Here is a 57,671-nt window from a genome sequence, read left to right as displayed (position 1 = left end):
GACGGCGTCGCCGACGACTGGCCGATCGATTACGACGCGCTCACCCCGTTCTTCGAGGAGAACGATCGCATGATGGGCGTCTCGGGCCTGTCGGGCGATCCGCTGTCGCCGCTCAGCCATCCGCCGATGCCGCAGCAGCCGCTCGGGCTGTCAGGCCCGCTGATCGGCAAGGCCATGAACAAGCTCGGCTGGCACTGGTGGCCGTCGGACACGACGGTTGCGACGATGGACTACGAGGGCAGGGCGCGCTGCATCAATCTCGGCCATTGCACGCCGGCCTGCGCCCAGGGCGCCAAGGCCTCGACCGACATCACCTACTGGCCGCACGCAATCCGCGCCGGGGTCGAGCTGAAGACCCATTGCCGGGTGCGCGAGATCCTGACCAACGAGCACGGCATGGCCTCCGGCGTCGTCTATTACGACAAGGATGGCGTCGAGCAATTCCAGCCGGCCGAGGTCGTCATCATCGCCTGCAACGGCGTCGGCACGCCGCGGCTGCTGCTCAACTCGGTGTCGGGAAAATTCCCGAACGGCCTCGCCAACTCGTCGGGCCTGGTCGGCAAGAACCTCATGTTCCACCCCTACGCACAGGTCTACGGCTTCGTGAAGGAGCCGACCGACTCTAACCGCGCGCCGCCGACCTGCCTGTGGAGCAAGGAGTTCTACGACACCGACCTGTCGCGCGGCTTCGTCCGCGGCTACGGCATCCAGTTCGGTCGCGGCGCCGGGCCGGTGTTCGAGGCGGTCGCGAGCGAGCAGAAGGGCATCCTGCCCTGGGGCAAGGACCATCACCGCGTCTTCCGCAAGCTCAACGGTCATCGCCTCGCGGTGTCGGCGATCTGCGAGGATCTGCCGGAGGAGCATAACCGCGTCACGCTCGATCCGGTCCTGAAGGACAGCCACGGCATTCCGGCGCCGAAGATCGACTACACGATCAGCGCGAACAGCCGGAAGATGATGGACCATGGCCTGGCGCGCGGCCGCGAGATTCTCGAGGCCGCCGGCGCCACCGACATCTGCATCAACGATCCGATCCCGTGGGGCGGCTGGCATCTGCTCGGCACCGCGCGGATGGGGACCGATCCCGCGCGCTCCGTGGTCAACGAATGGGGCCGCGCGCACGACGTGAAGAACCTCTTCATCGTCGACGGCAGCATCTTCGTCACCTCGGGTGGCGTGAACCCGACCTCCACCATCCAGGCCCTTGCGCTCTACATCGCCGACCAGATGAAGCAGCGCCTCGCCAATCTGTTCGACTGAGACCGTCAGAGACCGACATGTCCGATAGCAAGCAACTGACCGCAGCCCAGCGCGCCGATCTCCGCACCATCGCTGCGATGATCGTTCCCGAAAGTGCCGAGTACAAGGTGCCGGGGGCCGATGATGCCGTGATCCAGGCCGACATGCTCGCAACGCTCGGCCGCGACACCGCGCCGGTCGCGCAGGCGCTCGATCATCTGGCAAAGCTCGCCGGCAAGCCGCTTGCCGAGCTCGATGATGCCGGGCGCGATGCGGTGGCGCAGGCGTTTCGTGGCCGTGGCGGCGCCGCCGCGGCGACGCTCGTCCGCGTCGTGCTGCAATGCTACTACCGCGACGACCGTGTGCTGCGCTCGCTCGGGCTCGAGCCGCGCGCGCCGTTCCCGAAGGGCCACGTGCTGCCGGACGGCGACTGGTCGCTGCTCGATCCGGTCAAGGCGCGCGGCGGCACGCTGCGGCGGGCGCCCTAGGATCAGGCTGATCTGCACCGACAGCGAAGCTCCACCTCTCCCTTGGGAGAGGTCGGCGCATCGCGCCGGGTGAGGGGCTACGGTCCCTCATTGGTGTCGCGGCCCCTCACCCGATTTGCTTCGCAAATCGACCTCTCCCCGTCGGGGAGAGGTGAAGCAAGTGCGCGGCCGAGCCGTTTCGATCCAAACTCATCTTGCCCTAGCCAACCGGGCAGGTGCGGGACGTAACCACTTGCAGCGGTGGGAGCAGGTCACCATCTGAGGGGACCAAAGGATTCTCGCCATGCTGGATTTTACCTCAGATGCCGCCGGTGACAGGGCGTCACCGCGGGCGGACGATGCTGCCCAAGTTGATGACCGGGCTTTGCTGGACGCCTATTCCAATGCCGTGATCGACGTCACCGATCGTGTCGGTCCCGCCGTGGTCCGGGTCGAAACCGGGCCGAAGGTACGCAACGCGCGTGAGCGCGGCGGGCTCGGCTCGGGCATCGTGATCTCGCCCGACGGGTTCGTGCTGACCAACAGCCATGTGGTCGGATCGTCGAAGGAGATCCGCCTGCGCGACACCGAGGGCTTCGTCACCGACGCCCATGTGCTCGGCGTCGATCCCGACACCGATCTCGCGCTGCTGCGGGCCGACGGCGCGCGCGATCTGCCCTATGCCTCGCTCGGCAACTCCAAGTCCTTGCGGCGCGGCCAGCTCGTGGTCGCGATCGGCAATCCGCTCGGATTCGAATCGACGGTCACCGCCGGCGTGGTGTCGGCGCTCGGCCGCTCGATCCGCTCGGTCAGCGGGCGCACCATCGAGGATGTGATCCAGACCGACGCCGCGCTCAATCCCGGCAATTCCGGCGGGCCGCTGGTGTCGTCGAAGGGCGAGGTGATCGGGATCAACACCGCGATCATCAACGGCGCGCAGGGCATCTGCTTTGCGGTCGCGAGCAACACCGCGCAGTTCGTGCTGTCGGAGATCATCCGTCACGGCTATGTCCGCCGCGCCTATATCGGCGTCTCCGGGCAAACCGCGCCGGTGCCGCGGCGCCACGCGGTGCTCGCCGGTGTCGAGAACAAGATGGGCGCGCTCTTGATGCAGATCGAGCCGGATAGCCCGGCCGCTCGGGCCGGGCTGCTACCGGGCGACGTCGCGATCGGGCTCGACGGCATCGAGATCCACGGCGTCGACGACCTGATCCGCGCGCTCGATCACAGCCGGATCGACCGGACCTTGTCGATGGACGTGCTCCGCCTCGGCCGCCTGCGCGCGATCGAGATCCATCCGATCGAGAGGAAGCCGGCGAAGCAGTGACCACGGTCGATCCACGAACTCGCCTGACCCTTTCCCCCTGTGGGAGAGGGTGGCTTGCCGGCCCCCGCAGGTAGAGGTGTGGCGTGCAACTTCTTTTCGGGGAGCGTTCTGCGTCTGAAAGTGACTACAAACAGCGCCTCCGCCGTCCGACGCGTGCCGCTAGCAGCCGCGTGGAAATTCTTTCCGACCGCCTGCGTGGTCGTGCTCGTAAGCGTTTTTGGCAACGCGATCCGTGTGGACCGACTGGACCAGGGCTTGTACTCACAAACGTGCAAAATGCCGGGTCTTGGCGGCGAAGCGGAAATCTTGTGCTCGTCCTGAGCTTTGCCGGTTGTGACCCGTAGCGGTCCGCTGCCACAACGCGGCATCGCGATGCGCGGTCTTATCCTGACGTTACGCTTCACCGTCCGTCAGGGGACGATCACCACTTCCCCCGGAATGCGATCTGTCTGGCGTGATCGCTGTTCACCACCAATATGGCCACCGCCACCCCTCATAGAGGCGCCACGACGACACCAGGGGCGGGCCGTATGGATCAACCCGGTCGTCTTCAGGGCGATAACGATATCGTGGAACAACATAATAATCCCACGGAGTTGGCCTTATCACGGGCCCCGGGATAACAATCCTCCTTGGTTCATGAACGACTTGTGCCTTCCGCGCCCGGGCTTCAGCACCAGACGTCCCGAGGTTGCACAGCACCAGGGCCGCTCCAAGAGCGCACGCGACGGTGATTATCTTCATGCATCGGCCTCCTTGTCTGAGAGTGCAAAAGGACTCAAAGCAAGGCAAGCGAATTCGCTCTCGACTGGCTTGAATGACCGCTTATGGCCCTCTTGAGGCATGCCGGACGGCCTTGACGATGGCCGCTTCCGAACGAAGACCGGAAGTGCCGACCCGTCGGTGCGAGGTCTCAGTCTGACCCAAAGCTGGCCAATTTGACTATGGTGACGACCGGAGCTCAACTTGTCCGTTCGGGGCCTTAGAGATTTGTCGCACGAGGTCGTTAGTCGCTTCGTTTGTCCAGTCATCACCGTTGATACGAAGATGCGGCCCGTACATCGGCTCTCTCAACATCCCCCGATAAACGACCTGACCGTCAACGAGCAGTTCGATCATTTTACCAACGTTGTCTTGGCTCCATTTATGCAGCGGCTCACGGGAAGCGTTCGGGAAAGCTAAATCCACGACTGGCTTTCCTGTTCGCTTGTCACGAGTTGCTTCGGCGCTGCTGAGCACGAGTGCGAGTTCATCCGCCATGCAGTCTGAAATCCACAGCAGGCTGGCCAGAGCAATCAGAAGAGATCGGCCCTTGAACGACATTTGCTCGGCTCCAAGCTTCACCAAATGAAACTCAGCTTCGTTATAGACGAGAGCGCTGACTTCGCCTATTGGCCCCTTCGGACCTCATCGCGCGGCCCACGGATGACTGCTCACCGGGGACCAGCGGACTTCGGCGGAAGGCCGCGCGACTTCCGAGTTTGACCCATCTCGGAAGTCGGGTGGTCAAGTTTGCTGCGCTGGGAATAACAACTTCCGGTAAGCTGGCCTCACCGGCTCCAAAAGGAGATATGTCCATCATGCTGGACCGCATCCTCGATGCAGCAACCGACAACCTCAGGTTCGCGAAGATTTTGGTCCAAATGGGCCTCGATCCGAACAACGTGACCTGGGACGCCATCTTCAACCGCCTGCTGGAGCTCTTCCTGCACAACATCACGCTTGCCAATATGTTCGCCCTGATCGGCGCGATCTTCTTCGTCGCCACATTGCTGACGCACACGATGGTGCCGCTGCGGGTCGCGAACATGATCGGTTGCGCGTTCTTCGCCATCTTCGGTGCGCTCACCGGAGCCGTCACGACCTTTCTTCTTTATTTCCTGATGATTCCCATCAATGCCTACCGTCTCCGTCAAATGCTCGCTCTCGTGAAGAAGGCGCGCACCGCAACGCAGGGCGACACGTCGATGGAGTGGCTCAAGCCGTTCATGACTGACCGCAAGTATCGCAAGGGCGATATCTTGATGAGGAAAGGTGACGCGGCCAACGAAATGCTGCTGACCGTCACCGGCAAATTCCGGGTCGTCGAAATCAACGTCGAACTTCCGCCGGGGCGTTTGATGGGCGAGCTTGGTTTCCTCACGCCCGACAACCGCCGGACCGCGACGATCGAATGTATCGAGGATGGCCGCGTTCTAACTATCAGCTACGAAAAGCTGCTCGAGATCTACTTCCAAAACCCGCAGTTCGGCTATTACTTCCTTGTCTTGACCAGCCAGCGCCTGCTGGAAAATCTCGCGCGGGCCGAAGCCATCATCGCGCAGAACAAGATCGCGCCGCAGCCGCCTCTCGCCAACTGACAGCGGCCCCGGGCGATTGATCGCGGCCGTCGCCTGCTCGGCCGCCGCCGTCCTAATTCTCACTGGCTTCACGCGCATGGCGCAAAACTTGAATTCGGGGACCTTTCCAAGCGGATCGAGCGCCACATTGGCGAGCAGATCGGCAACAGTCCTCCCGCTCATCCTTCGGGAGGGCTTGAAGTCCGATCATTACACGCTGCCTGCGGCCATCGCCGATAAAGCGAAGCCAAAATCGAGAGCGTCTTGCTGCAGTGCATGAGTCTGTTGTTGGCCCTCTTGAGACATGCCGGACGGCCGTGACGATGTCCGCTTCCGAATGAAGACCGGAAGTGCCGACCCGTCGGTGCGAGGTCTCAGTTTGACCCGGAACGGACATCTATTCAATTCCAAGTCCGGTTCGTTTGTGTGAGAATATCGGCATAATGCCCTGAACGATTATTTGAATGGACACTCCGTGACAAATAATTTGCCACCTACAGTCAACTCCTATTCCGTTCACGAAGACCAATTGAAATGGTTCGACGTTCCTCTCGTTGCGGGAGGGAAAGCAGCGCTGCTGCACGGCGATCCTACCAAGGCCGGAACGGTGGTTTTACGATTTAAGTTTCCACCGAACCGACAGACGCCGCCGCACAGACATCCTTATGCGGAATACACCACGATCCTGAGCGGCAAGGTATACTACGGCGAGGGAGAAAGATTTGACGCCTCCAACCCGGAAATTGGAAAGGTCGGCACATTCGCTATCGTGCCCGCTGGCCAAGCGCATTTCGTATGGACCTTAGACGAAGAAGCCATCGTTCAACTTCAATTTGAGGGTCCTTCGAAGACAATATTCGTCGATCCAGCGGATGAGCCGCAACAGAAGTAGCGCTACCGGCGAATGTCGCTTATTGGCCCATCGCGTCGGTTGGTGCAGTGCAGCGACATGTCCGAAGTTGACGGTAGACCGGAAGTAGCTGGCCGACTTTATTAAACGACGCGATTGGCCGTTCTCGGATTTACGGCAATGTCCGCTTTCGCGATCTTGTCCGGCCATAGCAGACGCCCAGCGCGCGTGAGCCGAGTCGCCTCGATCTATGAATACACGCCCTGGCTCGTGACGGTCGATCGTCTCCGCGTCCTCCGGACCCGCATCGATCCACCGGAACAACGACCCCGCCATTGGTCATTGATACGGATCGAGTGCTTACCCGCCAAGTCGCCCTTGCAATGGCATGGTGGGTAAGAATTTTCGGACCGCAATCGCGACGGACGCGTACGCTGTTGCGGAGACGTCGGGGTGTTTGCATGATTTCGGAATAATAGAAGATATCGCTGATTTGCCCGACGTGTCAAGTTGCTTGTCCGAGCGTCGGCGGTCGCCTCGTTACTTTGCATGGGGTTGTTTTCAATATTTTGGGGACTGACCCTCGAAGGAGGTTCTCCAACGTCGCCAGTGGTCGCGGCAAAGGGCACTTCGAGTGCGAAAGCATCGGAGCGGCTGAGGGGGCTGTAACGCAGACGCAGTCGTCTCATCCGGCGTGGACCGCGCATAGCCGATGCGGAGCATCGGCGTCCTTCAACAACGGCGGCCCCATGGGCCGCCTCTGGCGACCATCTCCCACATCCGCCTTGGCCAAGGCTACGGCGGACATGAGGGGAGAAGGGAAGGGCTCGCTACTGCAGCGCAGCCAGCAACTCGTCGGGCTGCTCGACCATCATCATATGGCCGGCGCCTGGCAGCACCACGGTGCGGGCATTCGGCGTCGCGGCGGCGAGCGCCTTGCCGGCCTTGGCGGGCGTCATCATGTCGCGCTCGCCGAGGATGAAGGTCGCGGGCACCTTGACCGCGGCCGCAGCCGTCAGCGCGTTCTGGTAGGCGTTGCAGGCGTTGAGGTCGTTGTACAGCACGCCCGGCTTCGCCTCCTGCAGCACCCGCTGCGCGCCCTGGTGCATCCACAGGCCGGGCGCGAGGCTGCCGCCGAGCTCGGCCTTGAAGCCGAGGCCCCAGATCGAGACCATGTCGATCGCAGCCGCATCATTCGCTTCGGCGGCTTTCAGGAGATCAGGGCCGACAGTCATGGTCGCGGCGGTGCCGATCAGCGCGAGGCCGGAGACCTTGTCGGGATGCCGTGCCGAGGTCTCGATCGCGATCAGCGAGCCCATCGAATGGCCGATCAGCCGGGCCTTCGCCGCGCCGGCCGCGGTGATCAGCGCGGCGATCCAGTCGGCCATCTCGGCGATGGTCGGCAGCGGCTTGCCGGCGGAGCGGCCATGGCCGGGCAGATCCGGCGCCAGCACGGAACAGCCGTGATGGGCGAACCAGCGGCTGTGCAGCGCCCAGGTCGAGGAATCGAAGCCGGCGCCGTGGATCATCACCACGGCCGGCAGCGATGCATCGAACGGCCTGCCGCCGGTCGCGATGAAGGTATCTGACCCGTTGACGGAAAGCTGCATGGCCTCAAGTCCTTTGCGGGGCGCGCAGCGCCTGGCCGAGATCGTCGATGATATCCTGCGCGGTCTCGATGCCGACCGAGAGCCGCACCAGCTCCTCGCCGATGCCGGCAGCCTTGAGCTGCTCGGCGTCCATCTGCTGGTGTGTGGTGCTGGCGGGGTGGATCACCAGCGTCTTGGCGTCGCCGACATTGGCGAGATGGCTGATCAGCTTCAGCTGCTCGATGAACTTCTTGCCGGCGGCGCGGCCGCCCTTGATGCCGAAGCTTATGATCGAGCCGGCGCCGCGCGGCAACAGCTTCTTCGCCAGCGCGTAGTCTGGATGGCTCTCCAGCGACGGATGCAGCACCCAGTCGACCGCCTTGTTCGCGGCGAGGGCGTCCAGCACGGCGTGGGTGTTGCTGACGTGACGATCCATGCGGACGCCGAGCGTCTCGATGCCCTGCAGCAGCTGGAACGCGTTGGTCGGTGACAGGCAGGCGCCGAAATCGCGCAGGCCCTCGGTGCGGGCGCGCATGATGAAGGCGGCCTTGCCGAACTGCTCGTCGAAGACGATGCCGTGATAGCCGGCGTAGGGCTCGGTGAGCTGCGGGAATTTGCCGGAGGCGCGCCAGTCGAACCGGCCGCCGTCGACGATGACGCCGCCGATCGCGATGCCGTGGCCGCCCATCCACTTGGTCGCCGAGTTCATCGTGATGTCGGCGCCGAGCTCGATCGGCTGGCTGAGGTAGGGCGTCGCGAAAGTGTTGTCGATCAGCAGCGGGATCTTCGCGTCATGCGCGATCTGCGCCACCGCCGGGATATCGAGCACTTCGAGGCCGGGATTGCCGATGGTCTCGCCGATCACGAGCCGCGTGTTCGGCTTGATCGCGGCGCGGAACTCGTCGAGCCCGCGCGGCTTCACGAAGGTCGTGGTGATGCCGAAGCGCGGTAGCGTGTGCGCCAGGAGGTTGATGGTGCCGCCATAGAGCGAGGCGGAGGCGACGATGTGGTCGCCGGCATTGAGCAGCGTCGCGATCGCCAGATGCATCGCCGCCATGCCGCTGGCCGTGCAGATCGCGCCGACGCCGCATTCGAGCGCGGCGATGCGCTCTTCCAGCACTGATGTGGTCGGATTGGAGATGCGGGTGTAGATGTGGCCGGCGCGTTCGAGGTTGAACAGCGCCGCGGCGTGATCGGCGTCCTGGAACACGTAGGACGTGGTCTGATAGATCGGAACCGCGCGCGCGCCGGTCGCGGGATCGGGGCGCTGGCCGGCGTGCAGGCTCAGGGTTTCGAAGGCAGGCGGCTTGGGTGCGGGCATGCGAAGCTCGTCAGGTCAGTCGATGAAGGTGATTACCGCGTCAGGTTAGACGTGAACAGCGGTGCGAACGCGGCCGACATTGCCGAACACGCGCAAATAGCGTTCGACTTCGGACGGAATGCCGGTGGCCTTCTCCGGATTGTCGGAGAGTTTGACGGCCGGGCGTCCGTCGACCGACGTCACCTTGCACACGATCGAGATCGGATCGAGCTCGGCGGTTCCGTCCGGCGCGCAGCCGACGAAATCGTTGGTGAGGTTGGTGCCCCAGCCGAAGCTGACGCGCACACGCCCCTTGAAGTGATGGAACGTCTCCTCGATCGAGCCGACATCCATCGCGTCGGAGAACACCAGCAGCTTCTCCTTGGGGTCGCGGCCCTTCTGCTTCCACCACTTGATGATCTCTTCGCCGGCGGTGATCGGCGGCGCGCTGTCGGGACGAAAACCGGTCCAGTCGGCGACCCATTCCGGCGCGTCGCGCAGGAACGGCTTGGTGCCGAAGGCATCGGGCAGTGCGATCAGGAGGTTGCCGCCATAGGCGTGGCGCCATTGATCGAGGATGCGATAAGGCGCCCAGCGCAGCTCCTGGTCGTCGTTGGCGAGCGCCGCGGCCACCATCGGCAACTCGTGCGCGTTGGTGCCGATCGCCTCGAGGTCGTTGTCCATCGCGAGCAGCACGTTCGACGTTCCGGTGAAGGACGGGCCGAGGCCTTCCTTCACCGCCTCGACGCACCAGCGCTGCCAGAGGAAGCCGTGGCGGCGGCGCGTGCCGAAATCGGACAGCCGCAATCCGTCCAGCTTGCGCAGCCGCTCGACCTTGGCCCACAGCTTGGCCTTGGCTCGGGCGTAGAGCACGTCGAGCGCGAAGCGGCCGTAGGTCTTGGTCGCCGCGCGCGAGCGCAGCTCGTTGAGGATCGCGAGCGCCGGGATCTCCCACATCGTGGTGTGGGTCCACGGCCCGTGGAAATGCAGCTCATACTGGCCGTCGACCTTGTTCAGCTCGTATTCGGGCAGGCGGAAGGTCGAGAGCCAGTTGATGAAATCGGGCGAGAACATCTGGGTCTTGCCGTAGAACGTGTTGCCGGCGAGCCAGATCAGTTCCTTCTTGGTGAAGCGGATGGTGCGGGCGTGGTCGAGCTGGGCGCGCAGCTCGCCCTCGTCGATGACCTCGGCAAGCCGGATATGGATCGAGCGGTTGATGACTGAAAAGGTCGTGCGTGTGTCCGGATAGCTTTCCCGGATCATCTGCTGCATCAACAGCTTGTAGAAATCGGTGTCGAGCAGGCTGCGCACGATCGGGTCGAGCCGCCAGCCGTGGTTGTAGGTCCGGGTCGCGATGTCTGTCACGGTCATGCGGGAACCTTAGCCTGCCGGGCGCCGCCCGCCCAGTGGGTATCGGGCGGAACATGGCAGGTCAGCGGGCTATATCCCGCCGGATACGGCCGACGGCCGTGGCAACATCGCTCCAGGCCGGCTTGCCCGGGGCAAATTGCCGCCGCAGGAAGGAGGCGAGCTCGGCGACCTGGCCGTCGGTCATGCTGTCCTTGAAGGCCGGCATGTAGCCGAGATCGGTCACGGCCGGCTTGGCGATGCCGTGCAGGATCACCTGGATCAGATTGTCGGGGGCGTCGCTGTGCAAATTGCTGTTCAGCGCCAGCGATGGGCGGCTGCCGAACAGCGGTGGGCCGCCGACCTCATGGCAGACCGCGCAGGCGCCCTGATAGATCCGCGCGCCCGCCGAGGCGGCGGTGGTGACGGCGGTGGCCGCTTCGAGCTTGGCGGCCAGGGCATCGTGCGCGGGCCGATCGGCGGGCTCGTTGAACGAGGCGAGGTAGACCGCCATCGCGCGGATGTCCCGGTCGGGCAGCGCGGCGAGCTCACGCACGACGGGCGCCATTGGCCCGGCGGCGACGCCGTGCAGGCGGGACTCGCCGGTGCGCAAATAGGCGTAGAGCTCGTCCTCGCTCCAGGGGACCGGCGCCTTCGACAGCGACGTCAGCGCCGGTGCCTCCCAGCCCTCGGCGAAGCCGCCGGCGAGATAGGCGCGCTGCCGCTCCGCGCCGAGCGCATCGCGTGGCGAGTGGCAGGCGCTGCAATGGCCGAGCCCCTCGATCAGATAGGCGCCGCGATTCCAGATCTCCGATCTCGATGGATCGGGCTGGAACGCGCGCGGCTGGTGGAACAGCGCATTCCATCCGGCGAGCAGCGGCCGCAGGTTGAACGGAAAGGCCAGCGCGTTTTTCGGCGTTTCGGCGCGCACCGGTGCCTGCGCCATCAGATAGGCGTAGAGCGCCTGCAGGTCGGCATCGGTGGTCATGGCAAAGTGCGTGTACGGAAACGCCGGATAGAGATGGCGGCCGTCACGATGAATGCCCTCGCGCATCGCGCGCTCGAAGGCGGGATAGGACCAGGCGCCGATGCCGGTGTCGACGTCGGGCGTGATGTTGGTCGTGTAGATCGTGCCGAACGGCGTCTCGAGCGGCCGGCCGCCGGCGTTCGCGATACCGTGCTCCGACGTATGGCAGACCGCGCAGGCGCCGAGCGCCGCGAGTTCCTTGCCACGCGCGATTGTCGCTGCGGCATAGACCGAGGCATCGGGCCGGGCGATCGGTGCGATCGCGCGCCAAGGCAGCACCGCCACGCCGATGCCGATCGCCGCAGTGCAGAGCGCCGCAATGCCGGCGAGCACCCCGCCGCGCTTTACAAACGGATTTTGCCATCTGCTGAGGTCAGCCGTCTGCGGGGGTGGAGCAAGCGGCACGGGCGCTGTGGCCTGCTCGCCGCGCAGTCCCTTCAAGATGCGCTCCGGCGTGAACGGCGGCTCGCGAAAGCGCACGCCGGTCGCATCATAGATCGCATTGGCGATCGCGGCGGCACTCGGCACCGAGGCGGACTCGCCGACGCCGAGCGGCGGCTGGTCCTGCCGCGGCAGCATCAACACGTCGATTTTTGGCAGATCGGGGAATTTGATGATGGGGTAGGCGCCCCATTCCCGCGCCGTCACCGCGCCGCGCTCGAAGGAGACTTCTTCCATCAGGGCGCGGCTGGTCGACTGGATGACGTTGCCTTCGATCTGGTGCCGCACGCCCTCCGGATTGATCATCAATCCGGAATCCTGGCCAGCGACGACGCGGGTCACGCTGACGTCGCCGGTCGCCTTGTTGACCGCGACGTCGGCGATCCAGGCCGACCACGCCGCGCCGTAGCCGGGAAACTTGCTATGCACGTAGAGCGCATAGGCAAAGCCGCGGCCGCGGACGATGTCGCCGTCCGCCTCGGGTTCTTGTCGCACCGGGCGCGGCGTCCAGCCGGCACGCTCGGCGACCGCGTTGACGAGGTCGATCGCGCGCTTGTCTTTCAGGTAGCGCACCCGGTATTCGATCGGATCGACCTCGGCCTCGGCGGCAAGCTCGTCGATGTAGGATTCATGCGCGAACGTATTGGGCAGCGCCGAGACGCCGCGAAGCCAGGAGGCGCGCACGATCGGCGGCATGTCGTTGGCGACCACGCGCATGTTCTCGTAGTCGTAGGGCGGGATCGCGGTGCGGTCGCCCATCTCGAACACGGCCGCTTCAGGTGCGATCCGCCCAGTGAGCAGCAGCGCCAAGGTCGGTGCGCCGTTCGAGGGATAGTGCGTAACGAAGTCGTAGCCGGCGACGCTGCCATCGGCGTTGAGGCCGCCGTTGACGTCCATCAGCTGCGCAGTGCCCTTCGGCTCCCACGCGTGTTCCTGCTCGCGGGTGAGCTGGACGCGCACCGGGCGGCCGACCGCGCGCGACAGCAGCAGCGCATCGGCGGAGACATCGTCGGCGCAGTTGCGGCCGTAGCAGCCGGCGGCTTCCATCCTGATCACATCGATCTCGGATTCCGGCCGCTGGATCAAGAGCGCCAGATCGCCGCGCAGGATGTGCGGGTTCTGCGTGCCGGACCAGACGCGGATCTCTCCGTCTCCGTAATCGGCGACCGCGCAGGACGGGCCGATCGAGCCGTGCATCTGGTAGGGCCAGAGATAGGTCCGCTGCATCGGCTTGGCCGCCGCCTTGATCGCGGCATCGACGTCGCCTCTGTCGATCAGCTGCCGCGGAGTCGAGGGATTGGCGCGCAGCGCCTTCTCGATGTCGGCGAGATCGGTCAGCGCCGGTCCGGGCTTCCAGCTCACCTTGAGCTGCGCGGCGGCCTTGATCGCGTTCTCCTCGCGCTCGGCGACGACGCCGACGAAGTCGCCGATCCGCACCACCGCGACAAGGCCGGGAATATCCCGCACCGAAGCTTCATCGACCGCGATCAGGCTGGTGCCGACGAACGGCCCGGCGTCGACGCCGGCATAGGGCGGACGGACGACGCGGCCATGCAGCATGCCGGGCACGCGCACATCGTGGACATAGACCAGCTCGCCGGTGGCCTTCGCCGGCAGGTCGACGCGCGGCACCGACTTGCCGACGACGGAATAGGCGTCCACCGCCTTGACCGGAACGTCGTCGGCGAGCTCGAGCCGGATGGTTTCATCCGCGATCAGCTCGCCATAGCTGACGCTGCGGTTGTCGTGACCGCGGACGAGGCCGTCCTCGATCGTGAGCTCGTCGGCCGGCAGTTCGAGCCGCTCCGCCGCACGCGCGAGCAAAAAGTGCCGCGCCTGTGCGGCAGCCTTGCGCAGGGGAATGGCGGTGATCTGAATGGTTTCGCTTGCGATCGTCGCGCCCTGGTTCGGTACCACAGCGGTGTCGCCGAGGATCACGACCACGCGGGCAAACGAGACGTCGAGCTCTTCGGCAACAATCTGTCCGAGTGCGGTGCGGATGCCGGTGCCGAGATCGACATGGCCGTTATAGGCGTTGACCGAACCGTCGGCGGTGATGGTGATGAAGGTCTCGAATGCGCCTTCCGCGCCGAGCACCGCGGGGCGAACGACGGACAGCGAGCCGCGCGTGCGTTGCTCCGAACCGGCCATCAATCGCGCGCCTCGATCACGTGGCCGGCGGCACGCATCGCCGCGCGGATGATTTCGATATGCGCGCCGCAGCGGCAAAGATTGTAGCGCAGCGCTTCCAGCACCTCATGCTCGGACGGATTCGGATTGCGCGTCAGCAACGACTTGGTGGTGATGATCATGCCGTTGAGACAATAGCCGCACTGCGCAGCTTGCTCGCGAATGAAGGCATCCTGCACCGGATCGGGATGCTCGCGGCTGCCGAGACCTTCGAGCGTGACGATGTTGCGGCCCGCGGAGCCTTCGATCGGAATCACGCAGGCGCGTGCGGCGACGCCGTCGATCAGCACCGCGCAGGCGCCGCACTCGCCGAGCCCGCAGCCGTATTTCGGCCCGTTCAATTCGAGATCGTTGCGCAGCACGTAAAGCAATGCGGTGTCGGGAGCGGCGTCGACATCATGATTCCTGCCGTTGACGGTCAGGCGCATTGCCCTGGTTCTCCCCTGATGTTTGCGCTGCAATGTCAGCGTCAGATCGCCGATGAGGATAACGTTTGTATACAAACGTGCAAGCGGCGGCATGCCGCGCTGCAGCGAGTGCACGCTTTATGAACAGGGTGCGCAAGCGAATGGCAGCGTTTGATTGCAAAGGCCGCTTGACAGGTCCCGGGCCTGCGCGCAGGATCATTCGTATACGAACGATATAGGCGGGGAGGCGGAAGCGCAGTATGATCGACCGCCACCACAAGTCCAGGCTTGGTCACGATGGCTGACACAATGACCGTCGCCGCCGGCGACAAGATCCGCTGCGATGCCTGTCCGGTAATGTGCTACATCAAGCCGGGCGCGGCCGGCGCGTGCGACCGTTATGCCAATCACGACGGCATGCTGGTGCGGGTCGATCCGCATGTCGTGCTGGAGCGCACGGTCTCGCATGGCGGCAAGCTGGTGCCGTTCCAGGCGAGCGGCGACTGGGACGGCAAGATCGTCCGCCAGCCCGAACTCTTCGTCACCGCGATCGGTGCCGGAACCACCTATCCGGACTACAAGCCGGCGCCCTTCATCGTGTCGTCGGAGGTTGACGGCGTCGACATGGTCACCGTGGTGACCGAAGGCATTTTCTCCTATTGCGGCGTCAAGGTGAAGATCGACACCGACCGCTATCTCGGTCCCGAGACTGCGATCGTGCGGGCGGACGGCGAGGCGGTTGGTCATGTCACGACCAGCGAATATGGCTCGCAGATGCTCTCGCTCGGCGGCGTGCATCATCTGACCGGCGGCTCCAAGAAGGAGGGCCGCGTCACCTGCGACACGTTGATGGACCTCTCCAACTGCAAGGCGGTGGAGCTCACCATCGATGGCGGCGCGACCGTGGTGGTGCAGGCGGGCAGGCCGCCGATCGTCAATGGCATGGCGGAAGAGCGGATGCGGGTCGGCTGCGGCTCGGCGACCATCGGCATGTTCGCCAAGCAGTGGCACGGCAAGGTCGACGAGGTCGTGGTGGTCGACGACCACATCACCGGCGTGCTCAGCGAGCACCAGGCCGGCAAGCTGCTCGATATCGCCGACACCGGCATCAAGATGAAGGGCCGCCGCTCGACGCCCGGCCGCTACTTCCAGGTTGCCGATCCCGGCACGGGATGGGGCGGCACCAACATCTCCGATCCGCTGTCGATCCTCGGTCCCTTCAATGCGAAGGAAGCGCGGCCGGGGCTCACCATGCTGATGGTCTCGACCACCGGCGAGCATGCTTCCTACTACGTGCTGGACGAGGCGCTGAAGCCAATCGAGACCGAGATGCCGGCGGACCTCAAATTCTCGGTCGAGCGCATCCAGGAGAATTGCGAGCCGGCGCTGTGCACGGTGCTGTTCATGGGCGGGGCGGGCGGATCGCTGCGCGCTGGCGTCACCGACAATCCGGTGCGGCTGACCCGCTCGGTGAAGGACGCGCTGACGCGGGTGACCAGTGGCGGCGCGCCGGTCTATGTCTGGCCCGGCGGCGGTATCACCTTCATGGTCGATGTCACGCAGATGCCGGTCGGCGCCTTCGGCTATGTGCCGACCCCGGCGCTGGTGGCGCCGATCGAATTCACGATGAAGCTGTCGGACTACGCGGCGCTCGGCGGCCATATGGATTTTGTCCGGCCGCTGTCGTCGCTGCGGGACAGCGCCGAAGTCCGGCCGATGCCTCATCTTCCCGGGCGGCGCGCATGACGCGGCTCCCGCAAATCGCGCTTCTTCCTGACGGCAAGCGGCTGCATTTGCAGGACGGCCCCATTGATCTGGTCATTGAGGCCAGGGGCAGGGGCTCGGACGTCAGCGCCGCCTATCGGGCGGCGGCGCAGCGCTTCACCGGCTTGCTCGATGAGCTCTGCGCGGAACTCGCCGAACTGCGCAGCGCGGCCGATCCGCAGCGCTGCGTGCTGAAGGGCGTGGTTGCGCGGCGCATGCATGCGGCGGTCGCGCCGTTTGCCGCCGATTGCTTCATTACGCCGATGGCAGCGGTCGCGGGCTCGGTCGCCGAGGAAGTCCTCGGCGCGATGTTGCAGGCCGCGACGCTCGACCGCGCCTTTGTCAACAATGGCGGTGACATCGCCCTGTATCTCGGCGATGGCGAACAATTCACGGTCGGCCTGATGGACCGGCCCGACCGCCATAGCGTGATGCGCACCATGACCGTGGATAGCGACATGCCGGTTCGCGGCATCGCGACCAGCGGCCGCCATGGCCGCAGCTTCTCGCTCGGCATTGCCGATGCCGTCACCGTGCTGGCGCGGACGGCGTCGCAGGCCGATGCCGCGGCGACCGTGATCGCCAATGCGGTCGATCTGCCCAATCATCCCGAGATCCTGCGCGTTCCGGCGAGCGAGCTGCAGCCGGACAGCGATCTCGGCGCACGGCTGGTGACTCGCGATGTCGGGCCGCTGGCGGAACATGAGATCGAGCAGGCGCTTGAGGCAGGGGTGGCGCGGGCGCGCGACCTCCTGACGTCGGGATTGATCGAAGGCGCGGCATTGCGTCTACTGGGCGAAACGCGAATTGTCGGTGCAGCTGGGAACGGGACGCCGGCGTCGCACGCGTTTCAAGCAAGAACGACAGAACACATGCTGCAGGCATGACCGGGAGCGAGGCAAGATGAGCGCCGTCATTCGCAAGATCGTCACCGTGGTCGAGGAGACCCATCTGGAGATGGGCAAGACCATCGCACCGCCGACAAGGCGCGCCGCCGCGATCGCGGTGATCGAAAACCCGTTTGCCGGCCGTTATGTCGAGGATCTGTCGCCGCTGATCGCGATTGGCGAGGAACTCGGCGAATTGCTTTCCAAGCGGGCAGTCGCCGCGCTCGGAATCGATGGCGCCAAGGCGCACAGCTACGGCAAGGCGGCTGCCGTCGGCGAAAATGGCGAGCTGGAGCACGCGGCCGCGATCTTGCATCCCAAGATGGGCGCGCCGGTGCGCAAGGTGCTTTCCAAAGGCGCGGCGCTGATCCCGTCGTCTAAGAAGCGCTCAGGTCCCGGCACGACGCTGGACATTCCGCTCGGGCACAAGGACGCCGCCTTCGTGCGCAGCCATTTCGACGGCATGGAGGTGCAGATCAACGACGCGCCGCGCGCCAACGAGATCATGGTCGCGGTGGCAGTGACCGACAGCGGACGGCCGCTGCCGCGCGTCGGCGGGCTGACGGTTGATGAGGTCAAGGGCGAAGACGGATTGCGATAATCTCTTTGAAGAAAAACTGGAGGACGGGATGCGTGGTTATTTCGTAGGGGCGGGATTGGCGATCGCGGTCGCCACCATGGCAACGAGCGCCATGACGACACAGGCCCTGGCGCAGAGCGAAATCAAGATCGGCGAGATCAACTCTTACTCGTTGCTGCCGGCGTTCACCGAGCCCTACCGCAAGGGCTGGCAGCTGGCGGTGGAAGAGATCAACGCGGCCGGCGGCATCAACGGCAAGAAGCTCGTCGTCATTTCCAAGGATGACGGCGGCAAGCCGGCGGATGCGCAGACCGCGGCCAACGAGTTGGTGTCGAGCGAGAACGTCGCGATGCTCACCGGCACCTTCCTCTCCAATATCGGCCTCGCCGTCAGCGATTTCGCCAACCAGAAGAAGGTGTTTTTCCTGGCGGCAGAGCCTTTGACGGATGCCATCACCTGGTCGAAGGGCAACCGCTACACGTTCCGCCTTCGTCCCTCCAACTACATGCAGGCGGCGATGCTGGTGGAGGAAGCGGCGAAGCTTCCCGCAAAACGCTGGGCGACGATCGCGCCGAACTATGAATACGGCCAGTCGGCGGTCGCGGTGTTCAAGAAGCTGATGTCGGAGAAGCGGCCTGATATCCAGTGGGTCGACGAGCAGTGGCCGCCGCAGGGCAAGATCGACGCGGGCCCGGTGGTGCAGGCGACTGCCGCCGCGAACCCGGAAGCGATCCTCAACGTCACCTTCGGTGCCGACCTCGTCAAGCTCGTGCGCGAGGGCAACACCCGCGGCCTGTTCAAGGGCCGTACGGTGGTGAGCTTCCTGACCGGCGAGCCGGAATATCTCGACCCGCTGAAGGACGAGACGCCGGAGGGGTGGATCGTCACCGGCTATCCCTGGTATTCGATCAAGACGCCGGAGCACGACGCGTTCCTGAAGGCCTACCAGGCCAAGTACAACGACTATCCGCGGCTCGGCTCGATCGTCGGCTACCAGACCATCAAGGCCGCGGCGGCGATCCTCGCGAAAGCCGGCTCCAGCGATCCGGAGAAGCTGATCGCGGCGGCGGAAGGCATCTCGATGCCGTCGCCGTTCGGCGAGATCACCTTCCGCAAGATCGATCACCAGTCGACGCTCGGGGCCTTCACCGGCAAGACCGCGCTGAAGGACGGCAAGGGCATCATGGTGGACGCGGCCTATCGCAAGGGCGCGGACTATCTGCCTGGCGATGCCGAAATCGAGAAGCTGCGGCCGAAGGATTGATTTCTCTTCTCCCTCGCCCCGCTCTTGCGGGGAGAGGGCGTAGGCGGCCTTTGGCCGTCTAGAAGGAATGCCGATGCGAAGCATCGGCGCTGGTGAGGGGCGGTCACCGCGAGCGAGCGCGTGGAGAGTCCCCCTCACCTGAAACTCAAGCTGCGCTTGAGTTTTGATCTCTCCCCGCAAGCGGGGCGAGGTGAAGGAAAGTGACGTTTGTGATCTCCAACGCGGACCGCCCATGGCCTTCTACGTCGTCCAGTTCCTGACCGGTCTTGCCAGCGCGGCGTCGCTGTTCCTGGTCGCTTCGGGTCTGTCGATCATCTTCGGCGTGACGCGGATCGTGAATTTCGCGCATGGCGCGTTCTATATGCTCGGCGCCTACGTCGCCTTCACGCTGACCGAGCGCTTCTCGGGCGCGTTCGGTTTCTGGGGCGGCATTGTCGTTGCGGCGCTGGCGGTTGCTGTGATCGGAGTGCTGGTGGAGATGGTGCTGCTGCGCCGGATCTACCATTCGCCGGAGCTGTTCCAGCTGCTCGCCACCTTCGGCCTCACGCTGATGGTCGAGGATCTCGTGGTGCTGATCTGGGGCCCGGACGATCTGGTCGGCCGCCGTGCGCCCGGCTTCAAGGGTGCGATCGATTTCTTCGGCCAGAATATTCCGAGCTACGATCTGTTTCTGATCGTGCTCGGGCCGGTCGTGCTCGGTGTGCTCTGGCTCTTGTTCCAGCGCACCCGCTGGGGCGTGCTGGTGCGCGCGGCGACGCAGGACCGCGACATGGTCGCAGCGCTCGGCGTCAATCAGAAATGGCTGTTCACCAGCGTGTTCGCGCTCGGCGTCTTCCTCGCCGCGCTCGGCGGCGCGCTGCAGATTCCGCGCGACGCGGTCAATCATGCGATGGATCTGCGCGTCATCGTCGAGGTCTTCGTCGTGGTCGTGATCGGCGGCCTCGGCAGCATCATCGGCGCCTTCGTCGCGGCGGTGCTGGTGTCGGAGCTGAACGCCTTCGGCATCCTGATCTTCCCGAAGATCTCCATCATCCTGGTGTTCCTGGTGATGGCGGTGGTGCTGATCGTCCGGCCGTGGGGGCTGTTCGGCAAGCCGGAGGCGCCGGCGCGGCGCACGCCTGGCCTCACGGTCAATCCGTGGCGGCCGTTGACGATGAACGAGCGGCTTGCCGCGATCGCGGCGCTTGTGGTCGCCGCTGCGCTGCCCTTCGTCGCCGGCAATTACGTGCTCACCGTCGGCTCGGAGATCGCGATCTTCGTGATCTTCGCGGTCAGCCTGCATTTCCTGATGTCGGTCGGCGGGCTCGCCTCGTTCGGCCATGCCGCCTATTTCGGCCTCGGCGCCTATGGCGTGGCGCTGCTCGCGAAGATGGCCGGCCTGCCGATGATCGCCTGCCTGCTGCTCGGCCCGCTGCTCGGGCTGCTCGGCGCGGCCGTGTTCGGCTTCTTCGCGGTGCAGCTCTCGGGCGTCTATTTCGCGATGCTGACGCTGGCCTTTGCCCAGATCGTCTGGTCGATCGCGTTCCAGTGGGTGTCGGTGACCGGCGGCGACAACGGCATTCTCGGCGTCTGGCCGGAGAAATGGGCAGCGAGCCCGTCGCATTTCTACTGGCTGTCGCTCGGCATCGCCGCGCTCGCGGTCGTGATTCTCCGCATTATCGTGTTCTCGCCGTTCGGCTTTGCGCTGCGCGCCACGCGGGATTCGCCGCTGCGCAGCGAAGCCGTCGGCATCAACGGCAAGCGCATCCAGTGGACCGCCTTCGTGATCGCGGGCACCGTCGCCGGCCTTGCCGGCGCGCTGTTCGCCTACCTCAAGGGCAGCGTGTTCCCTGACAATATGGGCATCTCGCTGTCGGTCGATGCGCTGGTCATGGTGCTGCTCGGCGGCGTCGAGACGGTGTCCGGGGCGGTGGTGGGAGCCATCGTCTACAAGGCGCTCAACATCTGGCTGGTCAGCCAGACCGATCTCTCGAAGCTCGTGCTCGGTGGTTTCGTCGTGCTGATCGTGGTTGCCTTCCCGAAGGGCATCGTCGGCACGCTGGAAGCCCTCATGCATCGCCGGCGCAAATCGTCGTCGTCGGCGTCGCCTCTGCTCACCTCCCGCATCGAGACTGCCGAATGAGCATGGTTCCCACATTGCTGTCGGTCGAGGGGCTGACAAAATCCTATGGCGGCGTGCATGCCGTGCGCGGCGTCTCGTTCGAATTGCGCGCCGGCGAGATTTTGGCACTGATCGGACCGAACGGCGCGGGCAAGAGCACCTGCTTCGACATGCTCAATGGCCAGAACGTTCCCGATAGCGGCCGCATCCGCGTGCTCGGCGCGGAAACCACCGGCAAGAAACCGCGCGTGATCTGGCGCATGGGCGTCGGCCGCACCTTCCAGATCGCGGCGACCTTCCCGACCATGACAGTGCGCGAGAACGTGCAGGTCGCGCTGGTGTCGCATGGCGGACAATTGTTCAATCTGTGGGCCTCGACCGCGCGCCAGGCACGCGACGAGGCCGGGCGGCTGCTCGACCTCGTCGGCATGGGCGCCTATGCGGAGCGGCCCTGCGGCGAGCTCGCCTATGGCGACGTCAAGCGGCTGGAGCTTGCGATCGCGCTCGCCAACCAGCCAAAGCTGCTCTTGATGGACGAGCCGACCGCCGGCATGGCGCCGCGCGAACGCGTCGAGCTGATGCGGCTGACGGCGCGGATCGCGCGCGAGCAGTCGATCGGCGTGCTGTTCACCGAGCACGACATGGACGTGGTGTTCGAGCATGCCGACCGCATCCTGGTGCTCAACCGCGGCAGCCTGATCGCCGAAGGCTCGCCCGAGGAAGTGCGCGGCAATGCCCAGGTGCGGGCGATCTATCTCGGCGAGGGCCTCCTCTATGACGCCCGGCACCGCGAGGGAGCATCCGCATGAAGCTCACGGTGAAGGATCTCAACAGCTTCTACGGTCCGGCGCATATCCTGTTCGACATCGCGCTCGAGGTCGGCGAGGGCGAGGTGGTCGCATTGCTCGGCCGCAACGGCGCAGGCAAGTCGACGACGTTCCGCTCCATCGTCGGCCTAGTCGAGAACCGCTCCGGCCGCGTCATGTTCGAGGGCAGGGACGTCTCTGAGCTGCCGACACATGCGATCGTGCGCGGCGGGCTCGGCTATGTGCCGGAGGAGCGGCGCATCTTCACTGATCTGACCGTCGAAGAGAATCTCGAGGTCGGCCGCCAGCCCAAGCGGTCCAATGCGCCGCAATGGGATCGCGAAAAACTGTTCAAGCTGTTCCCCAATCTCGGCGAGATGCGCGGCCGGCCCGGCGGGCGCATGAGCGGCGGCGAGCAGCAGATGCTGACGATCGCGCGCACGCTGATGGGCAATCCGTCGCTGGTGCTGCTCGACGAGCCCTCGGAAGGGCTGTCGCCGAAGATCGTCGAGCAGATGGTCGATGCGATCCTGGCGATGAAGAAGGAGGGCGTCAGCATCGTCGTCTCCGAGCAGAATCTGCATTTCGCCCGGCTGATCTCGGATCGCGCCTACATCATCGAGCGCGGCCGGATCTGCTTTGGCGGCACCATGGCGGAACTCGATGCGCGTCCGGATGTCCGCGACGCGCATCTGTCGCTGTAAGGGGTGGGGTGAAACGATGGCGAGGAGTGCTGCACAGAAGCGAAGCGTCAAGGCCGCCAAGCCCGGTTACGTCCTGGACGAGCAGATCGGCTTCATCCTGCGCCAGGTGTCGCAGCGCCATGCGGTGATCTTCGCCCGCGAGATCGGCATCAACCTGACGCCGACGCAGTGGGCGGCGCTGTCGAAGCTGTCAGAGGTCGGGCCATGCTCGCAGAACCAGCTCGGGCGGCTGACCTCGATGGACGTTGCGACCATCAAGGGCGTGATCGATCGCCTGACCGCGCGTGGCCTGACCGAGACCTCGCCCGATCCCGACGACGGCCGCCGGCTGATGGTGAGCCTGACGCGCGCCGGTCAGCAGATGGCCGACAAGGCCGCGCCGAATGCGCTCGTGATCTCCAGGGAGACGCTGGCGCCGCTCGATGCCAAGGAGCGCGAGACGCTGTTGGCGCTGCTCGGGAGGCTGCGCTAAGCCAAATCTAAGCTGCGCTGACACAAATCTAGGACCGTCACCCTGAGGAGCCGCGCAGAGCGCGGCGTCTCGAAGGGTCGACGGCCCAATTGTCTGCCACGGGCCGTTCACCCTTCGAGGCACGCTGCGCGTGCACCTCAGGGTGACGGGTCATCTATTGCGCCTCACGTCGTCACGATCTCCGGACGCCTTGCCGATTGGGCAGCGCGCCGCATCCGAACTATGTCGCAACACCGAGCGCCAGCGCGACGGCGCCGACCAGCACCAGGCTGACGGCCCAGACCGTGTCCAGATTAAACCAGCTCCGGGCCATGAATTTGAGGCCGAGATAGCGGTAGACCAGCCACGCCAGAGATCCGCCGGCCGCGATCATCGCGCCGGCATGGACGATGGAGACCAGCACGGCCATGGTGAGGCTGCTGCCGATCAGGGAGTTGGCGGCCGCGTGACCTTGGTCCGGCTCAGCCACGCGGCATAGTCCGAGATAGATCGGCACCAGCATCAGCGCCGCGCCGTGGGCGATCGCCACCGCGAACGACCACAAGGCGAGTTGCGTCGGCGGTATCCGCGCCAAGGCCCGCGGATGGCGCCGGTCGATCAGCCGATAGATGCCGAAGGCGATCACAAGCAGGCTGGCGCCGATCCGGATCGTGCGCTGCCATTCGACGAGGGTGATCAGCAGCGCGAAGGGCAGGATCACGAGCAGCATCGCCAGCAGGTGACCGATTGCGAGCGGGCCAAGCGCGGCCAGCAGCGCGCGCGAACTCCTCTGCATCAATCCGGCCGAAACCGCGAGCGGCCAGCCCATGCCGGGGTTGATCCCGTGGTAGAGGCCGCTCGCAATCACCGCCAGCCACAGCCAGGCCGGTGTCCAGTCGGCTGCACCCACAATCAGGCCGATGGATAGCAGAACGAATCCGTCGAGCAGTCACCGCCGTCGAGCCGGATCTGGTGCGCGCGGTACCCGTCGGGGAAGCTGACCCAGTAGTCCTTTGCCAGCTCGAGGCCGCCGCCCGGGCCGGCATTCGCCATCACCTCGGCGCCGGGAATGCCCTGCGGATAGAACTGGTCGTCCCAGGTCGAGTACAGCGAATTGGTCCAGTAGACCCGCTTGCCGTCGCGGCTGATCTCGACCATCTGCGGACCGCCGGCAAATGCCTGTCCGTTGGGATGCGGCGTGCGGCTGACAATGCCGCCGATGCGGACCGATCCGGCGAGCTTTGGCTTGCGCGGATCGCTGACATCGTATTGGCGCATCTCGCCGGTGGCCCAGCAGGAGACGTAAAGGAATTTGTCGTCCATCGACAGGTCGATGTCGGTCACCAGCGGCGGCACGGCGCCGAAACCCTGCAGCAGCGGCGGCAACTGCTCCTTCGGCGCGGGCTCGGGCGGGATCGTTGCCGTCTTCTCGATGTGAAACTTGCCGCCCTCGCGCCACCAGGTCCAGATCGAGCCTTCGAGGTTCGTGGTATCGACCACGACGCCGACGAAGCCGTATTCGCGAACCGGATCGTGCGCGGGACGCACCTCCAGCGCCATCTGATGGTTGGCGCCGAGATCGATGGTCTGGACATTGCGGCGCGCCCGCAGATCCCAGAAGTGGATGCGATGGCCGTATTTGTTCGAGAGCAGGTCCTCCGGCACGATCCCGTTCTCGAACTGCGGCGGCAGCGCCCATTCGCTGCTCACCATGTAGTCGCGCGGCAGGTTCCACCAGAAGTCGTAGTGCTTGGTCTGGGGACCACGATCGATCTCCCAGCGTCCGAGCACCTCGAAGGTCTCGCAGTCCATGATGAAGACGCCGGGCGGCCCATCGGTGCCGTCCTTGCCGCCGCCGCCGAGCGTCGAGACGTAGATGCCGTCCGGGCCGCAGTGGATGGTATGCGGCCGCGAATAGCCGGTCTTCCTGAACACCTCCTCGGGCTCGATGATCTTGTGGATCTTCGCCTGCGTCGGATCCGGCTTGGTGTCGATGATGTAGATCCGCGACGACCGCATGCCGGGGACGATGAGATAGCGGCGCTCGATGAAGGCATGTCCGGCAAGCGGGGACAACGCCGAGGAACACGCGTTCCAGCCGAAATGGTGAAACTCGTCGCCCTTGTTGGGCATCGTCACGGTGTGGACGATCTTGCTGTAGGTCGGCGAGCCCGGCTTGACGTCGATCACGGCGAGCGCGTCGGGCTTGGAAAAGTCCGGGCTGAGCAGCACGGTGTAGGCGAAGTTCTCTGCCGGAGCTTCCATCGCAAGCTTCGGCGAGGCGTGAAACGTGGGATCTGGCCTCATCGTCATCGTGCTGCCTCCTGTTGGCTGGTGTGGACCAACGGCACGGCGGCATGCGGCAGGAACTATTCCGGATCGTCGCGTGGCTCTTGCGAGCGCCGCCGGCCAGGTTCGCGTGGCGGCACGATACACCTCAATGATGACGGGTGGAAACAAGGTTCGGTTACGGAGGCGGCGCGGCAAAGACGCGCGGCGCCGTGCCTGTGATCCAACAGCTTCTTCAAGAGGTTGAGCAAGCGCCGCTTTACTGTCCCCTAACGGACCGATCTCTCACCGTCACCCTGAGGAGGTCGCGAAGCGACCGTCTCGAAGGGTCGACGGCTCCGCTGGTGGCCGTGCATCCTTCGAGGCTCGCTTCGCGAGCACCTCAGGATGACGGGTCGTCTATCGTAACCTACTTCGCCACGATCTCCGGCACCTTGCCTGCGGGCGGCGTGTTGCGGCTGCGCTGGGTGCGGACGATGCCGTCGATGATGGTCATGCCGATGCCCGGGAGATCGCCGAGCTGAACGCTCTCCAGGATGTTCTTGCCCGGCGAATGCTGCGCCTTGTCCATCAGCACGAAATCGGCGGAGCGGCCGACCTCGATCAGGCCGCAATCGAGCTCGCGCATCCGCGCGGTGTTGCCGGTCGCAAGGCAGAACGCGAGCTCGGCGGGCAGCTCACCGAGCGAGGACAACAGCGAGATCATGCGCAGGATGCCGAGCGGCTGCACGCCGGAGCCGGCCGGCGCGTCGGTGCCGAGGATGACGCGATGCAAATCGCCCATCTCGCGCGCGGTGCGCAACGTGAACAGCGCCGAACGCTCGTTGCCGTTGTGCACCAGCTCGAGCCCGCGCTTGCAGCCCTCGCAGATGCAGCGGATCTGGTCGTCGGGCAGCGCGGTGTGGCCGCCATTGATGTGGCCGACCACGTCGGTGTCGGCTTCCAGCACCACGTCCTTGTCGATCAGGCCGGAGCCCGGGATCGAGGGGCCGCCGGTGTGGATCGTGCTTTGAATGCCGTATTTGCGCGCCCAGCCGACCATCTTGCGCGCGGTCGGGCCGTCCTTGACGCCGCCGAGCCCGACCTCCCCGAGCAGCTTGACGCCGGCCGCGGCCATTTCCTTGAAATCGTCCTCCACCATCTCGCATTCGATCACGGGCGCGCCGGCATGCACCTTCACGCCGCCCGGCCGCAGCGTCCAGAACGCGCGCTGCGCGAAGATCGCCATCGCCTTCAACCCGACCACGTCGCGCGGCCGGCCGGGCATATGCACCTCGCCGGCGGAGATCATGGTGGTGACGCCGCCGTGCAGATAGCTGTCGATCCAGCTGGTCTGGTTCTGCCGCGGCGTCCAGTCGCCGGCGACGGGATGGACATGGCTGTCGATCAGGCCGGGCGCGACCGTCGTGCCCATGGCATCGACGATGGTGGTGGCGCCTTCGGTGTCGACGTCCTTGAAGCGGCCGATCGCGGTGATCTTGCCGTTCTCGGCTGCGATGGTATCGGCATCCAGGATCGGCCTCTCCAGCGCTCCCGACAGCAATAGCCCGATATTGCGGATCACCAGCTTGCTGGGGCCGGTGGCCTGGGGCGCGTCGTGAGCCATGGGTGTTTTCCTTTTTCTTTCCAAAATTGCCCGGAATTTGAGCCCGGCTTGACTTTCGGATCAAGCCGGATTATTCGTTTGTATACGAATGATCGTATACAAACGATCCGGCCGGTCAACGGGGTTCAAGTCCCTTTCCGCCGCAGCACAAATCAGGGGTTGGTGCGATGAGCAATTTCAACCAGGAAAGCGTCCTCAGCGTTCATCACTGGACCGACACGCTGTTCTCCTTCAAGACCACGCGCAATCCGTCGTTCCGCTTCCGCAACGGCGAGTTCACCATGATCGGGCTCAAGGTCGGCGAGAAGCCGCTGCTGCGGGCCTATAGCGTCGCTAGCGCGAACTACGAGGACACGCTCGAGTTCTTCTCGATCAAGGTTCCGGACGGCCCGCTGACCTCGCGTCTCCAGCACCTGAAGGAAGGCGACGAGATTATCGTCAGCCGCAAGGCCACCGGCACGCTGGTGATCGACAACCTCGAGGACGGCCGCAACCTCTATCTGATCGGCACCGGCACCGGCCTCGCGCCGTTCCTCAGCGTGATCAAGGATCCCGAGACCTATGACCGCTTCGAGAAGGTGGTGCTGCTGCACGGCTGCCGCCGCGTCAAGGAGCTCGCCTATGGCGAGATGATCACCGAGAAGCTGCCGCAGGACGAACTGATCGGCGATCTGGTGCGCGATCAGCTGATCTATTACCCGACCGTGACGCGCGATCCGTTCCGCAATCGCGGCCGCATCACCGACCTCATCACATCGGGCAAGCTGTTCGCCGACAGCGGCCTGCCGGCGCTCGATGCGGCGCATGACCGTGTCATGATCTGCGGCTCGCCGGCGCTGGTCGCCGATACCCGCACGCTGCTGGGCGGTCGTGGCTTCGTCGAAGGCAATCATGGCGAACCGGCTCAGTTCGTGGTGGAGAAGGCGTTCGCCGAACGCTGATCTTCGCAGTGATCTCTAGCCCGTCATTGCGAGGAATATTGGGGCAAGATTGCAAAGCAATTTTGCGCTGAAGCGATGAAGCAATCCATCTTCCGGTACAGCCGGGAGCAATGGATTGCTTCGCGTCGCTTGCAATGACGTGGATCGAGCCGAGGCTAGGGCCTGACCGCGGGCGTCTCGACCGGCATGCCGCGCGCCCTTGACATCAGATAGAGCTCGAGCTCGACCAGCTCGGGCGAGCCATAGTCATAAGGTTGTGCACGGATGCCGGTGATGCAGGCGCGCAGCCGCCGCTGCAACGATCCGAGCGATTGCCATTCCAACCGGTACAGCGGATAGCCGGTCGGCTGTCCCTGCGTGATCGCGCTTCCCGCGAGCTTCTTGTCCCAATTGTCGTCGTGGCAGTTGGTGCAGCCGAGATTGAGCTGGCCCTGCCGCTGCATGAACAGCGCGTGACCCTTCTCGACGAATGGCGCCAGCTCCGGATCGTCGCCGGCGGTGATCGGCATTTCCCGTGATTGCTCTGCGACGTAGGCGGATAGCGCCAGCAGCTCGCGGCTCTCATAGGCGAACGGCGAGGCCTGCTGGTGATTAGCACGGCAGAGGTTGATCCGCGCTTCGAGGTCGACCGGCTTTCCCAGCGCCTTCTCGAAGGCCGGATAATGCGCCGCGACGCCCTTCATGCTGACCCGCGCGTCATTGTGGCAGTCGGCGCAGGCCTTGTCCGCGGTGCCGGCCCTGCGCTTCCACAGCGCCTCGCCGTCGAGCACAAAGAGCATGCCGGGATTGGCGGTGTCCTCGTCCTGCATCGCCTTGGTGTCCGGGCTCATGAAGCTGTAGCCGGAGCGGCGCTCGGATAGCGGAATCTCCGCGGCGAGCGCCGCGCCCGCCATCGCCGTCAGCAGCGCGATGCAGACCGCAATCTTCATTCGACCGTGATCGAAGCCTGCGCGGTCTCCGAAAACCCCTTGTCGCCGATCCACTCGAACTCGAACTTGCCGCTCTCGGTCACCGTGGTGAAGAAGGTGATGAACGGATTGGCCGCGATCGCCGGATAAAGATCGGCGCGGAACACTTCCGTGCCGTTGAAACGGCACGTGAAGCTCGTGATGATGTCGCGCGGCACCACGTCGCCCGACGCGGTGTGGCGATAGCCGGTCTCCATGATGTGCGACATCAGCGTCTTGATCTCGATGACGCTGCCGCGCTTGGCCTTGGCCGGCACGTTGATCAGGGCTGATGGCATCAGATCGCTTCCTCGGTGCAGGCGGCGAGCGTCACCACGACATCAGCGGTCGTCGACCAGAACGTGTCGTCGGACAGCCGTGCGATGGCCGTGACCTTCTGGCTGTCGGCGAGGCGGATGCGGGTCGATACCTGGGCGCGTCCGGCGCGCGGCCCGAGATAGAAGTTGCCGATGTTCGGCTGCGGATTCTTCTCGTTGAAAACGTGGATGCTCTTCACATACGCGTCCGCCGTCATCGGGCTGGTGACGCTGACCGTCATCGGCACCGTGTTGCCATTCTCGACCAGCGGCGGGATGTCGAGCTTGACCTTGCCGGTGTGCAAATTGGCTTCACCGACGACATTGCGGATCGCGGCCGACAGCATTGCTGGCGTTGCGTCGGCAGGGCGCACGATCACCAACACTGCGGCGCCTCCGGCGAGGCCCAGAACCGTGCGGCGTGTGGTGTGGTTTGAATTAGCCATCGACAATTGGTCCTAGTTCTTCAGCGTCACCAGATAGGCCACGATATCCTCGATCTGTTCCGCCGACAGGATCGGCTTGCCGCGCCATGAGGCGCCGACACGCGCGAGCCCGTCGATGCGATAGTAGGACGGCATGATCGTCGCCGCATTGAGGTGCGACGCATCGACCAGCCGGAGCCGCAACTGTCCTTCCGACCAGCGGCTGCCGCTGCCGGTGAGGTTCGGCGCGAGGTCGCCCTGGAACGCCTGCTCCGGAAATGGGCCGCTGTGGCAAAGGATGCAAGTCGAGGAACGCTCGACGATCAGCGCCCGGCCGCGCGTTGCGTCACCCTTGGTTCCGGTCAGCGAGGCTGGAATAGCATCGCCGACCACGGTGTAGGGCGGCAGTTTCTCGGCGTCGGCGGGCGCGCAGACTGCGAGCAGCCCCGCAGCGAGAAGCATTGTGAGAGCGAGCCTAGCCAAAGGCGTCTCTCGTAATCGTCCTGAACCAGTCGATCGCCTGGTCGGCCTCGCGCTGACGCACCTCGCTCGGCGCGTCGACCGGGCTCGTCGTCACATCGGCCTCGGCGTACTGATCCTCCTTCGGCTGATAGATGCCCTTGAGCGAGAAGGCATAGCCTGGCGCCACCGTGTTGTAGCAGGCGCCATCGAGCCGCGGCGTCTCCGGCGCCTTGCCTGCAAGCGAATTGACGATCGCGGCCGCACAGGCGCGGCCTTGCGCCGCCGCCGCCGAGGCCGATTTCGGAATGCCGCCGGCGATCGCGGCATCACCGATGACGTGGATATCGGGCACAAGCTTCGAGGCAAAGCAGACCGGATCGATCGGGCACCAGCCCGTGTGGTCGGCGGCGCCGGCGATCTCCGCGATACGGCCGGCTCGCTGCGGCGGGATCACATTGGCGACCGCGGCGGTGTAGTTGCCGAAGTCGGTGACGATCTCGTTGGTCGCCGGATCGACCGAGGTCACCCGTCCGCCCTGCGACAGCGCGATCCTTTCGATCATCCCGGGATAGAGTTCCGCCCAGGCTTTCTCGAACAGCTTCTGCTGCGAGTAATTGTCCTTGGCGTCGAGCACCAGGATCTTGGAGCGCGGCTTGTTCGCCCTGAGGTAATGCGCGATCAGGCTGGCGCGCTCGTAGGGCGCGGGCGGGCAGCGCAACGGCGCGGCCGGCACCGCGATCACGACCAGGCCGCCATCGTCCATGGCTTCAAGCTGCTTGCGCAGCAGCATGGTCTGCACGCCGGCCTTCCAGGCATGCGGCATCTTCTCGGCGGCCGCCTCGTCATAGCCGGAAAGGGCGTCAAAGCGCATGTCGATGCCGGGGGCGAGCACAAGCCGGTCATAGGGGAGCGCCGTGCCATCGGAGAGCGTGATGCTGCGCGCCTGCGCATCGACCTTGGTGGCCGCCTGTGCGGCGACCGTGATGCCGTCGGCCGCAACCTTGTCGTAGGTGAATTGCTGCGCAGAGAGTTCACGCAGGCCTGCGATCACCTCGTTGCTGAACGGGCAGGCGGTGAAAATCTTGTTCGGCTCGATCAGCGTGACCTGAAGCTTGGCATCGAGCCGCCGCAGCGCCCGTGCGCAGGCCGCGCCGCCGAAGCCGCCGCCGATCACCGCGATCCGTGGCGCGCCTTGCGCCAGCGCCGGACGCGCCAGTGCCGCCGCTGCGACGACAGCGGCGCCACGGATTACATCCCTGCGCGTCGGACGACGCGTGACGGCCATGCACGAAAATCCGAATAAGGAAGCGGCGGCGGGGTCGCCGCTTCTGGTTGATCAGGCGAAGGAGATGTTCTGGTTGCGCAGCGGGAAGCTGCGGATGCGCTTTCCCGTCGCGGCGAAATAGGCGTTGAGCACCGCCGGCGCCGCAACGCCGATGGTCGGCTCGCCGACGCCGCCCCAGAACCCGCCGCTCGGCACCATCACCGACTCCACATTCGGCATTTCGTTGATGCGCATCGAGTTGTAGGTGTCGAAATTGGTCTGCTCGATGCGGCCGTCCTTCACGGTGCAGCCGCCGTAGAACAATGCGCTGAGGCCGTAGACGAAGGAGCCCGCGATCTGCCGCTCCACCTGCGCCGGATTGACGACATAGCCGGGATCGGTGGAGGCGACGATGCGATGTACCTTGATCTTGCTGCCGTCGGTCACCGAGATCTCGGCGGCGCCGGCAACATAGCTGCCATAGCCCATCACCTGCGCGATGCCGCGATAGACGCCCTGCGGCGCCGGTGTGCCCCAGCCGATCTTCTCGGCCACGGCGTTGAGCACCGCGAGATGCTTGGGGTGCTTGCCCATCAGCTTGCGGCGGAATTCGAGCGGGTCCTGGCCGGCAGCCTGGGCCAGCTCGTCCATGAAGCATTCCAGGTAGATCGCGTTGTGATTGACGTTGACGCCGCGCCAAAAGCCCGGCGGAACGTGCGGATTGCGCATCGCATGCTCGACCAGCAGGTTCGGCACCGAGTAGCCGATCGCGGCCTCGCCGGATTGCGCGACGCCCTGGAACGCGGCGGGGTCCATGCCGTTCTGCAGCGCTTCCGGGCGCACCGAGAACAGGATCGACTGACCCGACAGCCGGTAGTGCAGCGCGACCAGATTGTTGTCGGCATCGAACGCTCCGGTCAGCTTGCACTGCGTGATCGGGTGATACTTGCCGTGCTGCATATCCTCCTCGCGCGACCACAACAGCTTGATCGGCGTGCCGGGCATCTGCTTGGCGATCGCCACCGCCTGCCGGACATAGTCGGTCATGCCGCGCCGGCCGAAGCCGCCGCCGAGCATCAGCTTGTGCACGTCGACTTTCTCCGCCGGCAGGCCGGAGGCCTCGAGCGCTGCCGCGAACGCAGCCTCGCCATTCTGCGTGCCGCACCACACCTCGCATTTATCTGATGTGTAGAGCGCGGTGGCGTTCATCGGCTCCATCGTGGCGTGGTTCTGGTAGGGATAGCTGTAGACAGCCTCCACCTTCTTGGCCGCGCCGGCGATCGCTGCCTTGGCATCGCCGTTCTGGTTGCCGACATAGGCCGGCTGCGCATTGTCGAGACCTTCGGCAAGCCACTTTGCGATGGTCTCGCTGGAGACCTTGGCATTGTCGCCTTCGTCCCAGACGATCGGCAGCTTGTCGAGCGCAGACTTGGCGTGCCACCAGGTATCGGCGACGACGGCGACGGCGCTGTCGCCGACCTGGACCACCTTCTTGACGCCCTTCATGCCGGCGATCTTGGCTTCGTCGAAGCTCTTCACCTTGCCGCCGAACACCGGGCAGTCCTTGATCGCGGCGTTCAGCATGCCCGGCAGCTTGACGTCGATGCCGTAGGTCATCTTGCCGGTGGTCTTGTCGACGGTGTCAAGCCGCTTCAGGCCCTTGCCGGCGATGGTCCAGTCCTTCGGATCCTTCAGCTTGACGTCGGCCGGCGGCTCCAGCTTGGCGGCGGCTTCCGCGACCTTGCCGTAGGTCGTGGTCTTGCCCGAGGGCGTGTGCGTGATGACGCTGTTGGCGGCCTTGCATTCGGTGGCCGGCACCTTCCACTCATTGGCCGCGGCCTGGATCAGCATCACACGCGCAGTGGCGCCGCCCTTGCGGACATAGTCCTGCGAGCTGCGGATGCCGCGGCTGCCGCCGGTGGAGAAATCGCCCCAGGCGCGCTTGCGGGCGACGCTCTGGCCGGGCGTCGGATATTCGGTGGTGACCTTCGACCAATCGCATTCCAGCTCTTCGGCAACGAGTTGGGCGAGGCCGGTGAGCGTGCCCTGGCCCATCTCGGAGCGGGCGATGCGGATCACCACGGTGTCGTCGGGCCGGATCACGACCCAGGCGTTCACTTCCGGTGCGCCGTCGGCCGCTCGCACCACGGAAGGGCCACCGAACGGCAGATCGAGGCCGAGTGCGAGACCTGCGCCGGCGGTTGCGGTGCCGATCACGAAGGCGCGGCGATTGAGCCTTGAAGGGAGCTTTGGCATGACGTGCTGGTTCATTGCTGCCTCCTCACGCGTTCGCGGCAGCATGGATCGCCTCGCGCACCTGCTGGAAGGTGCCGCACCGGCAGATATTGGTGATGGCGTCGTTGATGTCGTCGTCGGTCGGCTTCGGGTTGTCCTTCAAGAGCGCCGCGACGGCCATGATCATGCCGCTCTGGCAATAGCCGCATTGCGGCACGTCGTTCGCAATCCAGGCGAGCTGCACCTTGTGCATCACGCCGCCCGCCGCAAGGCCCTCGATGGTGGTGATGTCCTTGCCGGCCACTTCGTTCACCGTCACGCCGCAGGAGCGCATCGCGACGCCGTCGATATGCACGGTGCAGGCGCCGCATTGTGCAATGCCACAGCCGTATTTGGTCCCCGTCAGTCCGACATTCTCGCGAATCGCCCACAGCAGTGGCGTGTCGTCCTCGACGTCCACATTGATTGTCTTGCCGTTGATTTTGAGGTTTGCCATCGCTTTCCCCTGAATGGTCCGATCCTCCGATCGGACTTCGGGGCGATGTTGGCCTTGAAACTGGAACGGTTCAAATCAAGAAAACGCGTTTGCAGCGCGGAAGAAAGTTGACGGCGCGGTGTTTGGTCGCGCCCCGCGCGCGCAACATGCCTGTCATGTCTTTTGCGGCGAAGCGACGGCCAGGCGCAGGAAGCTCATGACGCTGCCGAGCGCAGCAAATCCTGCACCCAGCGCCAGTGCGACGGTGGCGCCCTCGCGACCAGCGAGTGCGAAGCAGAGCGCGGCCAGCGCAGCGCCGGTGGTCTGTCCGGTCAACCGCGCGGTCGCAACGATGCTGCTGGCGCTGCCGCTGCGATGCGACGGCGCGCTCGACATGATCGCCTTCAGGTTGGGGGTCTGGAAGAAGCCGAAGCCGATGCCGCAGATCATCGTGCGCCAGACGATGTTGGCGACGCCGGGCTCGGCCGGCAGGGTCGCGAGCAGCACCATGCCAAGCCCGAGCAGCAGCATGCCGATGCCGCCGAGGATGCCGGCCGGATAGCGATCCGACAGCCGGCCGCCGATCGGCGCCATGAAGGCGACCACCAGCGGCCAGGGCGTCATGAAGAAGCCGGTCTCGACCTGCGAGCGGTGCAGTATGTCCTCGAAGTAGAACGGCAGCGACACGAAGGCGAGGCCCTGCACAGCAAACGAGCAGACGGCGGTCGCGGCCGACAGCGCGAAGATCGGACGGCGGAACAGATCGATCGGCAGCATCGGCGCCGGATGATCGGCATGCCGCCGGGTCAGGATCCAGCCGAACAGGAGGGCGCCGGCGAACTCCGAGATGACGAGCGCAGGCGCCGCCTTGTGGGCGGCGCTGCCGATGCTGATGATGAAGAGCCCGAGGCAGGCGCAGGCCAGCGCCGCACCGGCGAAGTCGAAGGCGTGGGTGGCGCGCGGCGTCTTCGGCAGCGTCTTCATGCCGATCAGCAACGCGACGATGCCGAAGGGAATGTTGACGGCGAACAGCCAGGGCCACGGGCCGAGCGCGAGGATGCCGGAGGCGATGGTCGGCCCGAGCGACATGGCGCTCGCGACCACGAGCGCATTGTGGCCGAAGCCGCGGCCGAGCATCCGGCTCGGATAAACGAAGCGCACCAGCGCGGTGTTGACGCTCATCAGGCCGCTGGCGCCGAGCCCCTGCAAGGTGCGCGCGACCAGGAGGCTCGGCAGCGACCACGCCAGCGCACAGCCGAGTGACGCCAATGTGAACAGCAGGAGGCCGCCGATGTAGATCCGCTGGTGGCCGACGATTTCGCCGAGCGCGCCGAGCGGCAGCAGCGTTGCGACGAGGGCGATCTGGTAGACGTTGACGACCCAGACCACTTCCGCAGGGCTGACATGCAGATCGTTGGCGATCGCGGGCAGCGCGATGTTGGCGATCGCGGTATCGAGCGAGGCCATCGCCAGCGCCGTGAAGATCGCGGCCACCGCCCAGCGCCGCCGCTCCCAGGGCAATCCATCAGTGATCGGCGCCGCAGTGGCGCCTGATGTCGGGGTCTTCTCGAGCATGCCTCAAAATGTCTCCGGGATCGCCATGTACTACGCCGCCATCCCGTTCCCCAGCCGCGCCATTGCATGATGCATATGCGAAGCGGCCTTGCCGGACGCGCGCCGGCAGGCTGCGGCCGAGAGTCGGTCGCACGGCGACGAGCGGAACGAAGAGCAACACTCGCGCAAATTGTGTCGCGAGAACGCCGAAATATGACTCGGCGGCCGCGCAACAGATTCAGTGTCGTCCCGGCGTAGGCCGGGACCCACAACCACGAATGGCTATTGTTGCGCGACGCTGGGGCCGCAGCCCTCTTCAACAACACAGCCCTGTGGTGATGGGTCCCTGCTTCCGCAGGGACGACACCGAGATTGTGGCGCGTGAGCGCGATCGATCGAGTTCGTGTTCCCCCGGTGTGTCACACAACCACACGCAAGCGACTTTCGGATAGCTTGCGTCACGGTCGCGATCGACTACGCTTGGCATACAAGCAGGCGCGACGTCAGATCGCGCCGCAACAGGGGACGCGCGCATTGCACGGACAGACCGACTGGCGCAGCGAAGCGATGCGAAGCGCCAGGGAAGGAACCCGGCGCCGCGCATTCACTGGCCTCTGGGTCGCGGCGCTGCTGGCGATTCTCAGCTTCCTGGTCATCTATCCCGTCTTGATGCTGCTGCTCGGGGCGCTCACCGACACCAACCCGGTGGTTGACGGCATCCGCCTCAGCTTGAGCCATCTGTCGATCGCCAATTTCCTCGCTGTGCTTGCCAATCCGAATGTCGGCGAGGCGCTGCTCAACACGCTGATCGCCTGCGGCGGCGGCACGGTCATCGCGGTTGCGATCGGGCTGTTCTTCTCCTGGATCGTGGTACGCACAAACACGCCGTTCAAGGGCTTCATCGCCGCGGCCAGTATCCTGCCGCTGTTCGCGCCACCGCTGGTGGCGGGCGTGGCCTGGGCCATCCTCGGCTCGCCGAAGACCGGGTTGATCAACACAATGTTCAAGTGGATGGGCTCCGACCTGCGCATCGATCTCTATTCGATGTGGGGCCTGGTGTTCGTGTTCGGCATTTACTACGCGCCCTATGTCTACATGTTCACCTCGTCGGCGCTGCGCAACATGGACCCGAGCCTGGAGGAGGCCGCGGAAATCTCCGGCGCCAGCGCGTTCGCCACGCTGTTCACGGTGACGTTTCCGCTGATCATGCCGGCGATCGTCTCGGGCATGCTGCTGTCGTTCATCGTGATGCTCGGCATCTACGGCATCCCGGCCGTGCTCGGCGCACCGACCAATCTGAGCGTGCTCACGACCTACATCTTCAAGCTCACCAACTGGTCGCCGCCGCTCTACAACACCGCGGCCGCCGTCGCGATCATCCTGATGATGGTCACCGGGCTCCTGGTCTATCTGCAGCAGAAATTGCTCAGCGGGCGCAGCTACACGACCGTTGCGGGCAAGGCGTTCCGGCCGCGCAGCCTCGATCTCGGGGCGTGGCGCTGGCTCACCTTCGCGCTCGGGATCGTCTATCTCATCATTGTGGTGGTGCTGCCATCGCTGGCGCTGATCGTCGCTGCCTTCCGCAAGTTCATGTTCATCCGCGATGCCGCCAGCCTGTTCGACATGCGGCAGTATTCGCTGACGCATTTCGAGAGCATCTTCGACAATCCGCTGACGATGAAATCGATCTACAACGCGATTGAGGTCGGCGTCATCACCGCTGTTGTTGGCGGCGCGCTCGCCTTCGCGATCGGCTACACCATCCATCGCACCCGCGTCGCCGGGCGCGGCGCCATCGACCTGATCTCGACGCTGCCGGTCGCAATCCCCGGGCTCGTGGTCGGCGTCGCCTATCTCTGGGCCTGGATCGGCGTGCCCGGCGGGCTCTACGGCACGATCTGGATTCTCGCGCTCGCCTTCATCGCGCGCTTCATGCCCGACACCGTGAAGGCGCTGTCGACCTCGTTCCTGCAGATCCACCGCGAGCTCGAGGAGGCCGCCTGGGTCTGCGGCCGGGGCATGCTGGGCACCATCAGGACGATCGTGCTGCCGCTGGCGCGGCCGGGCGTGCTGGCGTCGATGACGCTGCTGTTCGTGCTGGCGATCCGCGAGCTCGGCTCGTCGCTGTTCCTCTACACCAGCAACACTATGGTGATGTCGGTGTTGCTGCTCGACTATTACGAGGGCGGCAATATCGGCAAGACCGCGGCCTTCAGCCTGGTGCAGACCGTGCTGCTCGGCGTCCTGATCGGCGGCGCCAACTGGCTGTCGCGTGGGGCGGCGCAGGGCAACGTGGCGCGGACCGGATAACGATAAACGAGGAAGGATTTGGCGATGGATAGGCGAACCTTCACCACACTGGCCTTGGCGAGCGTCGCAACGCTCGCGTTGGCGCCGGCCGCACGGACACAGGAGTTCGGCTCGGCGGAATTGATTGCCGCCGCAAAGGCCGAGGGCAAGCTCGTCTTTTACACCGCGAATTTTGCCGAGATCGAGCAGCAGGTGATCAAGGCGTTCAACAAGCGCTTTCCCGAGATCACGGTCGAGATGGTCCGCGCGCCCGGCGGGCAACTCATCACCCGCGTGAAGACCGAAGCTGCGGCCGGTAAACTGATCGCCGACGTCGTCGACCACTCCGATCGCGCGCTGATGCAACCGCTGGAGGATCTGTTCCAGGACTATGCGCCGCCGAACGCGGCCGATTACAGCAAGGACGCACTGATTTCGCCGAAGCTGTGGCCGCGCGCCACCATCGCCTGGTCGATCGGCTACAACACCGAGCTGGTGAAGGATCCGCCGAAATCCTGGATGGACCTGACCAGGCCGCAATATGACAAGTTGATCGGCCAGGTGTTCGCGCAGTCCGGCGGCACCACTTGGACCCGGATCATGTTCGAGCGCCAGGTGCTCGGCGAGGACTACTGGGCGAGGCAGGCCGCGACCCATCCCGTGCTCTATCCCTCCGGGGCGCCGACGGCCGATGCCCTGGTGCGCGGCGAGATCGCGATCGCGCCGCTGCTCTACAACGTGATCTATCAAAAGAAGAAGGACGGCGCGCCGATCGAGATCTTCTTTCCGCCCGAGGGCGCGCCGGTCAATCCCTATGCGAGCGGCATTCCGAAGACGGCCGCCCATCCCAACGCGGCAAAGTTGTTCCTGAACTGGTGCCTGTCGAAGGAAGGACAGACCTTCATGATCAAGGAGCTCGGCAATCTCACCTCGCTGAAGGAGCCGCCGGCCTTTCCGGAGGGCTTCGATCCCAAGGTGGTCAAGCTCTGGTATCCGAAGTTCGACGATTACGTGAAGCTGCATGCGGCGTGGGTGGCGGAGTGGGACAAGACGTTCGGTTACCGACAATAGGCTGATGGTGCAGCAATGACGGCAACGCTCGAGGTCACCGATCTCAGGAAACAGTTTGCGGTCGGCCGCCCGGCGATCGACGGCGTCAGCTTTGGCGTGCCGGCCGGCGAGATCGTGGTGCTGCTCGGGCCGTCCGGCTGCGGCAAGACCACGACGCTGCGCTGCGTCGCCGGGCTCGAGCATCCGACCGATGGCGAGATCAGCATTTCCGGGCGGGTGGTCTCGTCACCGGCGCGCGGCATCCTGGTGCCGCCGCGCTTGCGCAATCTCGGCATGGTGTTCCAGTCCTATGCGGTATGGCCGCATATGACGGTGCGGCAGAACGTGATCTATCCGCTGAAGCACCGGACGATCGGGCGCAACGATGCCGCCCGCATGGTCGACGACGCACTGGCGCTGGTCGGATTGTCGGACTATGCCGACCGGCCGGTGGTGGCGCTGTCGGGCGGGCAGATGCAGCGCGTCGCGCTGGCGCGCAGCATGGTGTACCGGCCGCAACTCTTGCTGCTCGACGAGCCGCTGTCGAATCTCGATGCTAAATTGCGCCTGCGGCTGCGCGACGATCTTCGCGTCATCCTCAAGCAGACCGGGATGACCGCGCTCTATGTCACCCATGATCAGGCCGAGGCGGTCGTGCTCGGCGACCGGATCGGCGTGATGCGCGACGGCAAGCTGTTGCAGATGGACACGCCCGATGTGATCTACAACCGTCCTGCCGATCTGTTCGTCGCCAATTTCACCGGTGCGACCAACGAGCTTGCCGGCACGCTGGTCGCGTGCAACGGCGGTTATGGCGTGGTCGATTTCGGCGACGGCCGGCAGGGCGAGGTTGCGCTGTGCCAGGCGCTTAATCCCGACGAGAAGGTGCGCGTGGCGCTGCGGCCCGAGAACATCGCGATCGGCCGGTCCGATAGCGCCAACACGTTTGCGGCAAAGGTGCTCGACCGGCGCTACCAGGGCACGCAGACCGCCTACGGCCTCGAGCTGTTCGGCAAACGGCTGGAGGCGATCGAGCTCGGCACCGCCGCGCGCCATCAGGTCGGCGTCGAGGCGCAGGTCGCGCTGCCGCGCGAATTCCTGTGGGCTTACCGTGACAATGGGCCGGCGACCCAGGACTAGCGTGGCCGCAATGACGCGCCGCCTAGCCTTCTTCCACGAGCGCGCGGATGCTGCGGGCGAGGCCAAGGATGCGCGGGCCGCATTCGCGCTCGATCTGCTCGGCGCTGAAGCGGTAGGACGGGACGCCGCAATTGACCGACAGGCAATCGCCTGTCGGCGTGCGATAGAGCGGGGCGGCCACGCCGAAGATCTCGCGCCGCCATTCGCCGAGCGAGACGGCGAAGCCGCGCTCGCGGCACAATTCGACGTCGGGCAATGTGCGCTTCTGCACGTAGTCGAATTCGTCGGGACGTTCGGACTTGACGCGCGCGACATAGGCGCCGAGCTCTTCTTCGGTGAACAGCGAGAGCAGTGCGCGCCCGACCGCGGTCGGCGCCAGCGTGCTGACAAAGCCGACGTCGGGCACATGCGGCGCCGCGTCCGTCGTGCGCAGCGTCTCGACGTAGATGAAATCGATACCGAACGGCATTGCGATCGACACCGTGCCGCCGGCATAGGTCGCGAAATCGCGCATCAGCGGACGCGCGAGCTGACGTACCTTCAGCGCGGACAACACGGGATAGGCGGCGGCGAGCGCGCCGAGCCCGAGCACGAAGCGGCCCTTGGCGTCGCGCCTGAGATAGCCGAGCTGCTCCAGCGTGTAGGTCAGTCGCGAGACCGTCGGCCGCGACAGGCCGGTATGCAACGCAAGTTCGGCATTGGACAGCGAGCCCGGGTGGCGGCGGAACGCGGCCAGCACGTCCAACCCATGCGCCAGGGTGGTCGCAAAGGACGGATCCGCCTGAATTTCGGCAGGGGAAGATGCTGTCATACGGAATATTGGTCTCTGATCGATCAGTTTGTCAATATATCAAAACGAATTTGCAAATCGTGTCGATATCGGTTTATCTGCCGGGAACAAGGACAGAGAACCGCTGAAACGAGGCGCCCTTCCGATGACGATGACCGAGCAAGCCCGAGACGCAAAGCCCGCCGCGATCGACAAGGCGCGGCTGCGCCTGAAATATCAGGAGGAGCGCAACAAGCGGCTGCGTCCTGACGGCAATGACCAGTATCTCCAGATCAAGGGCCAGCTCGCGCATTATCTCGACGATCCCTACACGCCGGTGGTGGAGCGCGCGCCGAAGACCGACCACGTCACCTTCGCCTTCATCGGCGGCGGCTTTGCCGGGCTCGCCACTGCGGCGCGGCTGACCGAGACCGGGGTCAAGGATGTCCGCATCGTCGAGAAGGGCGGCGATTTCGGCGGCACCTGGTACTGGAACCGGTATCCCGGCGCGCAGTGCGACACGGCGTCGATGGTCTATATGCCGCTGCTCGAAGAGACCGGCCACATGCCGACGGAGAAATACGCACATGCGCCCGAGATTCTGGCGCACTGCCAGCGGATCGGCCGGCAGTTCAATCTCTACGACAACGCGCTGTTTCACACCGAGGTGACGAGCCTCGACTGGGACGCCGCGCAATCGCGCTGGATCGTCCGCACCACCAGAGGGGACGCCTTCACCGCGCAATATGTCGGCATCGGCACCGGCCCGCTGCATGTGCCGAAATTACCCGGCATTCCCGGCATCGAGCGCTTCAAGGGCCACTCGTTCCACACCAGCCGCTGGAATTACGACTACACCGGCGGCGATCCCCGGGGCGCGCTGATGGACAAGCTTGCCGACAAGCGCGTCGGCATCATCGGCACCGGCGCAACATCGGTGCAGTGCATTCCGCACCTCGCGCGCGCCTGCAAGGAGCTCTACGTGTTCCAGCGCACGCCGTCGTCGGTCGACGTGCGCGGCAACGGCCCGATCGATCCGGACTGGTTCGCCGATATCGCGACGCCGGGCTGGCAGCAGCGCTGGCTGGAGAATTTCACCGCCAACCAGGCCGGTGGATCGGCCGAGGAAGATCTGGTGCAGGACGGCTGGACCGATCTGTCGAAGCGAATCCGCGCCAAGGTCATGCTGCTGCCGCGCGAGCAGCGGACCGTGGAAAACATGCGGGCGGTGTTCGAGGACTCCGACTTCGAGAAGATGGAGGAGATCCGCAACCGGATCGACACCATCGTCGGCGATCCCGAGACGGCCAGGAACCTCAAGGCCTGGTACGGCCAACTCTGCAAGCGACCATGCTTCCACGACGCCTATCTTCAGGCGTTCAACACGCCGGGCACCCATCTGATCGATACCGACGGCAAGGGTGTCGAGGAGATCACTGAAAACGGGATTGTCGTCGCGGGCAAGGAATACAAGCTCGACTGCATCATCTATGCGTCGGGATTCGAAGTGGGGACCGAATATCGCAGGCGCGCGGGCTTCGATCTGACCGGCCGCGACGGCCTCAAGCTGTCGGAGCATTGGGCCAAGGGCATGCGCACCAAGCACGGCATTCACGTGCACGGCTTCCCCAACGTGTTCTTCGTGCAGCCGACGCAGGGCGCCAATCTCATTTCCAACGTGCCGCACAATCTGACGGAAGCGGCGCGGACCATCGCCTTGATGGTCGCTCATGCGCAGGACAACAACTTCAAGGAGATCGAAGTCAGCAAGGAAGCCGAGGATCGCTGGGTCGAGCTGCTGCTGACCGCGGTCGGCCGGATGATCGGCGGTCCCGATTGCACGCCCGGTTACTACAACAATGAGGGACACGAGCCCGGGCCTGCCGCCAAGCTCAATGTCGGCTATCCGGCGGGCGCGTTGGCCTACTTCAAATACATCGATGGCTGGCGCCGCAGCGGTCAGTTCGAAGGCGTGCAATTCCGCTGAGGGATGTGCGACCGGGACTGATCTTCGCCAAACGAGGGAGTGCTTGAGTAATGACCCAGACAACCGCAGGTGAGACGTCGCACGAACTTCCGAAGGCGGCATCCGCGCCGGTCATCGCGCAGCACGAAGCGACGCTCAAGGCGCTGCCGTTCGCCGACACCAGGGATTTCGACGATGCCGCGCGCGGCTTCCTCGGCACCATCGAGAACGCGCGCGTCACCTCGGCCCAGGGCAGGGTGGTGTGGAGCCTCGAGCCTTACGGCTTCCTCTCCGAGGAGAAGGCGCCTGCGACCGTCGATCCGAGCCTGTGGCGGCAATCGCGGCTCAACATGCATCACGGCCTGTTCGAGGTGGTGCCGGGCGTCTACCAGGTGCGCGGGCTCGACATCGCCAACATGACGCTGATCGAGGGCGACAAGGGCGTCATCGTGGTCGACACCCTGACCTCGATCGAGGGCGCGCGCGCCGGGATGGAACTGTACTTCCAGCATCGCGGCAAACGGCCGGTCGCCGCCGTGATCTTCACCCATACCCACACCGACCATTGGGGCGGCGCGCGCGGCGTGCTCGACGACGCCATGCTGGCGGCGGGTGTGCCGATCATCGCGCCGAACTTCTTCATGGAGCACGCCGTCTCCGAGAACATCATCGCAGGGCCCGCGATGCTGCGCCGCGCGCAATACCAGTTCGGGCCGTTTCTCGCCAAGGGCGTGCGCGGCCAGGTCGACTGCGGCCTCGGCAAGACCATGGCGGCGGGCGGTGTGGCGCTGCTGCGGCCGACCGATCTGATCATCGCAACCGGCGACAAGCGCGTGATCGACGGCGTCGAGTTCGAATTCCAGATGGCGCCGAACAGCGAAGCACCGGCGGAGATGCATTTCTTCCTTCCGCGCTACAAGCTCTTGAACCTCGCGGAGAACTGCACGCACAATTTCCACAATTTGCTGCCGTTCCGCGGCGCCGATGTGCGCGATGCGCTGGCCTGGTCGAAATATCTCGGCGAGGCATTGCAGATGTGGGGCGGCAAGGCCGAGGCGATGTGTGGCCAGCATCATTGGCCGGTGTGGGGGCGCGAGCGGATCGACACCATGATCCGCCAGCAGCGCGACCTCTATAAATACGCGCATGACCAGACTATCCGGCTGATGAACCACGGCCTCAACGCGGCCGAGATTGCCGAGACGATCCGGCTGCCCTCGAGCCTCGAAGGCGCCTGGCACGGCCGCGGCTACTACGGGCACATCAGGCACAATGTGAAGGCGATCTACCAGAAATATCTCGGCTGGTACGACGCCAATCCGGTCAATCTCGATTCCCTGCCGCCGGTCGAGGCCGGCAAGAAGTATGTGGAATACATGGGCGGCGCCGACGCGATCCTGAAACGCGCCACCGTCGATTTCGCCAAGGGTGAATTCCGTTTTGTGGCGCAGGCCGTCAGCCACCTCGTGTTCGCCGAGCCCGACAATCAGGCGGCGCGCGCATTGCTGGCCGATACATTCGAGCAGCTCGGCTATGCCGCCGAGAGCTCGACCTGGCGCAACGCCTATCTGTTCGGCGCCCAGGAGCTGCGGCAGGGCATGCCGAAGACGCCGCCGCGCTCGCCGATGCCGCGCGAGACGCTGGCTGCACTCCGCACCGAGCAGCTCTGGGACGTGCTCGGCGTCCGCCTCAACGGTCCCAAGGCGGAAGGCAAGCGCATCGTGTTGAACTGGAATTTTACCGATACGGGCGAGAGCTTCATCCTCAATCTCGAGAATTCTGCGCTCACCTACGTCAAGGGTGCGCAGGCGTCCGATGCACACGCCAGCTTCACGCTGGCGCGCAGCGTGCTGGATGAGGTGATCGCCAAGCTGACCACGTTCCCGGAAGCGGTCGGTGCCGGCAAGATCAAGGCATCCGGCGAGCCGCTGCGGCTCGGTGAGTTGATGATGCTGATGGATGAATTCCCGCGGATGTTCGAGATCGTCGAGCCGAAGCGGACGGTGGTGACGTAGAGCCACGTGCCGAATTACAACCGTTATTCTGAGGAGCGCGCTCTTGCGCGAGCCTCGAAGGGTCGACGGCCACGGTCCGGCCGTGCATCCTTCGAGACGCGCTTCGCGCTCCTCAGGATGACGGGTTGGCAGACGATGCCTCAAATCCCCAAATACGCCGCCTGGACCTGCTTGTTGTTGGCAAGCTCGGCGCTGGTGCCCTGCATGATCACGTTGCCGCTTTCCAGCACATAGGCGCGCTGCACCAGCGACAGCGCGCGGCTGACATTCTGCTCGACCAGCAGGATCGCGGTGCCCATCTTGTGGATCTCGGCGATCTTCTCGAAGGTCACGTCGGTCATGACAGGCGCCAGGCCCAGCGAAGGCTCGTCCAGCATCAGCAGGCGCGGCTTCAGCATCAGGCCGCGGCCGACGGCGACCATCTGCTGCTCGCCGCCGCTCATGGTTCCGGCGAGCTGCTTCCTGCGGTCGGCGAGCCGCGGGAAGATGCTGTAGACGAGCTCCATCGTACATGCACGATCCGCCTTGGCCTTCGGCGTGTAGGCGCCAATCTCGAGATTCTCCTGCACGGTCATTTCCGGAAACACCTGACGGCCTTCCGGGACATGTGCGATGCCGAGCTCGGGGATGCGATAGGGCGGCAGCGTCGCGAGGTCGACGCCGTCGAACGTGACCTTGCCGGCGAACAGCTTGACGAGGCCGGAGACGGCGCGCAGCGTCGTGCTCTTGCCGGCGCCGTTGGCCCCCAGCAGGCCGACGGCTTCGCCTTCGCCGATGGAGATGCTGACGTCGGTGATGGCGGGGACCGAGCCGTAGCTGGCGCTGACGCGGGAGAGCTCAAGCATGGGCGTCGCCCTGCGCCGGCGGATGCACGTAGGAGCCGAGATAGGCGCGGATCACTTCCGGATTCTCCACGATCTCCTTTGGCGTACCCTCGGCGATCTTCTGGCCGTGGTCGAGCACCACGATGTGACGGGCCACCGCCATGATCGCGCGCATCACATGCTCGACGATCACGATGGTTAGGCCGCGCGCCGACAGTTTCTTCACCAGCGCCACCGCCTGGTCGATCTCGGCCGGGTTGAGCCCGGCCATCACCTCGTCGAGCAGCAGGATCCGTGGCTGGGTCGCCAGCGCGCGCGCCATCTCCAGCCGGCGCTGGTCGATGGTGGTGAGGTCCCTGGCCGGCGTCTGCTCCCTGGCGCCGAGGCCGACGAATTCGATTGCTTCAAGCGCCTTTTTGCGTGCGGCAGCGACATGGCGGTCGCGCAGGAAGGCGCCGGTCATGACATTGGCGAGCACCGTCATCGCGCCGAACGGCTTCGCCACCTGGAAGGTACGGGCGAGGCCGAGCGCGCAGACGTCGTGTGGCCGCAAGCCCACGACCTCGTGACCGAAGGCGAGCACAGATCCGGAGTCCGGGCGATGAAATCCCGTGATCAAATGAAAGCTCGTGGTCTTGCCGGCGCCATTCGGCCCGATCAGCGCGACCGTCTCGTTCTCCTGCACGGTGAAGCTGACGTCCTGCACCGCGCGCAGGCCGCCGAAGCGCTTGCTGAGATCCTTGATGACCAATGCTTCTGCCATCGCAACGACCCTCAGGCGCGCGCCGGCTTGCGGCGGACATAGCGGTGATAGATGTCGGTCGCAAATCCGATCAGCCCGGTCGGCCGCCACAGGATTACAGCCATCAGGATCAGGCTGTAGACCGTGAGCTGGATGCCGCCGACCGAGCTGCCGAGCCAGCTTTGCAGCAGCGCCGAGGTGGTCTCCAGCAGCACGGTGCCGATCACGGGCCCCCACAATGTGCCGATGCCGCCGACGATCGAGACCAGCGCGGCCTCGATCGAGACGCTGAAGCTGAACGCGGTCGCGGGATCGATGAAGTAGATGTACTGGGTGTAGAAGGTGCCGGCGAGCGCGGTCAGGAACGCGCTGATCATGTAGATCTCGCGCTTGACCTTCGGGGCGTTGACGCCGACCGCCTCAGCCGCGTCCTCATCCTCGCCGATCGCGACGAGGTAGTAGCCGATCCAGGACTTCTCCACTCTGTGGGTGATCCACAGGCCGACCACGAGCAAGCCCAGCACGACGTAGTAGTACGACGACTTCTCCTCGAACTGCATCATCAGCGGCGCGCTGCCGAGGTTCGGGATCGTGGTGCCTTCGGCGCCCCAGGCGAAATCGCGGAATTTGAGGAAGATCAGCATCAGCACCTGGGCGGTCGCGATGGTGGCGATGGTGAAATAGGGGCCGCGCAGGCGGAAGCACAGCCAGCCGATCGGCAGGCTCGCCAGCATCGCGACCACGCCGCCCGCGATCATCCCGATCCAGGGCGAGATGCCGTAGTTCACCTGCATGATGGTCGAGGTGTAGGCGCCGAGCCCGAAATAGGCGGCGTGTCCGAGCGACAGCTGCTTGGCATAGCCGCCCATCAGGTTCCAGGCGACGCCGATGAAGGAGAACAGCAGGATGCGGATGAAGATGTCGATCGCGAACGACGAGGTGACGAGCTGGGGAAGGGCGAGCATGACGATGGCTCCGATTGCCAGCCACAGCCATTTCTTGTTGCCGGAGGTCAGCATCAGCGGCCCCTTTTGGCGCCGAGGCCGCTCGGCCTGAAGGCAAGCGTCAGCAGCAGCAGCGCGAACACGACGATCAGGCCAGAGTCCGCGCCGACGAACTGGATGCCGAGCGATTCCGCCACGCCCATCATCAGGCTCGCGACCAGTGCGCCCATCACATTGCCGAGCGTGCCCATCACGACGGCGACGAACGCCATCAGCACGAACACCTGGCCGACGAATGGATAGGCCGAATAGAACGGCATCAGCAGCGAGCCGGCGGCACCGGCGAGCGCCAGTGCAGTGCCGAACGCGACAGCGAACACACGGTTGGGGTTGATCCCCATCAGCATCGCGACGTCGCGGTTCTGCGACGCCGCACGCATGGCGCGGCCGAGATCGGTGGTGTGCAGGAACACCCAGAGCAGCCCGCTGAGCGCCATCGCGACCGCAAAGGCGATCAGCTTTGCCACCGGAATGTACAGCCCGCCGATGTGCCACGCTTCATCCGAATAGGAGGTATGGACGGTGCGATAGTTGGCGCTGAACAACATCAGCGAGAGATTGAGCAGCAGCAGCGACAGCGCAAAGGTCAGGAAGATCTGCGGCATGTCGTTCGGCCCGAGCACCCTGCGGATCAGGAAGTGCTGGATCAGGACGCCGGCGAGGAACAGCACCGGCATCGAGACGACCAGCGAGACCAGCGGATCGATGCCGAACTGGGTGGCGAGGAAGAACGAGATATACATCCCGATCATCACGAACTCGCCCTGGGCGAAATTGACGATCTTGACCACGCCGAAGATCAGCGTGACGCCGATGCTGACAAGCGCGTAGATCCCCCCGATGAGCAGGCCGTTGATCACAGCCTGGGCCAGTGTCTCCCACATGCGATGCGACCGCGGTTCAGGTCTTCATCAGCGGGGCGCGGGCGTCTTCCTTGGGGAAGATGCTGGCGAGGTCGGCATTCTGCCACTGCACGCCGACCGGACGGCCGTAGACGTTCTTGCCGTCGGGACCGAACTTCACCTTGCCGCCCGGGGCCATCGCCGCGTAACCCGACGAGACGTCGAGCGTCGAGAGCGCCTCGCGCACCTTCTTGGGATCGGCGGAGGCGGCGCGCTCCAGCGCGTCGGCCAGCATGAAGGTCTGCGCGACCAGGCCGCCGGCATATTCGAAGGCGAACTCGCCGGTGCGCTTCTTGAACTCGGCGTTGACCTTCTGCGCATCGTCGTTGACGTCATGGTTCCAGTGCGCGACGCCCTGCAGGCCCTCGGCGGCCTTGCCGACATTCTTGTAGAAGTCCGGCATCACGAAGCCGCCCGAGCCGCCATTGATCGCGATGTTGAGCCCGACCTGCTTCACGGTGCGCACGATCAGGATGAGGTCGTTGAGGTAGGACAGCGAGAACAGCGTGTTGGCGCCGGAGGCCTTGACCTTGTTGATCAGCGGGCTCGCGTCGGTGAAGCCGGCTGAGTAGGGCTCGAACATCACGATCTCGACGCCTTCGCCGGGCGCCAGCTCCTTCAGCCCGTTCGAGGTCGAGGTGCCGAATGCGGTGTTCTCGAAGATGACGGCGACCTTGGCCTGCTCGCTGACCAGCTTGGCCATCTGCAGCTGCGCCCTGGCGAATTGCGAGGCGCGCGCGAACGGCGTGAAGGTGTAGGTGCGTCCCTTGTTGAGCTGGTCGGAGCTCGATCCGGTGATGATCGGAACCCGGGCGCGCTCGCAGACTTCGCTTGCGATCAAGGTCAGTGCGCTGGCGTAGCAGCCATGGATCGCCGACAGCTTGTTGCCGGTGATGAGCCGGTCGGTCTCGGTGCGCGTCACCGTGGTGTCGCTCTGCACGTCGGAGACGATGAGGTTGAGCTTGGCGCCGCCGAGCGACTTGATGCCGCCGGCCTCGTTGACCATGTCGACCGCGAGCTTGGCTGCTGCGACGCAGCCGACGCCGATCTGCGCCATGCTGCCGGTGCTCGGATAGAGCGCGCCGATATTGATCGGGTCGGCGGCCCAGCCACGCAGCGGGACGGCGCCGAATGCGCCAGCCGCGAGCACGCCGCCGGCTTTGACCAGGAACTTGCGGCGGGTCAGCTTTGTCCGTGAGGCTTTGGTCAGCGCTGCATTATTAATGGCCGACGGCTTGCGGTCCCCTGTCATGGCGTTCCCCCTGCGCGAGCGCGACTCGGTTGCTCGGTCCGCTCGCTTATTATTTTTGCTCAAGCGGGGCGCATAAGAGCACGTAATTCGGCAATCGCAAAGGCGATATCGGCCGAGGCCACGGGCGAAACGCGTTGCGACTGGTGCGTCGCAGCAATCGAGCGACGCACGCATCAGAGCCGTTCGCCGCGTGGGAGTTGCTGCCGGATGCGGCGGTATTATTGACAATCGATGACCAGCCGGACCGGCACAGGGGTGCCGGCCGGCCCGCCGGATCATTCGATCGGCCGCTGCAACGGCTATCTATTCGGCGCTCGCCACCAGCTTGAAGCGCGGCTTGGCCTCCATCAGGCTGCGATAGGCGGCGAGATAGTCGAGCGCCATGCGGCGCGCGGTGAACCGGGTCTCGAACTGCTTGCGGATGGCGTCGCGGTTGAGCGTCGAAAGCCGGCCGACCGAGGAGATCGCGCTGATCTCGTCCTCGACGATGAAGCCGGTCAGGCCATCCTCGATGATCTCGGGCACCGAGCCGCGGTTATAGGCGATGACGGGCGTGCCGCAGGCCATCGCTTCGATCATTACGAGGCCGAACGGCTCCGGCCAGTCGATTGGAACCAGCAGCCCGATCGCGCCGCTGAGAAAATCCGGCTTCTCGCGGTCGCTGATCTCGCCGATGAACTCGATCAGCGGACTGCTGGTGATCAGCGGCTTGATCAACTCGTCGTAATATTCCTGGTCGGCGCGATCGACCTTGGCTGCGATCTTCAGCGGAATGCCGCAGCGGGTCGCGATCTTGATCGCGCGATCGACGCCTTTCTCCGGCGCGATGCGCCCGAGGACGGCAAGATAGGATTGCTTGGCCGGTTGCGGCGTCAGCAAATTCTCCGGCAGGCCGTGATGGATGGTGCGTACCCAGTGTGCCTGCGGCACCGGCCGCCGCTGGGCATTGGAGATCGAGATCACCGGCATCTTGGAGAAGGTGTTGAAGACGGGCTGGTGCTCCGGCAGGTCGAGCCGTCCGTGTAGCGTGGTCACGAACGGCGTCGGCTGCCGCGAGAATGCCGACCACGGATAGTAGTCGAGATGGAAATGCAGGAAGTCGAATTCGTCGTCGTCGGCTTTTTGCCGCACACGCTCCAGCATCACCATGTGCAGCGCGTTGGGGTCGCGGACGGAGCCGTCGAGCCGCAGTGCCTTCGGCCAGGTCGCATCGAGTTTCGCGGAGGTCTGGGAATCGCCACTGGCGAACAACGTCACGTCATGTCCAAGTGTTACAAGTTCTTCGGTCAGCCAGTGCACGACCCGTTCGGTGCCGCCGTAGAGCTTGGGGGGAACAGCCTCTGTCAGCGGGGCAACCTGCGCGATGCGCATTTCTCCGTCTCCTGTTTGCGATGTGGATGAGCCCTCAGCCCTCTGATGGCAGCGACATGCCAAGGATGGGAACGTTCTCGCACGTGCGAGGTTCCTTAGGCGTGGGAGATCCGCCGCTTCTTTCTTCCATCACACTGTGGTCTTGCTGATGCCATCTCGCTCCAACACGTTTTTGCCGACGCCAGCGTTGCAAAATTGTCGCGCAGTGATGGCTGCATCAAGGAATCCCAACGCCGCCCTTCACGTCATCGTGCACGAGAGCTTCGACTAAAATTTTCTCGTTCACCTTCAACAACTTTTGCAGGACGTCATGGACCATCTGTCAGGATACGCGCATCGCCCGTTCCCCTTTGTGCTGCGCTATCTGCGCCGGCGGCTTCCGTCGCATGTTGTGATTCTGTCGGCCGTCGTTGCGGCGGTTGCCTGCTCCGTAGGCACGCAATACGGCGTGAAGAATCTCGTCGATGCATTGTCGGCAGGACCGTCGGCCGCGAATGGCGTATGGCTGGCATTCGCTCTGCTCATGTCGCTGATCGCAGCCGACAACTTCCTGTGGCGGATCGCGAGCTGGACCGCGAGCTACACCTTCGTCAGCGTCAGCGGCGATCTTCGCCGCGACATGTTCCGACATCTCACCGGCCACGCGCCGAGCTATTTCACGGATCGGCTGCCGGGCATGCTGACCAGCCGGATCACGGCGACGTCGAACGCGGTCTACACCGTCGAGAACATGTTCGTATGGAATGTGCTGCCGCCCTGCATCGCCACCTTCGCGGCGATCACCCTGGTTGGAACCGTAAGCGTGACAATGTCAGCGGTGCTGATCCTGATTGCGGGAACCATGGTGGTGGCCATGTTCCGCATGGCGGCCGCGGGCAGGCCGCTGCATGACGATTTCGCCAACAGGGCGGCGGCCGTGGACGGCGAAATGGTTGACGTCATCAACAACCTGCCGCTAGTGCGAGCGTTCTGCGGCCTCGGCTACGAGCACGACCGCTTCGATGCGACCGTCAATCGGGAACTCGTGGCGCGCGGCCGTTCCTTGCGCTATCTCGAAAAGCTTCGCCTCGTTCACGCTGCCGTGACCGTCATTCTGACGATCGCGATGCTGGCCTGGGCTCTCAATCTCTGGCAGCAGGGCGCAGCGACCACCGGCGACGTCGTGCTGGTCTGCACGCTCGGCATCTCGATCCTCAGCGCCACCCGCGATCTCGCCGTTGCGCTGGTCGACGTCACCCAGCATGTCGCCCGCCTGACCGAGGCGCTGGCGACGCTGTTGCAGCCGCATGAGCTGAAGGATCATCCGGGGGCCGAGGCGCTGGTGAAGAGCGGCGCGGCGATTGCCTTCAACAATGTCTCGTTCCGCTATCCGGGCGGGTTGCAGGTGTTCGAGCGCTTCAGCCTGCGCATCCAGCCCGGCCAGCGGGTCGGCCTGGTCGGCCAGTCCGGCGGCGGCAAGTCAACACTATTTACCCTTCTGCAGCGCTTCTACGACGTCGAGCAGGGCAACATCACGGTTGACGGCCAGGACATCTCGCGCGTCACCCAGCAGAGCCTGCGCGCCGCGATATCGGTGGTGCCGCAGGATATCTCTCTGTTCCACCGGTCGATCCTGGAGAACATCCGTTACGGCCGGCCGGACGCCACCGACGACGAGGTGCGGCGGGCGGCGATCGCGGCGCGCTGCGACTTCATCGAAAGCCTGCCGGAGGGCATGAACACCGTCGTCGGCGACCGCGGCGTCAAAGTCTCCGGCGGCCAGCGCCAGCGGATCGCGATCGCGCGCGCCTTCCTGAAGGATGCGCCGATCCTGCTGCTCGACGAGGCCACCGCGGCGCTCGATGCGGACTCCGAGGAGGCGATCCGCGAGGCGTTGTCGCGACTGATGCGCGGGCGTACGGTGGTGGCGATCGCGCACCGTCTCGCGACGCTGCGCAGCTTCGACCGCGTGCTCGTGCTGCAGGGCGGCCGGATCGTCGAGGACGGTCCGCCCGATATCCTCGTGAAGGGAAGGGGTCCCTACCGCGACCTGGTCGCGCGCGAGATGGGCCGCCTCTCCACCAGCGCGGCCTGACCCCGCGTCATCAATCGCGGTCTTGCGTTCCGGTGCGTTCGTTCGAACCAAGAGTCAGGAAGCAAAGTCGCCAGAGGTTCAGATGGCAGCTGACGTCGTTACGCAGATCATCACTGCTCGCATCACTGAGCACGTCGCAGAATCGCCGTTCTACATTCCGATGACCGGGCCCGCGGCGCGGCCGCGGCGCTCGCTCAAGCATGACGACACCTTCATCGTGCTCGACAGCCATGGCGATATCGGCGCCTCGGCCGGCGGGCCTGACGGCCTGTTCAATGCCGATACGCGCTACCTCGCGCGACTGGAAATGGTGCTGGAGGACGTGCAGCCGCTGCTGCTCGGCTCCAACATGCGCGACGACAATTCGGCGCTGACGGTCGATCTCACCAATTCCGACGTCTATCGCGACGGCCGTCTCACCTTGCAGAAGGACACGCTGCACATCGTGCGCTCGATCTTCCTGTGGCGCGGCACCGCCTATCAGCGCATCGGCCTGCAGAACCACGGCGATGATGCCGCGAGCTTCGATCTGACGCTGCTGTTCGACAATGATTTTGCCGATTTGTTCGAGGTGCGCGGCGAGCGGCGGCCGCGGCGCGGCATCGGCTCGAGCAAGCTGCTCGGCCCGACCGACGTCGTGCTGGAATATTGCGGCCTCGACGAGCAGACGCGGATCACGGCGCTGCATTTCGATCCGCGGCCGACCCGGCTGTCGGTCAACACCGCAACCTATCATTTCGACCTCGAGCCGGGGCAGGTGACCTCGCTGTTCGTCGCGGTGTCCTGCAACAAGCCGATCATGCAGAAGCCGGTGCCGTTCTTCCGCGGGCTGCTGGCGCATCGCCGCGAGATGCGAAATTCGACGGCTGGTGCGGCCAGCATCGAGACCTCGAACAACATCTTCAACGAGGTGCTGTGCCAGGCGATGGCCGACCTCAATATGCTGATGACGGAGACGCCGCAGGGCCGTTATCCCTATGCCGGCATTCCCTGGTATTCGACGACATTCGGTCGCGACGGGCTGATCACCGCGCTGCAGATGCTGTGGGTCGATCCGCGGATCGCCAAGGGCGTGCTGAAGCGGCTCGCGCTGTTCCAGGCCAAGGCGGTCGATCCGCTGTCCGATGCCGCGCCGGGCAAGATCCTGCACGAGATGCGCGGCGGCGAGATGGCCGCGCTGCGCGAGGTGCCGTTCGCGCACTACTACGGCAGCGTCGATTCGACCCCGCTGTTCGTGCTGCTCGCGGGGCTCTATCTGGAGCGCACCGGCGATGTGGAGACGTTGCGCGAACTGTGGCCGGCGGTCGAGGCCGGGTTGCAATGGATCGACGGTCCGGGCGATCCCGATCGCGATGGATTCGTCGAGTATCAGCGCGCCACCGAGGAGGGCCTGCGGAACCAGGGCTGGAAGGATTCCTTCGACGCCATCTTCCACGCCGACGGAACTCTGGCCGAAGGCAATATCGCGCTTGCGGAAGTGCAGGGCTATGTGTTCGCCGGCAAGCAGCTTGCCGCGCAAGCCGCGCGGCGGCTCGGTTTTGCCGACAAGGCTTTGAGGCTCGATGCGGAGGCCGAACGGCTGCGCGAGCGGTTCGAGGCGGCGTTCTGGTGCGAGGAGCTCGGCACCTATGCGCTCGCGCTCGACGGCGCCAAGCAGCAGTGCAGGGTGCGTACGTCGAATGCCGGACAGACATTGTTTTCCGGCATGGTGCGGGAGGACCGCGCGCGACGGGTTGCCGCCGATCTGATGAGCCAGAAATTCTTCTCGGGCTGGGGCATCCGCACCGTCGCCGTGGGCGAGGCGCGCTACAACCCGATGTCCTATCACGACGGTTCGATCTGGCCGCATGACAATGCGCTGATCGCCCTCGGATTTGCCCGCTACGGCCTGAAGCATTCGGTCGCGCATCTGTTCAAGGGCCTGTTCGATGCCGCGAGCTATATGGAGCTGCGGCGGCTGCCCGAACTTTTCTGCGGCTTTCGCCGCGAGCGCCGGCGCGGCCCGGTGCTTTATCCGGTGGCCTGCGCTCCGCAGGCCTGGGCGAGCGCAACGCCGTTCACGCTGCTGGAGGCCGCGCTCGGGTTGGAGTTCGACATTGCGCGCGGCGAGATACGCTTGCGCAATCCGCGGCTGCCGGAATTCCTCAACGACGTGGTGCTGCGCGACCTCAGGCTCGGCGCATCCAGTGTCGATTTGCGGCTGCGCCGCCACGGCGGCGAGGTGTCACTCGAAGTGTTGCGCACGCGCGGCCAGATCCAGGTGTCGATCGTGCTGACGCATTGAGCGTCGTCGCACGGCACGCGCGCGAAATCGTGGGGGAGAGGTATATGCGTCCGAGGATCATGGTGATGCTGGTTGGAGCGGCGCTGCTGACATGCGCGGGTGTCCGCGCCGCCGACGACGAAGGCAAGGCGCCGCCGGCAACTCCTGCGCCGCCAGCAGCCGCTGCACCGAAGGAGCAGGCCAAGGAACCGTCCAAGGAGCCGTCGCCGCCGCCTTCGGTGACCGTGATCGGTGCGCGCGATGCGCACGGCATTCTCGGGCGCGACGTGCGCAGTTCCGCCAATGAGGACATGGGCCGCATCGTCGACGTCATCGTCGACCGCGACGGCAAGGTCCGCGCCGCCGTGATCGATTTCGGCGGCTTCCTCGGCGTCGGCAGCCGCAAGATCGTGGTCGACTGGAACGCACTGCGTTTCGCCGGCGTTTCCAGCAAGAGCGACAGCATCACGCTCGACCTGAACAAGCAGCAGGTCAGCGCTGCGCCGGAATACAAGGAAGATACGCCGCTGATCGTGCTGGGCGCGGCCGGCAGTCTCCATCCATGGGATTACGAGCATTAGGGGGCTCAAGCTGGTCGCGCGTCCGAACTCTACTTTCGAGACGGTTGGCGACGGTCGTGGCGAGCGATCAGCCGGCGGCACCAAAATTGTGCCGCTCGTGCCCGAGCGGCCCGGTCCGGAGGAACCACGAGCGCCGTCGCGCGAAAGCCAGCGTGGGCTCGACTGGTTCATCTTCTTCCTGGCCGACGTGCAAACCGGCTTCGGCCCGTTCATCGCGGTCTACCTGACGACACAGAAATGGACTCAGGTCGAGATCGGCTTCGTGCTCTCGATCGGCGGCATCATCGGCCTCTTGGGCCAGGTGCCCGGCGGCGCGATCGTCGATGCGGCGCGCTCGGAGCGGGTCGTTGCGGGCTGGGCGGTGGCCGCCATCGGCGCCGCCGCGCTGGCCTACGCGCTCTGGCCGATCTTTCCGGTGGTGACGCTCGCCGCGACACTGCACGCGCTCGCAAGCTGCGTGCTGGGTCCGGCGATCGCCGCGATCAGCCTCGGCCTGGTCGGGCCGCTCGCGATCGGCGAGCGGCTCGGCCGCAATGCACGCTTCGCTTCGCTCGGCAACGGCTCGGCCGCAGCGCTGATGGGCGCCTGTGGCTATTTCCTGTCGAGCCGATCGGTGTTTCTCGTGACCTTCATGCTCGCGATCCCGACATTGCTGTCGCTGGCACGGATCCGCGAGCGCGAGATCGACATCGCGCAGGCCCATGGCGAGGTGAAGCGCGAAGTTCCCGACAAACGAGCTACCAGTATCGTCGGTCTGGTGCGACAGCGGTCGCTCTTGATCTTTGCCGGCGCGATGATGCTGTTCCAGCTCGCCAATGCCGCGATGCTGCCGCTGATGGCGGGCGTGGTGACGACACGGTCGAGCCAATGGGCGCCGGTCCTGATCGCGGCCTGCATCATCGTGCCGCAGGCGATCGTCGCATTGTGCTCGCCGTCGGTCGGCCGCAAGGCCCAGGCCTGGGGCCGGCGGCCGCTGCTCCTGATCGCCTTCGCCGCGCTCGCGATCCGCGGCCTGTTGTTCGCCACGGTGCGGGATCCCTATCTGCTGGTCATGGTGCAGATCTTCGACGGCATCACCGCGGCGATCTTCAGTGTCATGGTGCCGCTGATCGTGGCCGACGTGGCGTTCGGCAGCGGCCATTTCAACCTGGCGCAGGGCATCGTCGGAACCGCGGTCGGCATCGGCGCGTCGCTCAGCACGGTGCTGGCCGGCTATGTCAGCGACAAGCTCGGCAGCAGCACCGCCTTCATGGGCCTGGCCGGCGTCGCCGCGCTGGGGCTGTTCATGATCTGGCTGGTGATGCCGGAGACGCGGCGGACGGCATGACGCAGGCAGGCTTGGCCCCGCGGTACCCTTCCTCATGCATGCGCCGTCATATATGAATGATTTGCTGGCGGAACGAGCCGATAGTCCCGTGGATTAATCAATCCAAAATCGTGATCTGGTAAGGATCGACGCGGCGCGGGCAGGCATTTCGACCGAGGAATGGCATGGTAAATCGAACGACGACGGCGCAAATCACCCGAGCAATGCGGCGTTGGGGCCCTCCCGCCTTTGTGACTTTCGCGGCGATGGTCACACTAGCGTCATTGACCGGCGGCGTTGCGGCAAAGCAGCAGCGCCCTGCGGAAACGGTCGAGGCGACCGCGCCGCGCGCCGCGGGCGAGCCGATCATGGCGATCGTGTCGATCAAGGCCCAGAAGGTGACCTTCTACGACGCCGACGGCTGGATCTACCGCGCGCCGGTGTCGAGCGGCGTCAAGGGACGCGAGACCCCGGCCGGGGTCTTTGCGCTGATCGAGAAGGACAAGGACCACCACTCGACGCTTTATG

At 65.1% G+C, this 57,671-nt stretch carries 48 protein-coding genes (2 of these 48 running past the window's edge); 24 read left to right on the top strand and 24 right to left on the bottom strand.

The window, feature by feature from the left end:
• The 3 genes from AC066Y_RS18355 to AC066Y_RS18345 all read left to right on the top strand — a co-directional run.
• Positions 1-1,260 carry the 3' portion of a GMC family oxidoreductase gene (locus AC066Y_RS18355; protein WP_478275103.1) on the top strand. 342 nt of this gene lie to the left of the window's left edge, so 1,260 of the gene's 1,602 nt are visible here — the last part of the coding sequence; its start codon lies off the left edge, out of view; the stop codon is at positions 1,258-1,260.
• A gap of 17 nt (positions 1,261-1,277) precedes the next feature.
• Positions 1,278-1,727, top strand: coding sequence for a hypothetical protein (locus AC066Y_RS18350; RefSeq protein ID WP_478275102.1), 450 nt, complete (start codon positions 1,278-1,280; stop codon positions 1,725-1,727).
• 283 nt (positions 1,728-2,010) lie between these two features.
• Positions 2,011-3,033: a S1C family serine protease gene (locus tag AC066Y_RS18345; protein ID WP_478275101.1), complete on the top strand. Its 1,023-nt coding sequence runs from the start codon at positions 2,011-2,013 to the stop codon at positions 3,031-3,033.
• A gap of 942 nt (positions 3,034-3,975) precedes the next feature.
• Here the strand turns inward: AC066Y_RS18345 and AC066Y_RS18340 are convergent.
• Positions 3,976-4,356 carry a SecDF P1 head subdomain-containing protein gene (locus tag AC066Y_RS18340; RefSeq protein ID WP_478275100.1) on the bottom strand — a complete coding sequence of 127 codons (381 nt, stop codon included), beginning with the start codon at positions 4,354-4,356 and terminating at the stop codon, positions 3,976-3,978.
• Between the two features lie 248 nt (positions 4,357-4,604).
• Between AC066Y_RS18340 and AC066Y_RS18335 the strand changes: the two genes are divergently transcribed.
• Both AC066Y_RS18335 and AC066Y_RS18330 read left to right on the top strand, forming a co-directional pair.
• On the top strand, positions 4,605-5,393 hold the full coding sequence (locus tag AC066Y_RS18335) for a Crp/Fnr family transcriptional regulator (RefSeq protein ID WP_478275126.1): 789 nt from the start codon (positions 4,605-4,607) through the stop codon (positions 5,391-5,393).
• Positions 5,394-5,847: 454 nt separating this feature from the next.
• Entirely contained in the window at positions 5,848-6,264 is a 417-nt protein-coding gene (locus AC066Y_RS18330) for a cupin domain-containing protein (RefSeq protein WP_478275099.1), read from the top strand.
• Between the two features lie 788 nt (positions 6,265-7,052).
• Here the strand turns inward: AC066Y_RS18330 and AC066Y_RS18325 are convergent.
• The 5 genes from AC066Y_RS18325 to AC066Y_RS18305 all read right to left on the bottom strand — a co-directional run bounded on the left by AC066Y_RS18325 (position 7,053) and on the right by AC066Y_RS18305 (position 14,544).
• The gene (locus AC066Y_RS18325) at positions 7,053-7,832 is read right to left on the bottom strand and encodes an alpha/beta fold hydrolase (protein WP_478275098.1); all 780 of its coding nucleotides are present in this window, start codon (positions 7,830-7,832) and stop codon (positions 7,053-7,055) included.
• Positions 7,833-7,836: 4 nt separating this feature from the next.
• Positions 7,837-9,132, bottom strand: a complete 1,296-nt coding sequence (locus AC066Y_RS18320) for an O-acetylhomoserine aminocarboxypropyltransferase (RefSeq protein ID WP_478275097.1) — start codon at positions 9,130-9,132, stop codon at positions 7,837-7,839.
• Positions 9,133-9,177: 45 nt separating this feature from the next.
• The gene (gene pncB / locus AC066Y_RS18315; RefSeq protein ID WP_478275096.1) at positions 9,178-10,482 is read right to left on the bottom strand and encodes a nicotinate phosphoribosyltransferase; all 1,305 of its coding nucleotides are present in this window, start codon (positions 10,480-10,482) and stop codon (positions 9,178-9,180) included.
• A gap of 61 nt (positions 10,483-10,543) precedes the next feature.
• A complete protein-coding gene (locus AC066Y_RS18310) occupies positions 10,544-14,077 on the bottom strand; it encodes a molybdopterin cofactor-binding domain-containing protein (RefSeq protein WP_478275095.1) in 3,534 nt (1,177 codons plus the stop codon).
• The gene (locus AC066Y_RS18305) at positions 14,077-14,544 is read right to left on the bottom strand and encodes a (2Fe-2S)-binding protein (RefSeq protein WP_478275094.1); all 468 of its coding nucleotides are present in this window, start codon (positions 14,542-14,544) and stop codon (positions 14,077-14,079) included. Before AC066Y_RS18305 ends, AC066Y_RS18310 begins: the two co-directional genes overlap by 1 nt.
• Positions 14,545-14,820: 276 nt before the next feature.
• Here AC066Y_RS18305 and AC066Y_RS18300 point away from each other — a divergent pair, with 276 nt between their 5' ends.
• From AC066Y_RS18300 to AC066Y_RS18265, 8 genes are all read left to right on the top strand, one after another.
• On the top strand, positions 14,821-16,269 hold the full coding sequence (locus AC066Y_RS18300) for a 6-hydroxynicotinate reductase (protein WP_478275093.1): 1,449 nt from the start codon (positions 14,821-14,823) through the stop codon (positions 16,267-16,269).
• Entirely contained in the window at positions 16,266-17,174 is a 909-nt protein-coding gene (locus AC066Y_RS18295) for a UPF0280 family protein (RefSeq protein WP_478275092.1), read from the top strand. Before AC066Y_RS18300 ends, AC066Y_RS18295 begins: the two co-directional genes overlap by 4 nt.
• Before the next feature lie 16 nt (positions 17,175-17,190).
• Positions 17,191-17,775 carry an amino acid synthesis family protein gene (locus AC066Y_RS18290; protein ID WP_029078203.1) on the top strand — a complete coding sequence of 195 codons (585 nt, stop codon included), beginning with the start codon at positions 17,191-17,193 and terminating at the stop codon, positions 17,773-17,775.
• Positions 17,776-17,803: 28 nt separating this feature from the next.
• Entirely contained in the window at positions 17,804-19,018 is a 1,215-nt protein-coding gene (locus AC066Y_RS18285; RefSeq protein WP_478275091.1) for an ABC transporter substrate-binding protein, read from the top strand.
• 232 nt (positions 19,019-19,250) lie between these two features.
• Positions 19,251-21,140 (top strand): ABC transporter permease, encoded by a 1,890-nt coding sequence (locus AC066Y_RS18280; RefSeq protein WP_478275090.1) that lies wholly within the window; start codon positions 19,251-19,253, stop codon positions 21,138-21,140.
• The gene (locus AC066Y_RS18275; RefSeq protein ID WP_478275089.1) at positions 21,137-21,928 is read left to right on the top strand and encodes an ABC transporter ATP-binding protein; all 792 of its coding nucleotides are present in this window, start codon (positions 21,137-21,139) and stop codon (positions 21,926-21,928) included. The genes AC066Y_RS18280 and AC066Y_RS18275 overlap by 4 nt, the downstream gene beginning before the upstream one ends.
• A complete protein-coding gene (locus tag AC066Y_RS18270) occupies positions 21,925-22,629 on the top strand; it encodes an ABC transporter ATP-binding protein (protein ID WP_478275088.1) in 705 nt (234 codons plus the stop codon). Before AC066Y_RS18275 ends, AC066Y_RS18270 begins: the two co-directional genes overlap by 4 nt.
• 16 nt (positions 22,630-22,645) lie before the next feature.
• Positions 22,646-23,101, top strand: coding sequence for a MarR family winged helix-turn-helix transcriptional regulator (locus tag AC066Y_RS18265; protein ID WP_478275087.1), 456 nt, complete (start codon positions 22,646-22,648; stop codon positions 23,099-23,101).
• 220 nt (positions 23,102-23,321) lie between these two features.
• On the opposite strand, the gene AC066Y_RS18260 is transcribed toward AC066Y_RS18265, so the two are convergent.
• The 3 genes from AC066Y_RS18260 to AC066Y_RS18250 all read right to left on the bottom strand — a co-directional run bounded on the left by AC066Y_RS18260 (position 23,322) and on the right by AC066Y_RS18250 (position 26,975).
• On the bottom strand, positions 23,322-23,990 hold the full coding sequence (locus tag AC066Y_RS18260) for a hypothetical protein (protein WP_478275086.1): 669 nt from the start codon (positions 23,988-23,990) through the stop codon (positions 23,322-23,324).
• 2 nt (positions 23,991-23,992) lie between these two features.
• Entirely contained in the window at positions 23,993-25,393 is a 1,401-nt protein-coding gene (locus tag AC066Y_RS18255) for a selenium-binding protein SBP56-related protein (RefSeq protein ID WP_478275085.1), read from the bottom strand.
• Between the two features lie 385 nt (positions 25,394-25,778).
• Complete coding sequence (locus AC066Y_RS18250) at positions 25,779-26,975, bottom strand: amidohydrolase family protein (protein WP_478275084.1); 1,197 nt, start codon at positions 26,973-26,975, stop codon at positions 25,779-25,781.
• 167 nt (positions 26,976-27,142) lie between these two features.
• Here AC066Y_RS18250 and AC066Y_RS18245 point away from each other — a divergent pair, with 167 nt between their 5' ends.
• A complete protein-coding gene (locus tag AC066Y_RS18245) occupies positions 27,143-27,916 on the top strand; it encodes a ferredoxin--NADP reductase (RefSeq protein ID WP_478275083.1) in 774 nt (257 codons plus the stop codon).
• Positions 27,917-28,071: 155 nt separating this feature from the next.
• On the opposite strand, the gene soxA is transcribed toward AC066Y_RS18245, so the two are convergent.
• From soxA to AC066Y_RS18205, 8 genes are all read right to left on the bottom strand, one after another.
• Positions 28,072-28,845, bottom strand: coding sequence for a sulfur oxidation c-type cytochrome SoxA (gene soxA, locus AC066Y_RS18240; RefSeq protein WP_478275082.1), 774 nt, complete (start codon positions 28,843-28,845; stop codon positions 28,072-28,074).
• Positions 28,842-29,162 carry a thiosulfate oxidation carrier complex protein SoxZ gene (soxZ, locus tag AC066Y_RS18235; protein WP_375784337.1) on the bottom strand — a complete coding sequence of 107 codons (321 nt, stop codon included), beginning with the start codon at positions 29,160-29,162 and terminating at the stop codon, positions 28,842-28,844. Before soxZ ends, soxA begins: the two co-directional genes overlap by 4 nt.
• Entirely contained in the window at positions 29,162-29,626 is a 465-nt protein-coding gene (locus tag AC066Y_RS18230) for a SoxY-related AACIE arm protein (protein WP_478275081.1), read from the bottom strand. The genes soxZ and AC066Y_RS18230 overlap by 1 nt, the downstream gene beginning before the upstream one ends.
• Positions 29,627-29,638: 12 nt before the next feature.
• Positions 29,639-30,067 carry a sulfur oxidation c-type cytochrome SoxX gene (gene soxX, locus AC066Y_RS18225; protein ID WP_478275080.1) on the bottom strand — a complete coding sequence of 143 codons (429 nt, stop codon included), beginning with the start codon at positions 30,065-30,067 and terminating at the stop codon, positions 29,639-29,641.
• 13 nt (positions 30,068-30,080) lie between these two features.
• Positions 30,081-31,352, bottom strand: coding sequence for an FCSD flavin-binding domain-containing protein (locus AC066Y_RS18220; RefSeq protein ID WP_478275079.1), 1,272 nt, complete (start codon positions 31,350-31,352; stop codon positions 30,081-30,083).
• A gap of 51 nt (positions 31,353-31,403) precedes the next feature.
• Positions 31,404-33,602 (bottom strand): xanthine dehydrogenase family protein molybdopterin-binding subunit, encoded by a 2,199-nt coding sequence (locus tag AC066Y_RS18215; protein ID WP_478275078.1) that lies wholly within the window; start codon positions 33,600-33,602, stop codon positions 31,404-31,406.
• A gap of 10 nt (positions 33,603-33,612) precedes the next feature.
• Positions 33,613-34,062, bottom strand: a complete 450-nt coding sequence (locus AC066Y_RS18210) for a (2Fe-2S)-binding protein (RefSeq protein WP_478275077.1) — start codon at positions 34,060-34,062, stop codon at positions 33,613-33,615.
• Positions 34,063-34,215: 153 nt separating this feature from the next.
• Complete coding sequence (locus AC066Y_RS18205; protein WP_478275076.1) at positions 34,216-35,616, bottom strand: MFS transporter; 1,401 nt, start codon at positions 35,614-35,616, stop codon at positions 34,216-34,218.
• A 513-nt stretch (positions 35,617-36,129) separates the two neighbouring features.
• Here AC066Y_RS18205 and AC066Y_RS18200 point away from each other — a divergent pair.
• Genes AC066Y_RS18200 through AC066Y_RS18190 form a run of 3 tightly spaced genes read left to right on the top strand, consistent with a single transcriptional unit; the run spans position 36,130 to position 40,074 of the window.
• Complete coding sequence (locus tag AC066Y_RS18200) at positions 36,130-37,905, top strand: ABC transporter permease (RefSeq protein ID WP_478275075.1); 1,776 nt, start codon at positions 36,130-36,132, stop codon at positions 37,903-37,905.
• 24 nt (positions 37,906-37,929) lie between these two features.
• A complete protein-coding gene (locus AC066Y_RS18195) occupies positions 37,930-38,955 on the top strand; it encodes an ABC transporter substrate-binding protein (RefSeq protein ID WP_478275074.1) in 1,026 nt (341 codons plus the stop codon).
• A gap of 15 nt (positions 38,956-38,970) precedes the next feature.
• On the top strand, positions 38,971-40,074 hold the full coding sequence (locus tag AC066Y_RS18190; RefSeq protein WP_478275073.1) for an ABC transporter ATP-binding protein: 1,104 nt from the start codon (positions 38,971-38,973) through the stop codon (positions 40,072-40,074).
• A 22-nt stretch (positions 40,075-40,096) separates the two neighbouring features.
• On the opposite strand, the gene AC066Y_RS18185 is transcribed toward AC066Y_RS18190, so the two are convergent.
• Positions 40,097-40,885 (bottom strand): IclR family transcriptional regulator, encoded by a 789-nt coding sequence (locus tag AC066Y_RS18185; protein ID WP_478275072.1) that lies wholly within the window; start codon positions 40,883-40,885, stop codon positions 40,097-40,099.
• 124 nt (positions 40,886-41,009) lie between these two features.
• Here AC066Y_RS18185 and AC066Y_RS18180 point away from each other — a divergent pair, with 124 nt between their 5' ends.
• Complete coding sequence (locus tag AC066Y_RS18180; RefSeq protein ID WP_478275071.1) at positions 41,010-42,830, top strand: flavin-containing monooxygenase; 1,821 nt, start codon at positions 41,010-41,012, stop codon at positions 42,828-42,830.
• A gap of 50 nt (positions 42,831-42,880) precedes the next feature.
• Positions 42,881-44,824 (top strand): alkyl/aryl-sulfatase, encoded by a 1,944-nt coding sequence (locus AC066Y_RS18175; RefSeq protein WP_478275070.1) that lies wholly within the window; start codon positions 42,881-42,883, stop codon positions 44,822-44,824.
• Positions 44,825-44,964: 140 nt separating this feature from the next.
• Here AC066Y_RS18175 and AC066Y_RS18170 read toward each other — a convergent pair whose 3' ends face one another.
• From AC066Y_RS18170 to AC066Y_RS18145, 6 genes are all read right to left on the bottom strand, one after another.
• Entirely contained in the window at positions 44,965-45,669 is a 705-nt protein-coding gene (locus AC066Y_RS18170) for an ABC transporter ATP-binding protein (protein WP_478275069.1), read from the bottom strand.
• Positions 45,662-46,411: an ABC transporter ATP-binding protein gene (locus AC066Y_RS18165; RefSeq protein ID WP_478275068.1), complete on the bottom strand. Its 750-nt coding sequence runs from the start codon at positions 46,409-46,411 to the stop codon at positions 45,662-45,664. Before AC066Y_RS18165 ends, AC066Y_RS18170 begins: the two co-directional genes overlap by 8 nt.
• Positions 46,412-46,422: 11 nt before the next feature.
• Complete coding sequence (locus AC066Y_RS18160; protein ID WP_478275067.1) at positions 46,423-47,409, bottom strand: branched-chain amino acid ABC transporter permease; 987 nt, start codon at positions 47,407-47,409, stop codon at positions 46,423-46,425.
• Complete coding sequence (locus tag AC066Y_RS18155) at positions 47,409-48,278, bottom strand: branched-chain amino acid ABC transporter permease (RefSeq protein WP_097670375.1); 870 nt, start codon at positions 48,276-48,278, stop codon at positions 47,409-47,411. The genes AC066Y_RS18160 and AC066Y_RS18155 overlap by 1 nt, the downstream gene beginning before the upstream one ends.
• A 16-nt stretch (positions 48,279-48,294) precedes the next feature.
• Positions 48,295-49,548, bottom strand: a complete 1,254-nt coding sequence (locus AC066Y_RS18150; RefSeq protein ID WP_478275066.1) for an ABC transporter substrate-binding protein — start codon at positions 49,546-49,548, stop codon at positions 48,295-48,297.
• Between the two features lie 303 nt (positions 49,549-49,851).
• Entirely contained in the window at positions 49,852-50,919 is a 1,068-nt protein-coding gene (locus tag AC066Y_RS18145) for a glycosyltransferase family 4 protein (protein WP_478275065.1), read from the bottom strand.
• 310 nt (positions 50,920-51,229) lie between these two features.
• On the opposite strand from AC066Y_RS18145, the gene AC066Y_RS18140 reads away from it, so the two are divergent.
• The 5 genes from AC066Y_RS18140 to AC066Y_RS18120 all read left to right on the top strand — a co-directional run.
• Entirely contained in the window at positions 51,230-52,993 is a 1,764-nt protein-coding gene (locus AC066Y_RS18140) for an ABC transporter ATP-binding protein (protein WP_478275064.1), read from the top strand.
• 82 nt (positions 52,994-53,075) lie between these two features.
• Positions 53,076-55,277 (top strand): amylo-alpha-1,6-glucosidase, encoded by a 2,202-nt coding sequence (locus AC066Y_RS18135; protein ID WP_478275063.1) that lies wholly within the window; start codon positions 53,076-53,078, stop codon positions 55,275-55,277.
• A 44-nt stretch (positions 55,278-55,321) separates the two neighbouring features.
• On the top strand, positions 55,322-55,837 hold the full coding sequence (locus AC066Y_RS18130; RefSeq protein WP_478275062.1) for a PRC-barrel domain-containing protein: 516 nt from the start codon (positions 55,322-55,324) through the stop codon (positions 55,835-55,837).
• A gap of 97 nt (positions 55,838-55,934) precedes the next feature.
• Positions 55,935-57,164, top strand: a complete 1,230-nt coding sequence (locus AC066Y_RS18125; RefSeq protein ID WP_478275061.1) for an MFS transporter — start codon at positions 55,935-55,937, stop codon at positions 57,162-57,164.
• A gap of 245 nt (positions 57,165-57,409) precedes the next feature.
• Positions 57,410-57,671, top strand: the beginning of a protein-coding gene (locus tag AC066Y_RS18120) for a L,D-transpeptidase family protein (protein WP_478275060.1). Its footprint extends 1,283 nt past the window's final position; only the first 262 of its 1,545 coding nucleotides appear in the window; its start codon is at positions 57,410-57,412; its stop codon lies off the right edge, out of view.

This window comes from Bradyrhizobium sp. USDA3010, assembly GCF_056429065.1.
The sequence above is the reverse complement of the archived record's forward strand: the minus strand, read 5'-3'. Positions and strand labels throughout refer to the sequence as shown.

Coding starts and splice junctions, on each gene's coding strand:
- AC066Y_RS18350 (WP_478275102.1), top strand. CDS start 1,278: ATGTCCGATAGCAAGCAACTGACCGCAGCCCAGCGCGCCGATCTCCGC.
- AC066Y_RS18345 (WP_478275101.1), top strand. CDS start 2,011: ATGCTGGATTTTACCTCAGATGCCGCCGGTGACAGGGCGTCACCGCGG.
- AC066Y_RS18340 (WP_478275100.1), bottom strand. CDS start 4,356: ATGTCGTTCAAGGGCCGATCTCTTCTGATTGCTCTGGCCAGCCTGCTG.
- AC066Y_RS18335 (WP_478275126.1), top strand. CDS start 4,605: ATGTCCATCATGCTGGACCGCATCCTCGATGCAGCAACCGACAACCTC.
- AC066Y_RS18325 (WP_478275098.1), bottom strand. CDS start 7,832: ATGCAGCTTTCCGTCAACGGGTCAGATACCTTCATCGCGACCGGCGGC.
- AC066Y_RS18320 (WP_478275097.1), bottom strand. CDS start 9,132: ATGCCCGCACCCAAGCCGCCTGCCTTCGAAACCCTGAGCCTGCACGCC.
- pncB (WP_478275096.1), bottom strand. CDS start 10,482: ATGACCGTGACAGACATCGCGACCCGGACCTACAACCACGGCTGGCGG.
- AC066Y_RS18310 (WP_478275095.1), bottom strand. CDS start 14,077: ATGGCCGGTTCGGAGCAACGCACGCGCGGCTCGCTGTCCGTCGTTCGC.
- AC066Y_RS18305 (WP_478275094.1), bottom strand. CDS start 14,544: ATGCGCCTGACCGTCAACGGCAGGAATCATGATGTCGACGCCGCTCCC.
- AC066Y_RS18300 (WP_478275093.1), top strand. CDS start 14,821: ATGGCTGACACAATGACCGTCGCCGCCGGCGACAAGATCCGCTGCGAT.
- AC066Y_RS18295 (WP_478275092.1), top strand. CDS start 16,266: ATGACGCGGCTCCCGCAAATCGCGCTTCTTCCTGACGGCAAGCGGCTG.
- AC066Y_RS18290 (WP_029078203.1), top strand. CDS start 17,191: ATGAGCGCCGTCATTCGCAAGATCGTCACCGTGGTCGAGGAGACCCAT.
- AC066Y_RS18285 (WP_478275091.1), top strand. CDS start 17,804: ATGCGTGGTTATTTCGTAGGGGCGGGATTGGCGATCGCGGTCGCCACC.
- AC066Y_RS18280 (WP_478275090.1), top strand. CDS start 19,251: ATGGCCTTCTACGTCGTCCAGTTCCTGACCGGTCTTGCCAGCGCGGCG.
- AC066Y_RS18275 (WP_478275089.1), top strand. CDS start 21,137: ATGAGCATGGTTCCCACATTGCTGTCGGTCGAGGGGCTGACAAAATCC.
- AC066Y_RS18270 (WP_478275088.1), top strand. CDS start 21,925: ATGAAGCTCACGGTGAAGGATCTCAACAGCTTCTACGGTCCGGCGCAT.
- AC066Y_RS18265 (WP_478275087.1), top strand. CDS start 22,646: ATGGCGAGGAGTGCTGCACAGAAGCGAAGCGTCAAGGCCGCCAAGCCC.
- AC066Y_RS18255 (WP_478275085.1), bottom strand. CDS start 25,393: ATGACGATGAGGCCAGATCCCACGTTTCACGCCTCGCCGAAGCTTGCG.
- AC066Y_RS18250 (WP_478275084.1), bottom strand. CDS start 26,975: ATGGCTCACGACGCGCCCCAGGCCACCGGCCCCAGCAAGCTGGTGATC.
- AC066Y_RS18245 (WP_478275083.1), top strand. CDS start 27,143: ATGAGCAATTTCAACCAGGAAAGCGTCCTCAGCGTTCATCACTGGACC.
- soxA (WP_478275082.1), bottom strand. CDS start 28,845: ATGAAGATTGCGGTCTGCATCGCGCTGCTGACGGCGATGGCGGGCGCG.
- soxZ (WP_375784337.1), bottom strand. CDS start 29,162: ATGCCATCAGCCCTGATCAACGTGCCGGCCAAGGCCAAGCGCGGCAGC.
- AC066Y_RS18230 (WP_478275081.1), bottom strand. CDS start 29,626: ATGGCTAATTCAAACCACACCACACGCCGCACGGTTCTGGGCCTCGCC.
- soxX (WP_478275080.1), bottom strand. CDS start 30,067: ATGCTTCTCGCTGCGGGGCTGCTCGCAGTCTGCGCGCCCGCCGACGCC.
- AC066Y_RS18220 (WP_478275079.1), bottom strand. CDS start 31,352: ATGGCCGTCACGCGTCGTCCGACGCGCAGGGATGTAATCCGTGGCGCC.
- AC066Y_RS18215 (WP_478275078.1), bottom strand. CDS start 33,602: ATGAACCAGCACGTCATGCCAAAGCTCCCTTCAAGGCTCAATCGCCGC.
- AC066Y_RS18210 (WP_478275077.1), bottom strand. CDS start 34,062: ATGGCAAACCTCAAAATCAACGGCAAGACAATCAATGTGGACGTCGAG.
- AC066Y_RS18205 (WP_478275076.1), bottom strand. CDS start 35,616: ATGCTCGAGAAGACCCCGACATCAGGCGCCACTGCGGCGCCGATCACT.
- AC066Y_RS18195 (WP_478275074.1), top strand. CDS start 37,930: ATGGATAGGCGAACCTTCACCACACTGGCCTTGGCGAGCGTCGCAACG.
- AC066Y_RS18190 (WP_478275073.1), top strand. CDS start 38,971: ATGACGGCAACGCTCGAGGTCACCGATCTCAGGAAACAGTTTGCGGTC.
- AC066Y_RS18185 (WP_478275072.1), bottom strand. CDS start 40,885: ATGACAGCATCTTCCCCTGCCGAAATTCAGGCGGATCCGTCCTTTGCG.
- AC066Y_RS18180 (WP_478275071.1), top strand. CDS start 41,010: ATGACGATGACCGAGCAAGCCCGAGACGCAAAGCCCGCCGCGATCGAC.
- AC066Y_RS18175 (WP_478275070.1), top strand. CDS start 42,881: ATGACCCAGACAACCGCAGGTGAGACGTCGCACGAACTTCCGAAGGCG.
- AC066Y_RS18170 (WP_478275069.1), bottom strand. CDS start 45,669: ATGCTTGAGCTCTCCCGCGTCAGCGCCAGCTACGGCTCGGTCCCCGCC.
- AC066Y_RS18165 (WP_478275068.1), bottom strand. CDS start 46,411: ATGGCAGAAGCATTGGTCATCAAGGATCTCAGCAAGCGCTTCGGCGGC.
- AC066Y_RS18160 (WP_478275067.1), bottom strand. CDS start 47,409: ATGCTGACCTCCGGCAACAAGAAATGGCTGTGGCTGGCAATCGGAGCC.
- AC066Y_RS18155 (WP_097670375.1), bottom strand. CDS start 48,278: ATGTGGGAGACACTGGCCCAGGCTGTGATCAACGGCCTGCTCATCGGG.
- AC066Y_RS18150 (WP_478275066.1), bottom strand. CDS start 49,548: ATGACAGGGGACCGCAAGCCGTCGGCCATTAATAATGCAGCGCTGACC.
- AC066Y_RS18145 (WP_478275065.1), bottom strand. CDS start 50,919: ATGCGCATCGCGCAGGTTGCCCCGCTGACAGAGGCTGTTCCCCCCAAG.
- AC066Y_RS18140 (WP_478275064.1), top strand. CDS start 51,230: ATGGACCATCTGTCAGGATACGCGCATCGCCCGTTCCCCTTTGTGCTG.
- AC066Y_RS18135 (WP_478275063.1), top strand. CDS start 53,076: ATGGCAGCTGACGTCGTTACGCAGATCATCACTGCTCGCATCACTGAG.
- AC066Y_RS18130 (WP_478275062.1), top strand. CDS start 55,322: ATGCGTCCGAGGATCATGGTGATGCTGGTTGGAGCGGCGCTGCTGACA.